The sequence below is a fragment of the Mesorhizobium sp. LSHC420B00 genome (assembly GCF_000503055.1).
GTDB lineage: Bacteria > Pseudomonadota > Alphaproteobacteria > Rhizobiales > Rhizobiaceae > Mesorhizobium.
The window spans coordinates 1-56,450 of the sequence record NZ_AYVY01000007.1 but is presented as its reverse complement, the minus strand read 5'-3'; the positions used below and the strand labels follow the sequence as shown (position 1 = coordinate 56,450).

The following is a 56,450-nucleotide window of genomic DNA, read 5'->3' as shown; positions in this document are numbered from 1 at the left end:
TCGCCGGACTGCGAGTGGACGAAAGACAGGGCATAGTGGCCAAGCGCGAAATTAGGGCTGAGGTCGACGGCGCGTTCCAGCTCGATGAGGGAGCCGTCCTGCTCGCCGCGCAGCCACAGCGCCCGCCCCATGGCCCAATGCGCGGCCGGATTGTGATCATCGACGAGAAGGCTCTGGCCGGCTGCCTCGAAGGCCATGGCGCTCTCCTGATCGCGGTCGCCCCAGCGCTGGAAGGCATTTTGCCAATGAGTGAAGGAGAGCCCGGCATAAGCGCGGGCGAAGGTAGGATCGAGCTTCAAGGCCAGGTCGAAGAAATGCCGGGCCTGCTCGTTTTCCGCGCGGGTGAAGCGGTACATGTGCCACAGGCCGCGGTGATAGGCCTCCCAGGCGTTCAGCGAATTGGGCGCCTTCAGCATGGCGCGGTTGCGCTCGACCGTCTCGATCTCGGCCGAGATCGACGAGACGATGCTGTTGCCGATATCATCGAGCACGGCAAAGATGTCGTCCGGCTTGCGCTCGAACGTCTCGGCCCAGACTATCCTGGCGGTGCGCACTTCGACCAGCTCGACAGCAACGGTGACGCGGCCCGCCTGGCAGCGCACCATGCCCGTGGCGACATAGTCGACGTTGAGCCGCCGCCCGGCATCTTCGGGCGCGATGTTTTTCTCCGCCAAGGCAAACACCGAGCCGCGCGCGATGACGAAGAAATCCCTGAGCTTGGCCAGGCGGGTGATGATGTCGTGGGTCAGGCCGTCGGCAATCCCTCCGCGAGGGCCACCAGGAACGCCGCCGATGCCGGCCTGTTCAATAAACGGCATCACCGCAAGCGAAGCCTTGCGCGACGTTGCGGCGTTGGGATCGGCAAGCATGATAGGAGGTACCGAGAGCGGAACGGCCGGCTGCACCCATGATGACGCGCCGTGCTGACAGCGGATTGTCCGCCATGCGTCGCGAACGGGTCCGAAATCCAGATCTTCGGACTGGAAGTGCCGTGCGGCGGCCGCAATATGCTCCTCGGCCGCGCCGAACTGGCCGCGCTGGGCGAGCCTCGTCAGCAAGGCCAGATGCACACGGCCGTCGAACGGAGCGAGCTCCAGCCATTTTTCGAGGTGCGCGGACACGTCATCGGAATCGCTGGGGAGACGCTCGACAAGCTGTTGCAGCACCGCCGCGTGGCATGAGCTGAAGCGGCGGCGCTGAGCGGTCAACCAGCTGTTGAAATGCGGGCTGCGGTCGATCTCCAGCCCGTCGAGGAAATCGCCGGCGAACAGCCGGGAAAGCGCCAGCAGGCGTTCGAGCTCGAGCGTCTCTATTCCCTTCGTCGCGGCGGAGGCAATCTCCACGGCATCCACGGATACACCGTTCAGGTCGAGCGCGACCGTGTCGCCCTGTGCCTCGATCCTGCTCCGATCGGATTCGTCGAGAACGCCTCGAAGCTTGCTGAGGCACCAGCGGAGTTCGCCGCGCGGGTCGTTCGGCACGTCCCACAAAAGCTCGCAGAGCCGGCTGCGGCCGACCGGATGCGGCGCCAGCGCCAAATAGGCGAGCAGCGCACGCAGCTTGCGCGATTTTGGGAGCTGGATGATGATGCCGTTGCGTGCGATCGTCAGCGGGCCGAGCAGGCGCACGGAAAGGCCGGTCACCTCGCCGTCGAGGCCCGATCGGGTGGATTCCACGTGCGTTTCCACGCCTGCTCCCACGCTGGCCAGTCGGCCTTTGTTTTATCACCAAACGCGACACGGTGCATCCGGCGGCGAATTTCCGCGCCGGATGCCGCCATGGCCACATTGCCGGGAGGCAAATGTAGTGCGGCAAGGTCTCGAAACCTCGCCGCCCAAGCCACCGGTCTGTAACCGGCCCGTGACGACAAGAGACAACGACGAAGCGAGGAGATCGACATGTTGCATCAACAGAAAATCAGAACCACCGCCGGGCGCGGCCGCCTGTTCGACAGCATTCTCGACACGGTCGGCGATACGCCGGTGATCCGCATCAACAATCTCGGACCGGATCATGCGACGATCTATGTGAAGGCCGAGTTCTTCAATCCCGCCGCCTCGGTGAAGGACCGGCTGGCGCTCAACATCATCGAGGAAGGCGAGCGCAGCGGCGCCTTGACGCCGGGCCAGACCGTGGTCGAGGCGACCAGCGGCAACACCGGAATCGGCCTTGCCATGGTCTGCGCCCAGAAGGGCTATCCGCTGGTGGTGACGATGGCCGACAGTTTTTCCATCGAACGCCGCAAGCTGATGCGCATGCTGGGCGCCAAGGTGGCGCTGACGCCACGCGCCCAGAAGGGTTTTGGCATGTACAAGAAGGCGGTGGAGCTGGCCGAAGCCAATGGCTGGTTTTTGGCCCGCCAGTTCGAAACCAAGGCCAACGCCGCCATTCACGAGGCGACGACGGCGCGCGAGATCATCAACGATTTCGCCGGCTCGCGGCTCGACTGCTTCGTCACCGGCTATGGCACGGGCGGCACCGTCGTCGGCGTCGGGCGCGTGCTGCGGCAGGAGCGTCCGGAGACCCGGATCGTGCTCGCCGAACCGGCCAACGCGCAGCTGATCGGCAGCGGCAAGCCGCAGCAGCGCGGCGCCGGTGGCGCGCCTGCCGCCAGCCATCCGGCCTTCGAGCCGCATCCGATCCAGGGCTGGACGCCCGACTTCATTCCGGACGTGCTGCAAGAGGCGATCGACGCCAGCCTCTATGACGAGGTGGTGCCGATTGCCGGGCCCGAGGGCATGAAATGGGCCAAGGCGCTGGCGCAGAAGGAAGGGATTTTCACCGGCATCTCCGGCGGAGCGACCTTCGCTGTGGCGCGGCAGATCGCGGAAAAGGCGGCGCCCGGCTCGGTGATCCTGTGCATGCTGCCCGATACTGGCGAACGCTACATGACGACACCGCTGTTCGACGGCATCGAAGCCGAGATGGACGCCGAGGAGACTGCGCTTTCGCAGTCGACGCCCGGCTGCCAGTTTCCGGCGTGACGGCGGCACATCGGGAGCGGCCTGTATGGACACGAGGCCTGGATTGGCCATCACGGCCACCGAGGAAACGCTTGACCCCTCGAACTGGGCCGACGTGCAGGTCCTGTCGCATCGGATCGTCGACGATGCCGTCGCTTACCTGCGCGATGTCAGAGAGCGTCCGGTGTGGCAGGAGATGCCGGTTGATGTGAGGACTTTCTTCACGGCGCCGCTGCCGCGTTCGCCGGCTCCGCTGGCCGAAATCTACGGCGACGTCACAGGGAAGCTGATGCCCTATCCGATGGGCAACATCCATCCGCGCTTCTGGTCCTGGTATATGGGCTCTAGCAATTTCACCGGCGCGCTCGGCGATTTCCTGGCGGCGATCCAGGGCTCCAATCTCGGCGGCGGCAACCATGCCGCCGCGTTGATGGACAACCAGGTCGTCGACTGGTGCAAGGAAATGATGGGCTTTCCGCAATCGGCCAGCGGCACGCTGGTCAGCGGCGGCTCGATGGCCAACATCATCGGGCTGACCGTGGCGCGCAACGCCAAGGCGGGCATCGACATACGCGAGCACGGGGTTGCCGGCATCGACAAGCCACTGCGTTTCTATGGCTCCGACCAGCTTCACTCCTGCCATCGCAAGGCGATGGAGGCGCTCGGCCTCGGCAACCGGGCACTGCGTCGCATCCCGAGCGATGCGGGGCTGCGCATCGACATCGCTGCGTTGCGGGCGGCGATTGTCGAGGACCGTAACGCGGGCTTCAAGCCGGCCTGCGTGATCGGCACGGCCGGCACGGTGAACACCGGCGCGATCGACGATCTGCAAGCGCTGGCAGACCTGGCGTCACAAGAGGATCTGTGGTTCCATGTCGACGGGTGCATCGGCGCCCTGCTTGCGATTGCGCCGGACAATTCGCATCGCGTTGCCGGCATTGAACGCGCCCACTCAATCGCGCTCGATCCGCACAAATGGCTGCACGCGCCATTCGAGGTCGGCTGCGCGCTGATCAGGGATGCCTCCGCGCATCGCGGCACGTTCGCGGTGACGCCGGAATATCTGGAATCGACCCCGCGCGGACTCGCCTCCGGCCACTGGCTGCACGATTTCGGCTTGCAGACGTCACGCGGTTTCCGCGCGCTGAAGGTGTGGATGGCGCTGAGAGAGCACGGCATCGAAAAGTTCGGCCGGCTGATCGATCAGAACATTGCGCAGGGACATCATCTCAGCGCGCTGATCGAGGCGGAAGCGGCTCTCGAACTGGTGGCACCGGTGAACATTAACATCGTTTGTTTTCGCCACCGCGGCGACGGGCAGACGGGAGAGAGGCAGAAGGCGCTCAACACCGAGATCATGCTGAGGCTGCAGGAAGAAGGCATCGCCGCCATTTCCGACACGACAGTGCATGGCCAGCATTGCCTCAGGGTGGCGATCAACAACCACCGCACCCGTCGCGACGATCTTGACCTGCTGATCCGGGAAACGGTGCGGCTCGGGCAGGAGATTTCAGCGACGGGCGCGACGGGCTAACGCCGGCCTTTCTTTCGAGCGGCGAGACTAGGCATCGAGCCAGACCTTCTCGAAATGCTGCTCGAGCGACTGGTGCTGCTCGCAGCCATGGACGCCCTTGCGGTAGGTGCGGTAAACCGAGCGCCAGTAGGGCTGGATGATAACGCCGGAATCGCGCAGATTCTGTTCGATCTTGGCCATGAGCTCCTTGCGGGCGCCGGGATCAGGCATCGCTAGGGCCTTGTCGAGCAGAGTGTCGAACTCCGGATTGGCATAGGCGCTCTCGTTCCACGCGGCGCCAGACTTATAAGCGAGCGCCAGCACCTGGACGCCGAGCGGCCGGCCGAGCCATTCCGTGCAGGAGAAGGGATATTTGCTCCAATCGTTCCAGAACGTCGCGGCCGGCAGCACAGTGCGCTTGATCTTCAGCCCGGCCTCGCGCATCTGCGCGGCGATGGCGTCGCCGGTGCTCTTCTGCCAGTCGACGTCGACCGAGATGAGTTCATATTCGTGGTCGGCCTTGCCGGCCTCGGCGAGCAGGGCCTTGGCTTGATCGGTGTTGCGGACGGCCGGGCCGATATCGGCATATTCGGGATGCATCGGCCCGACGTGATGGTTCTCGGCAGGCTTACCGCGATTGTCCATGCCGATCTTCAGCACGGCGGCGTTGTCGACCGCGAGCTGGGCGGCGCGGCGCACCTTGATGTCGTCATAGGGCGGATTGCCGATGTTGAAACGCGCGACGATGGTCGAGCCGGTGGCGATTTCCGAATTGCTCAGGCCCATGGAGTCGGTCTGCGCAACCGTGTCGGAGGCGGTTTCATGGTCGGTGTCGATCTCGCCCGATTCGAAGGCCGACAGCATGGCGTTGGGATCGGAGCCGTAGTCGACCCATTTGATGCCGTCGAGGTAGAAGTCGCCCTTCCACCATGGCTTGTCCTTACGGCGGACTTCGGCGCCGACCTCGGCGTCCCATGCGACGAGTTCGCAAGGCCCGGTAGTGATCGCCAATGCCTTCAGCGGATCGCCGTCGCCTTCATAGCTGCGGTGCATGATCAGCGCCGGATAGTCGGCCATGCCGGCGATCAGCGAAATGTCGGGCTTGGGCAGATTGAGCCGGACGATGAAATCGTCGACGCGCTCGATGCCGCCGTCGACGGCCTTCTTGGTATCGGCGTTGACCAGTGCGCCCATGCGCGCGGCGACCGAATTGCCGGCGACGGACGCATCGCACCAGCGCGTCAGATTGTGGATCACGTCGTCGGCGTTGAAGGTGTCGCCGTTCGACCAGGTGATGCCCTTGCGGACATGCAGCGTCAGCACGCGGGCGTCGTCGCTGGTTTCCCAGCTCTCGAGCAGCCATGGCTCGAAGGTGAAGTCGCGCTTCCAGCGCACCAGATATTCGTTGCACTGGCGGGCGACGTTGGACATCTCGACGCCGTCGAAAGTGCGCGGATCCTTCCAGCCCTTGACGTTCATGGCGACACGCAAGATGCCGCCGCGCTTCGGTTCCTCGGCCCTGGCCGGTGACGGCGCAAGCCCGCCCAGCGCCAGCGCGCCGGCAGCGCTGACGCCGAGCGCAGCCATGGTGGCGAGATATTCGCGCCGGTTCATCTGGCCTTTCTTGAAGCCATCGGCGACGGGCTCCGCCTGCGGATGCAATTTCCGGTCGGTCAGCATGAACTTCATCGTAAATCCTCCCTGTCGGGCCGGCGCATCGCGGATGCGGGCTCCTTACGTGGCGTGATGATAGGGCTGGCCTGACCGAAGCAGTGTTCGGGTTTCCGCAGTTGTTGTGCGCTGTTCCGCGACAGTGGAGATTGGAGGACGGTCCGCGTCACTCAGGCCAATCACCTCCGCCCAGCGCGGCTATTGCCGCGATTATGCGCTCAAACGCCTGGCCGGCGCGCGGTACGGTTTTGCGGGCGCGCAGGAAGCTGTGCACCAGCCGCGGCTCTTCGCGCCACCATGCCTTGCCGCCGGCGGCAAGGATGCGATCGCGATAGGCCTTGCCGTCAGCCGACAGCGGGTCGCATTCGGCAGTGATGACGACGGTCGGCGGCAGGCCAGAGAAGTGCGTATCGCCGAGCGGCGAAAATGTCGGGTCTTCCGGCGACTGCCCCTTCCCTGCCCGGATATGCCGATAGAATTCGACGTCGCGCAATGTCAGCAGTGGCGCCTCTGCGTGCTCGACATAGGAGCCGGCGCGCTCTTTGCTGTCCAGCTCGGGGCCGTCTAGCTCGTCACCGCCGAGCTCGGGATAAATCAGCACCTGGCCGATCGCATGGCGAGGATGGCGGCGTGTCGCCTGCGCCACTGCGGCAGCAAGATTGCCGCCGGCACTCTCACCGCAGAGTACGAGCGGCAGGCCGGTCGTCGCCGCAGCCCATTCGAATACGGCCAGCGCATCCTCGAAGGCCGCCGGATGCAGATGCTCGGGCGCCAGCCGGTAGTCTGCGGACAGAACGGGAAAGCCAGTGCCGGCGCAAATCTCGGCGCAGATGTCGTCATGGCTGTCGAGCCCGCCAAGGACGAAGCCGCCGCCGTGATAATAGACGACCATCGCTTGTGGCGCCGTGCCCGCCATCTGGTAACGCCGGACCGGGATCGCATGGTCAATGGCAGGAACCGCGCTGTCGCTGGCCTTGACACCGGACGGATAGGGCTCGCGGAACGCCCGGCACATGGCGTCATAGACCGCCCGCTGCCTGTCGATCGGCATGTAGACGATCTCGGGCGGATACGACTCATTGACCCGGTCGATATAGGCCCACAGCTCCGGATCGAGCAGCGTTTGGTATTTTCCGCGCTCTGTCGTTTCTGGTCGATCGGCCTCGGTGATCATCGCGGCGCGGTCCCGCTCAGAGCTCGGCGTAGAGGCGGGCGGCGTTTTCGTAGCTGAAGCGCAATGGCACCGAGCCCTCGACCTGCCAGGCTTCGACCGTCTCGCCGGCCAGCAGCCGACAGGCGCCGTCGGTGGTGGTGACGACGCCGCCATAGAGCCGGTTGGCGAGATTGAGAATGGCCGTCTGATGCATCGCCGTGCTGCCGCTGCCGCAGGCATCCTTGACCAGCAGCACGCGAAACCCGAGCGCCACCGCGTCCTTTACGGTGGCATCGATGCAGGCCTCGGTCCAGACGCCGGCAACGACCAGCCACTCGACGCCATCGGCCTTCAGCCGCTCGGCGGCAGGCCCCGCGCGGAAGGCGCTGGCATCGGTCTTGACCAGCATCGTCTCGCCTGTCGCCGGGCCCACTTCCGGACAGATCGCCGTCAGTGGATCGTCCTTGTCGGAAAACGCCGACTTGCCGTTGGCCTCGACCGGGTGGAACGGCCGTGCCGTGGCGAGATCGACGATATAGGCCCAGTGGTACAGGGGCACATTGTTGGCCCGAGCCGCCTGCTGCAGCCGCTGGACCTTGGCGAGAATGTCGCCATAGCCTTCGACCAGATAGCGCTTGTCCCGCCGATGCTCCTCCTGGAGATCGATGAACACCGCCGCCGCCTTGCCGCGCTTGATCGAGATCGGGCTTTTCATGCAAAACTGCCTGTCAGCACTCAAACGTGCCTGTCAAGGAAATCGTCCTCATAGGGAAAGCGCGACAGGAGTTCGGTGCCGGTCTCGGTGATCAGGATCTCGTCCTCCAGCTTGACGCCCTCGCGGCCGCCCTTTTCGCCGATATAGCTTTCGACGCTGACCACCATGCCGGGCACGATGACACCGTCGCGGCCATAGGTCTCGTAATCCATGGCATGCGCGATGAACGGCGTCTCGCCATGCATGCCGACGCCGTGCATGACCGAGGTGTAGCGCTGGTCGACGAAGCGGTCCGGGATCTTCCAGGCCTTTTCGGCAATCTCGCGAAACGCCATGCCCGGCTTGACGACCCCGATGTTGTGCTGAACCTGATCGTGCGCCATGCGGTAGAGCGATCTCTGATAATCGGTCGGCTTGCCCGGGCCGCAGCGGAAGGTGCGCGAAAAGTCCGAATAATAGCCGTAGCAGCCGATCGTGTCGGTATCGAGCGCCAGAAGTTCGCCCGGCCTGATCTTGCGGCCGCTCGCCTCATTGAACCATGGGTTGGTGCGCTGGCCCGAGGTCAGCAAACGGGTTTCGATGAATTCGCCGCCCTGGCGGATCACCTCGCCATACATGATGGCGAACAACTCGTTTTCGGATACGCCGGGCTTGATCGCCTCGCGCACCGCATAGACCGCAGCCTCGGCGCCAGCCATCGACACCTGCAGGCATTTTACTTCCTCTGGCGTCTTGACCGCGCGCACCGCCAAAATCTCGCCCTGGCAATCCCGGACGTCGCAGCCGCGCTTTTCCAACGCCAGTGCCTGCAGATGGCTGCAGCGGTCGAGCCCGAGCTTCATCGAGCCGCCGCCATGCGCCTTGAGCAATTCGGCGATCTCATCGGCGAACGGGCCGGCTGTTTCGTCGTCACGGCCCGACACCGAAGACCAGACCAGCTTCGACGGCCGCGCCTCGTCGATCGTGTCGAGCACCATCGAGACATGGTAGCTCTGCGGATATTCGAACAACACGATCGGCCCTTCGGTCGGGATGAAGAAGTAGCGCGTCGAGTTGCGCAGGAAATAGCCGAACATGTTGCGCGAGCCGGTGGCGTAGCGCTGGTTGTAGGGGTCGAACAGCACGACGCCGCCATAGCCGGCCTCGCGCATCCACGCGCGCAGCTTGACCAGTCGCCCCTTGCGCAGCGCGTCGGCATTGATGAAGGACGGCTCGGTATCCGACAACCACATGCCGCCGGCCGGATCGGCCGCAGCCGGATGCCGCATGCGGTCCTTGAAGTCAACGTCCTCGGTGCTGTCGGGGTCGAAAACGACGATGCTCATGGGTGCCTCCTGGAAGCGAGACCATGGAGCAAAGGACGTGCGGGCGTTGTGCGGAAAACCGCAAATGTTGTGCTGGATGCCGTAGACAGGCTGGCCGGACAGCACCCCCCTCTGGCCTGCCGGCCATCTCCCCCTCAGGTGGGGAGATTGGACGTCACTTCAGCTTTCGCCAATCTCCAAAGTTGTCGAGTGAGCTTTGCTTGCGAAGCTACCAATCTCCCCCCTTGAGGGGGAGATGGCCGGCAGGCCAGAGGGGGGTGGGCGGGAACTCAGCGTGGAGCGATTAACGCCGCTAGTGCCTCCTCATCACCTTCGGCGCGTGGCCATGCTCCTCCCGGAACGCGCGGGCAAAGCTCGACATCGAGGCGAAGCCGCAGGCCAGCGCCACGTCGCGCACCATCAGCGTCGAATGCGCCAGCAGGTCGGCGGCGCGCTTGAGGCGCAGACGGCGGTAGTAGCCGTTGGGCGAGATGCTGAGTTCGGAGCGGAAATTGCGTTCGAGCTTATCGCAGGAGACGCCGAGCTTGTTGGCCAGTTCCGCCATGCCGAGCCGCTCTTCGACCGCATCCTCCATGATGGCGATGGCCGACAGCACCAGTTCGTTCTGCACGCCGGTCCGCAGCCTGAGCGGCATCAGCTTGCGGTCGACGCTGGAGCGCAGCGGGCTGTGCACGAACCATTCGGCGACGCCGGCCGCAAGCTCGGCGCCATAATCGTTGGTGATGATCTCCAGCATCATGTCGAGACTGCCGACGCCGCCGGCCGAGGTGAAGCGCTTGCGGTCGATGACATAGAGATCGCGCCTGAGCTCGATATCCGGAAACGCTTCGATGAAAGCCCCCTGGCTGGTCCAGTGCAAGGTGCAGGCATGGCCGTCGAGCAGGCCGGCCCGAGCCAGGAAGAAGGCGGCATCCGCCACCGCGCCGATATGGGCGCCGCCGCGCAGGCTCCTGCGGATCCAGCTCACCGCATCGTGCGCGACGAGATGATCGGCATCGCCGCCCGAGCAGACGACGACACGATCGACCTTCGGCGCGTCATGGGCGGCAAAGCCGGGCTGGATGACGACGCCATTAGAAGCCTCGACCGGGCCTTCGGTGGCGCCGACGATTATCCAGCGATAGCAGTTCCGCTTCGCCAGCACGTTGGCGGCGCGGAGCGGCTCGATCACCGAGCTGAACGCCATCATCGGAAAGCCAGGGAAGACCAGGACGGCGAAGGTGAGAGGGGCTTCGCTTGCCGTCGGTTGGTTGCGTTGTCGGTTGTTCATAGCTTCCGGAGCCGGGAGGATCGGGTCGCTACAATTCAGGCAGAATTGGCCTGGGTCAACGGAATAGCGTGCGGGGCGCGACACAGAACAATTGTCGCTTGTCGGTGATCCTTCACCCCCCTCTGTCCTGCCGACGTCTCGCAAGGTTTCTTGTTACCGGGCTCAACTCGCCAGCGCCTGATCCAGATCCGCAATCAGATCGTCGCCATCCTCGATGCCGGCCGACAAGCGCACCAGCGAATCGGATATCCCGATCTCCGCGCGTTTTTTCGCCGGGATCGAGCCGTGCGTCATCAGTGCGGGGTGCTCGATCAGGCTTTCGACGCCGCCGAGGCTTTCGGCCAGCGTGAACAGTTGCGTGTGCTCGAGGAAGCGCTTGGTGCCGGCGAGGTCGCGGTCGAGCTCGATGGTGATCATGCCGCCGAAGGCGTGCATCTGCCGCCTGGCGGTGGCGTGCTGCGGATGGCTGGGCAGGCCGGGATAGATAACACGGCGGATGTCGGGGCGGCTTTCCAGCCAGTGCGCGATCTTCTGGCCGTTCGACGAATGACGCTCCATCCTCAGCGCCAGCGTCTTCAGGCCGCGCAGCGCCAGGAAACTGTCGAATGGCCCGGAAATGGCGCCGATGGCGTTCTGCAGGAACTTCAGCCGATCGGCGAGATCCTTGTTGTCGCCGACCACGGCGACGCCGCCGACCATGTCGGAATGGCCGTTGAGGTATTTCGTCGTCGAGTGAACAACGATATCGATGCCGAGCTCCAGCGGCCGCTGCAGATAGGGGCTGCAGAAAGTGTTGTCGGCGACCGACAGCACGCCTTTGCGCCTGGCCAATGCCGCGACGCCTTCGAGATCGACGACACGCAGCAGTGGATTGGTCGGCGTCTCGACCCAGAGCAGCTTGGTTTCCGGGCGGATCGCCGCTTCGACCGCGGCAAGATCAGTGAAGTCAACGAAGTCGACCTGGAGGTTGGCCGAGCGCTTGCGCACCCGCTCAAGCAGCCGAAACGTGCCGCCATAGATGTCGTCGGTGGCGACGATGTGGGCGCCGGAATCGAGCAGTTCGAAAATAGTGGCGATCGCCGCCAGCCCCGAAGCGAAGGCGAAGGCGGCTGTGCCGCTTTCGAGGTCGGCCACAGCGCGCTCGAAGGCAAAGCGGGTCAGGTTCTGGCTGCGGGCATATTCAAAACCCTTGTGCACGCCCGGGCTCTGCTGGCCATAGGTCGAGGTCGCGTAGATCGGCACCATCACCGCGCCCGTCGTCGGGTCGTGGCTCTGGCCGCCATGGATGGTGCGCGTCGAGAAGGCGAGGCGGTTCCTGCCCGATACGGTGGCTTTGACGGTCATCGGGCGCGCCTCAGATGGTTGATCAGGTCGATACGGGTTATCAGGCCAATGAATTCGTCGCCATCGAAGACGATAGCGACCTCGTTGCGGTCGAACACCGGCAGCAGCGCATCCAGCGTCTGGCTGGCCTGCAGCGTGTGCAGGGTAGAGGTCATGGCCGTACTGACCGGGGCCTTGAAGCGGTCCCAGCGGCTGTCATAGGGGCCTTCGACCTTGGCCAGGATATCGCTTTCGTCGATGATGCCGACGAGCTTGCCCTCGTCCAGCACCGGCAGCTGCGAAACATCCGAGCGGCGCATCCGGCCATAGGCGTTGAGCAGGCTTTCGTCCGGACCGACATACACGGTGTCGCCGGTGCGGTGCGAACGCATCACCAGATCACGCAGGTCGCCATGCTGCTCTTGCTCGGCAAGGCCCTGTTCGGCCAGCCAGAAGTCGTCGAACACTTTCGACAGATACTTGTTGCCGCTGTCGCAGACGAAGGTGACGACGCGCTTCGGCACGGTCTGCTCGCGGCAATAGCGGAGCGCCGTCGAAAGCAGCGTGCCGGACGACGAGCCGGCGAGGATGCCTTCCTTCGAAAGCAGGTCGCGCACCGCCAGCATGCTCTGCTTGTCGGGGATGGAATAGGCCTTCCTGACCAGCGACAGATCGGCATTGGGCGGGACGAAATCCTCGCCGATGCCTTCAACGGTCCAGCTTCCGGCCTCTACCATCTTGCCGGTTTTGATCAACGGTGCCAGCACCGAGCCGACCGGATCGGCCAAAATCATCTCGGTCTTCGGCGAGACTTTCGCGAAATAGCGGCCAAGCCCGGTCAGCGTGCCGCCGGAGCCGACGCCGACGACCACCGCATCGACATCACCTCCGAGCTGCTGAAAGATTTCCGGCCCGGTCGTGGTTTCGTGGGCCAGCGGATTGGCCGGGTTGGCAAACTGGTTGGCGTAGAAGGCGCCGGGCAGCTCGGCGGCGATCTTTTCGGCCATGTCCTGATAATATTCGGCATGTCCCTTGCCGACGTCGGAACGCGTCATGCGCACTTCGGCGCCGAGCGCCCGCAGATGCTGGATCTTTTCGCGCGACATCTTGTCAGGCACGACCAGGATGATGCGGTAGCCCTTGGGGATGCCGACCTGGGCGAGACCAAGACCGGTATTGCCGGCAGTCGCCTCCACGATCGTCCCGCCGCGTTTCAGTTTGCCCTGTTTTTCGGCGGCGGCAATCATCGACAGCGCGATGCGGTCCTTGATCGAGCCGCCGGGATTCTGGCTTTCGAGCTTGATGAACAGCCGGCACTTGCCGATGTCGAATTTGGTCAGCTCGACGACCGGCGTCTGCCCGATCAGGTCGAGAACCGAGGCATAGGGCGGGCGCAAGCGGGACGATGCGTCGTCCGGTGCCACGATCTTGTGCTTGCTCATGTCAGATGCTCCGTTGCCAGAATGAGCAACCGCCCTGGAAGACGGCAACCTACCGTCTTTTCCAGCCGTTTGCAGTTGTAAAGAAGATAGATCGTGCCAATCCGGCCGCCAGCAGGGGAATGGAATTTCGCGAAAGCTTCGCCAGCCTCGAGGCTGGGCAAAAGATTTGCAGAACCTGCTTAGGGTTCAGGCGATCGCGGCCTGGGCTTCGATCTCGATCAGAAAATCCGGATTACCGAGGCCGGCGACGCGCAGCACTTTGATGATCGGCGGCACGCCGCGGTTTGCCCAGAAGGCCATCCAGGCGCCGAAGGCCGGCCCTATGTCCAGGTCGCCGGCGATATAGACCGAGAGGCTGACGAGGTCTTCAGGCTTTGCCCCACCGGCTTCGAGCACCTTTGCCAGGTTGGAGAGCGCCTAAGCGGTCTGCGCAGCGAGATCGTCCCTGGCGACGATCCGGCCTTGCGCGTCGACCCCATTCTGGCCGCCGACCAGCACGATGCGCGCGGATGCCGGCAGCGACACGCCTTGCGAATAGGTCGGGTTGCTGTGCATGCCCTCGGGGTTCAGCCTTTCGATGGTCACTGCACTTTTCCTCCTCAGCGAAAACTATACCGCGGCCGCCTGGCCGTCCGTAGGGTCGCACGGCACAGAACGGCAATCGTGCGGCCGTTTCAACGCACCATCTCGTTCGTTGCCGCCGCTGATTCCGCCATGCTACCCGGCGCTGGTCGAACAGCAATGCAAGGAATGGCCGATGAAGATTCTTGCCTATGACAATTTCAAGCCCGGCGTCACGCTCGACGACCTGCGGCCTTATTTGCGCGACGAAGTGTCGAACGTCTGGCGGCTCTGGAAGGCGGGGATCGTGCGCGAGAATTATGCGCGCGGCGATATTGGCGGCGTCATCATCGTCTTCGAGCTCGACAGCGTCGCGGAAGCGCGGCGCTACACCGAGGACTTCCCGCTGTCCAAGGCCGGGCTGCTGGAATGGCACTTCATCGCCTTCGACGCGCCATTGCCGCTGGAATTCCTGTTCGACCCGACCGTCGACATCGCCAAGCCGTGGGACCGGACGGCGGCATGATCCGGTCGCGCGACGGGATCGAAATCCCGGCCAGCCTGGCTGAGTGGTGCGATCCGCGCCGCACGGCGCTGGTGGTCTACGACATGCAGGTCGGCATCTGCCGCCAGGTGGCCGGCGCCGCCACCATCGTCGAGCGCACCGGCACGGTGCTGGAAGCGGCGCGCGTGGCCGGAATGCGGGTGGCGTTCACGCGCCATCTGTCGCTGCCGCGCAAATGGATGGGCGCGACGCAGCTGCGCACCGCCATGGCCTGGCAGCGGCGCGACAGCCCCGACACAGTTGAGCCGTGGTTCCCGCGCGACGCCGAAGCGACGCGGATCGTGCCCGAGCTGGAACCCCGCGATGACGAGGCGGTGTTCGACAAGCTCACGATGTCGGCCTTCGATTCCACCGCGCTCGGCTTTGTCTTGCGCGATTGCGGCGTGCGCACGATAGCGCTCGCAGGCATCGCCATGGAGATCGGCATCGAGCCAACCGTTCGCCAGGCGACCGACAATGGCTTTGTCGCCGTGGTCATCGAGGATGCCTGTGGCTTCGGCAACCGCGAGGCGCGCGACCGCTCGATGGCGACGCTACGCTTCCTCGGCGAAGCCGTTGTCACCGATGTCGCCAGCTTCTGCAGCGCGCTTGCCGGACCGGGTTGAGGACAGTCGGCTTGCTAGAGCGATCCACCCTTTCACGCAAACGTCGAACCGCTCCATCGCTTTGTCTCGCAATTGCGGACAGAAAACCGCTCCGCGCTTCCCGGAATTGATCTAGGTGGCTGCGCTATCGGTGCGAAAACGCACGCCCTCGGCGCGGCCATGCACGCTTCCCCAGTCGTAGAGCGCCTGGAGCGCGGCGGCGAGATCTTCACCGCGCCCGGTCAAGGCGTAGCGCCCCTTGCCGTCGGGCGACATCTCGAGCGTGACGAAGCCGATCTCGACAAGCTCGGCCAGGCGCTGCGTCAGCATCTTGTCCGAGAGCGAGGGGNATCTCGAGCGTGACGAAGCCGATCTCGACAAGCTCGGCCAGGCGCTGCGTCAGCATCTTGTCCGAGAGCGAGGGGATCAGCCGGCGCAGGTCGGAATAGCGCATCGGCTGTTCCTTGACGTGCGCCAGGATCACCGTCTTCCATTTGCCGCCGAGCGCGTCGAGCGCGAACTCGACCGGGCAGCCGTAGAGTCTTCCGCGTTGGGTCATGCGCCATGGTAGGCAAGGCATGGTGACGACGGAAGCAGAATTCGCCCGGTCATCTGGCCAGGGGTCGCGGCTCACGGCCTCGCCGGCTACAAAATCCATGGAGGAGAACGAAGATGGGCGTATGCCAATCCGGTCAATGCGAAACAGCCGAAACGTGTGGTGATCGTCATCGCCAACCCGGCTGTCTCGACCACCACGGGCTGGCCGGTCGGCTTCTGGTGGAGCGAGCGCACGCACCCTGGTTCGCCTTCACCGAGCGCGGTTATGCGGTCGAGGTCTTTTCACCCGGCAGCAGCGGTCTTGCATCCGAAATTGCGTCAAGACAAAGGGGTTCTCATCCGAGCAATCGCTTGCTCAGCCGCGCACACTGCACGCGAATATCCGGAATGGCGTCGATCTCGAAGAAGGTGCCGCGCGTCAGCGGCCCGACCGCCAAAATCTTGGCCGATACTGTGCCATCGCCGGCGATGACCTCGCAGTCCGCGGTCACATCGAGGCCGAGCCGCAGCGGATCCGGCCGTGCCAGCCCACGGTCGACCAGCGACCGCACCATGCTGTTCGAGGTGGTCGAGATATCCCTGGCGATGCCGGTGCAATCATAGATGCGGGCGACATCGAACCTTTCGAGGCGCTGCGTGTGGCGGGACTGGACCTCTACGGTGTAGCCTGCGGCGATGTCGACGATGCGGCCGGCGACAAGCCGGATGCGGCCGGCCTGCACCGCCTCCGTAACGCGGGCGTAGACTTGCGGCGCCATGCGATGGCGGTGGATGTCCCACCACGCCTTGGTGTGCTCGACAAAGCGGCGCTTGGCCGAGGACGGCCAGTTCTGCCAGATCTTCTGGTTGAAGGGCCTCAGACCGTCGACGACGTCGCGCCAGTCGATGCCGGCCTTCTGGTTTTCCCGGATCAGGTCGCGGAACCAGCCGACGAAATAGGAAAGCTGGGTGCCGAGCGGGATATCGGCAACGTCGAGCTTGATGGGATTGCCCTTGCGATGCGGCGAAGGCAGCAGGCCGCGCCGCGACACCGCGACGATCGCGCCGCGATGACCGCGCTGCTCGAGCGACAGAAAGGCATCGACCATGCTCAACCCCGTGCCCAGCACCAGGACTCGGGCTTCGGGGTCGAGCGCGCTGTCGGCCTCGGATCCCATCCTGATCGCATGGCCCTGCCCCGCCCCCGGCTCCTCGTCATGGCCGGTCGCCAGCACGGCAAGATGCGCAACCACGCTGGTGCCGTTGGCCAGCGCCACCTCGACGCCGGACGCGGTCGGCGAGATCGACAGGCTCTCCTCGCGGATCAGGCGCAGCCGGCCCGTCTGCTGCTCACGCGCCTCGAGCTCGTCGAGCAGCTCCTTGAGATAGCGGGCGTAGACGCTGCGCGGCGCATAGACCGGTGCCTGTTCCGGCGTTGCCAGGCCGCGTTCAAGTAGCCAGCGCGAGAAATTGCCGGGATCGTCGGCATAGGCGCTCATGCCCAACGCGCTGACATTCAGCACATGGGCTGAGAGCAGCGTTGAATAGGCCATGCCTTGCCCAAAATGCGGGCGTTTTTCGACCAGGCTGACGCGGAGATCGGGATTGGGCGACTTCAGCAGATGCGCGGCAAGCACGACGCCGCTGGCGCCGCCACCGACTATGATGATCGAACTTGGAATGATCGAATTTGCGCGTCCGGTCATGCGCGCACCAATTGTCTTGGGAGCCATTGGTTCCGGAATTCTCGGGTCAGGCTTTGTTGATTCAGGCCTGGATTTTCAACGGCACCGAAAGGTCTTCGTCGCCGGCGATGTCGCGCATCTCGGCGAGGCTGCGCTGGTCCAGCACCTCGGCGATGGCCTGCCGGACCTCCAGCATCAGATGTCGGACTTGGCATGTCGCCTCGTTGCAATCTTCGCAGCGCTGATACTGGGTGCGGCTGGCGCAAGGAATGGGGGCAAGCGGCCCGTCGAGCACGCGCACGACGTGCCCGACCTTGATCTCGTCCGCTGGGCGCGCCAGGCGATAGCCGCCTTCCTTGCCCTTGCGGCTCTGGACAAAACCGGCATTGCGCAATTCGCCAAGAATGGCGTCGAGGAACTTCTTCGGAATATTGTTTCCTGTGGCGATGTCGTTGACGAAGGCGAGCTGTCCAACCGGCAGGCGCGCCAGATGGACGAGCGCCTTGAGGCCGTATTTACCTTTTTTCGTGAGCATAACCCGAACGTTTCTCTGTCATGCGATGACCCAAGGCCATCGGTTGCGAAACGCCTGGCGTGCCTCCCCGCCGCGTCCAAGCTGTCACTACAGATAAATTCTAGTGACATGATATACAAGCCAAGAAACGTTGATTTTGTTTCGTTTTCAAGCCGCAATGGCCATTTTGGCCGGGGCTTGTGCCCCTACGAGCACAGGAGCCGCCGCCAATGGGACACCGGCAAACTGGCCGGCGACAGGAATGTCCCGACCGGCCGACAGCAGCTTCTGTCCCTGAATTTGAAGGCCAAAGCATGCCGCGCGCGGCAACAAGGAGGGTGGCGTCGCTCATCGTCCTCTCCAATCCTTCAATGTCCATAAGAATACTAGACTTATCCCCGAGCACAGGAAATTCACTTTCAATTGTTCGGCCGTTCGCAGCATGGATTTGCCGGTGACCGGGCCAAAACGGAAAATTCTTGTTTGCGGCTGATGGCGCAATCACCGGTCGCTCCAACGGACAGCGAAGCCAGAGGTGAGGTGGAGCCAAGAAGGCAATTGAGGTGCTGCGCCATTGTTCAAAGCAGCGACGCAGCGGAGACCCGAGGATCGATGCCGCTATACTGACCAACGAATGCAGATCCAATAGTGCGCGCCATTCCGTCTCTGTTTCGGCTGACCTGACCGTCAACAGACCTTAGGCCGAGGCCCGCTGCAGCCGCCATATCCGCCTTCGCGCCGCGCCACTGACGGCTTTTTTCTAACAAGACGGCAATGGTTGGAAGGATTTAACTCTACAAGCCTTATAGACTTAGCTGACTATGAGGGAGCGATCCGATTTTTCTCTTTTCAAGGAGCCTTTCATGTCCACTATTTCGCGACGCGTCGTTCTCCTGTCCTCGGCGGCTCTGGCTGGTGCCGGCTTTCTCGGCCCAGCCCATGCGAAGGACCTCAAGATCACTATCGGCTACCAGACGGTCGTCGAACCCTCGAAGGTGCCGCAGGCCGACGGCGCCTATGAGAGCGCGACCAAGGCGGCAATCGACTGGCGGAAATTTGATTCCGGCGCCGACGTGATCGCCGCCGTCGCTTCCGGTTCGGTCGACATCGGTTATGTCGGCTCGAGCCCGCTGGCGGCGGCGGCGAGCCGCGAGCTTCCCATCCAGACCATCTTCATTGTCGGGCTGATCGGCGAATCCGAGGCCCTTGTCGCCCGCAACGGCGCCGGCATCGAGAAGGTCGCCGACCTTGCCGGCAAGAAGGTGGCGGTACCCTTCGTCTCGACGACGCATTACAGCCTGCTTGCGGCGCTGAAGCATGAGGGTGTCGAGCCGAAGTCGGTCGATATTCTCAATCTGCGGCCACCGGAGATCGCGGCGGCATGGGCGCGCGGCGACATCGACGCCGCCTATGTCTGGGATCCGGCACTCGGCCAGATCAAGACGTCGGGCAAGGTCGTGCTGGATTCCTCGCAGGTCGCCGCCTGGGGCGCGCCGACTTTCGACGCCTGGATCGTGCGCACCGACTTCGCCGAAAGGAACCCGGAGGCGGTGCGCGACTTCGTCAAAGTGACGGGCGCTGCCTATGCCGAATTCCTGGCCAAGCCGGATCAATGGTCGGTGTCCTCGCCGCAAGCGGCCAAGATCGCCAGGATCACCGAGGCCAAGCTCGAAGACGTGCCGCAACTGCTGAGGGGCTATGTCTTCCCGACGCTCGAGGAGCAGGCCTCGGACAAGTTCCTCGGTGGCGGCACGGTCAAGGCAGTCGAGGCGACGTCGGCCTTCCTCAAGGAGCAGGGCAAGATCGACGCCGTGCTGCCGGATTATTCGAAATACGTGTCGTCGAAATATGTCGGCGAGGCGCTTGCCTCGAATTAGCGACCGCTCAATGCGCGCGTCCTCCCTTCCCTGACGCGCGCGTTGCCTGCAGATTCAGAATATCGGCGACGCCACATGACGCATCTCCTGCTCGACAAAGTCTCGATTCATTATGAAGGCCAGCCGGCGCCGGCCGTCGAACGCGTGTCGATTGACGTCGCCAAGGATGACTTCGTTGTCCTGGTCGGCCGCTCCGGCTGCGGCAAGACCTCGCTGCTCAATGTCGCTGCGGGTCTGGTCGAGCCTGTGCGCGGCAGCGCCACGGTAGGCGGCAGGCCGATCACGGCGCCAGGCTCGGACCGCGCCGTCGTGTTCCAGAACGACGCGCTGTTTCCGTGGCTGACCGCGCGGGAAAATGTCGCCTTTGCGCTCAGGCTGCGCGGCGTCGGGCCAAGTGAACGGGCGCGGCGCGCCGATGCGCTGCTGGCGCTGGTGAAGCTCGACGGTGCCGGCGACAAGCGCATCTGGGAGCTTTCCGGGGGCATGCGCCAGCGCGTCGGCCTGGCCCGGGCGCTGGCGGCCGAGCCGCAATTCCTGCTGCTCGACGAGCCGCTGGGCGCGCTCGATGCGCTGACACGGGAACGCATGCAGACAACGCTGCTCGATCTGTGGACGGCAAGCAATGTCGGCGTGCTGATGGTGACGCACGGCATCGAGGAAGCGCTGGTGCTCGCAACCCGCATCATTGTGCTGGCTCCCGACCCTGGGCGGGTGGTGCGGAGTTTCGAAACCGGCTTCAGCCGGCGCTATGCAGCCGGCGAGGCCATTCGCAGCATCAAGGCCGATCCCGCCTTCGCCGCGGCGCGCGGCGAGCTGACCGATGCGATCTTCGAAGGAGAGGGAGCATGACCGTTACCTCCTATACCGAGCGGCCGCAGCGCTCCAAGGCCGACGACGGAGCCGACGCGCTGTCCGTGCCATGGTCGCGGTCGCGGCCGAGACGCAGCCGCGTTTCGGCCCGCATGGTCAGCGCGATCACTGTTCTGGTGGTGCTGGCGGCGTGGGCACTGTCGGCCCGCCTGCAATTGGTGTCGCCGGTTTTCCTGCCGTCGCCCGTGGCAGTCTGGAACAAATTTGTCGTCGTCGCCCGTGACGGCTTTGTCGACGCGACGCTGCTCCAGCATATCGCCGCCAGTCTGTGGCGGGTATTTGCAGCGCTGATCGCGGCCGTTTTCGTCGGCGTTCCCATCGGGCTGGCTATCGGCATCAGCATCATAGGGCGCGGCATCTTCGATCCGCTGCTCGAATTGCTGCGGCCGATCCCGCCGCTGGCCTATCTGCCACTAATCATTATCTGGTTCGGCATTGGCGAGCCGTCCAAGATCCTGGTGATTGCCATCGCCATGCTGGCGCCGGTCGCGCTGTCGACGGCATCGGGTGTTCGCGGCGTCTCGCAGGAACGCATCAATGCGGCACGCGCGCTTGGCGCGACCCGCACGCAGCTTGTCCGGCACGTGATCCTACCCAGCGCACTGCCCTCGATCCTGACCGGCCTGCGCATCGCGCTTGGCGCCGGCTGGTCGACGCTGGTTGCCGCCGAGCTGGTGGCGGCGACGCGCGGGCTCGGCTTCATGATCCAGTCCGCCGCCCAGTTCCTCGTCACCGACGTGGTGGTGATGGGCATACTGGTGATCGCGGCCTTTGCCTTCGTGCTCGAATTCATCATCCGCAGGATCGAGCGGGTGCTCGTCCCGTGGGCGGGGCGGGAGTGACCGGATCGGAGACGTGACGATGCCCCATTCCACCGCTGTGCTGCTTGCGCGTTTCGGCCATTGGCTCCGCCTGATCAAGGCCGGAGACAAACAGCCGCCTGAGGACGAACGCAAAGCGCCGACGCCGGTGCATCTGGACGCGGAGCGCAACCGCTTACCGCCGCGCGACGAAAGTTTCTACTGGGGCTGGCAATACTGGTCGCGGTGACCGGCCGCCACAGGTCCGCTGTGCGCTGCTCTGGCGGGAGCCTGAGGATCGACGCCTGCTCAAACGCGCGAACGGTTCGCCCAGGCCAGGCCGGCCAAGCCAACCAGCGCGGTGACGATGCCGACATAGAGCCATTGCGACTGGCCGGTCATGAAGCTGCCGCCGATAAGGCCGATGCCTTGCAATGACCACAGCACGCCGATGGCGAGCACAATCAACGCCAGCAGATTTTTGATCAATCTCACTGCTAAAACTCCTTTCCAAGTCGATCATCTGCCGCGCTCCTGCCGGAATGGAACAGCGAAAGAAGCGGCCCGGTCAGGCCAACTTCTACTTAGATGCAAATCTCTGATCTTGTGCAAGACGTGCTGAGGTCGATGCAAAGATCATCAAAGAAGCTGTGCCGTGCTGCGGAAACTCTCTGACAAATTGTTTCGCACCGACTCCAAACGTGTAACATTGTCATGGAACCGACAGATCATTGCCGCATTTGCTGCCTCATTCGCCTCTAACCGCTGCGGGTCTGTCAACGGAGCCAGTCCCCAACACATGAACAAAAGCAACCAGACTGCGCTTGCCGCGGCCATGATCGCGGTTGGCCTGATGGTCGGCGCATCCACTGCCAGCGCCGCCGCTCAGTGCGGCCGTGCCTCCTGGTACTCACTGCATTCCAGAACCGCTTCCGGCGAACGCATGAACCCGTCGGCGCTGACCGCAGCGCATCGCAGCCTGCCGTTCGGCACCAAGCTGAAGGTGACCAACCGCAACAATGGCCGCAGCGTCGTCGTGCGCATCAACGATCGCGGCCCGTTTATCAGGGGCCGCGTGCTCGATCTGTCGAAGGGCGCCGCCAGCCAGCTCGGCTTCATCAGCTCGGGCCATACCGCCGTCTGCATGGCACGCGTCTAACAGTCAGAGCGCCAGGCCGGACACCTCCTCCGACGATCGCACCGATAGGCGTACCCTTGGCTACGCCTTCGCAGGTGCACATTGAGCCGGCTGTTGCCGTTGAAGGCGGATTCCCAACGTCTTGGACGAAAGAATGAGCATAAATCACGCAAGTTGACGTATTGCATCGCAGCAAATTGTTGCTAACCTCCCGCAAGACAAGGCTCGGCGCTGCTCGTCGGCCCTTCGATCGCAGTCGGCAGCGGGGTTCTCGATGTTCTACCAGCTTTACGAACTGAACCATGCCGCCTTGCAGCCGGCCCGCCTCTATGCCGATGCGGTGCGCCTGTTCTACTCCAATCCGCTCAATCCGGTTTCACACACGTCCTGGGGCCGCTCGGTCGCGGCAACGGCCGAATTGTTCGAACGCACGACACGCCGCTACGGCAAGCCGCAATTCGGCCTGACCAAGACCGTGGTCGACTGGAAAACCGTCGAGGTCAGCGAACGCACCGTCTGGTCGCGGCCGTTCTGCAATCTGGTCCGTTTCGAGCGGGCTGTCCCGGCCGGGCGCCGGCCGGATCCGAAGCTGTTAATCGTCGCACCGATGTCGGGCCACTATGCGACGCTGTTGCGCGGCACGGCCGAGGCGATGCTGCCCTATGCGGACGTGCATATCACCGACTGGGTCGACGCCCGGATGGTGCCGCTTGCCGACGGCAGCTTCGACCTCGACGACTATGTCGACTACATTGTCGACATGCTGCATGCGCTGGGACCCGACACCCACGTGATGGCGGTGTGCCAGCCGTCGGTGCCGGTGCTGGCGGCGGTGGCGCTGATGGAAGCCAAGGGCGATCCTTTCGTGCCCTCGACGATGACGCTGATGGGCGGCCCGATCGACACGCGCCGCAACCCGACGGCGGTCAATTTGCTGGCCCAGGAAAAGGGCATCGACTGGTTCCGCGACAACGTCATCATGCGCGCGCCCTGGCCGGTGCCGGGCTTCGGCCGCGACGTCTATCCCGGTTTCCTGCAGCTTTCGGGTTTCATGAGCATGAACCTGGATCGCCACATCATCGCCCACAAAGACTTCTTCATGCACCTGGTGAAGCATGACGGCGACAATGCCGAGAAGCACCGCGAATTCTATGACGAATACCTGGCGGTGATGGATCTGACGGCGGAATTCTACCTGCAGACCGTCGATACCGTCTTCGTCCGCCAGGCCTTGCCCAAGGGCGAAATGACGCATCGCGGTGTGGCGGTCGACCCTTCGGCGATCCGCAATGTCGCCCTGTTCACCGTCGAGGGCGAGAACGACGACATCTCCGGCCTTGGCCAGACCAAGGCGGCGCACGACCTCTGCATCAACATTCCGGCCGACAGGCACGCCCATTACATGCAGCCGGCGGTCGGCCATTACGGTGTGTTCAACGGCTCGCGCTTCCGCTCCGAAATCGTGCCGCGCATCGTCGATTTCATTACCAGCTACGGCCGCCAGAACCGTGTTGCGGTGAAGCCCAAGCTGGTCAGGACCGGCAAGAAATAGGCGACCAGCGATGATGCCCGTCAATCCGCATCAGGTCGGTCAATGCCAAAATCATCGGTTGGCGGGGCCGTGCGGCCGGTCGACCTGTTGCACAATAGTCGCGTTGGCGCCACGCAGGTAACCATGCCGCAAAAATCAATCCATCCTCATAATTGACACCGACTGTAAATACCCCTTAACGTTTCGTTAACAACAAGGGACAAGCGGGGACAATGATTTCCTCACCAATGGCGAGAACGCTACGCCTGTGCGCGCTGGCTGGACTTACTGTGGCGGCAGGTTGGGCCAGTTCGGCCTCGGCAGCCAGCCCGATGATAACAGGTGGTCCGACGTCGCAGCCGATCGGCCATTATGATTTCTGCAAGACCTACCCGTCGGAATGCTCGATCCGCCCGAAGGATCTGTCGCCCGCCAGCATGACCGGCTCGCTGTGGCGCAAGCTGCTCAGCGTCACGGTAAAGGTCAACGCCGCCGTCAAGCCTGAGAGCGACTTCGACATCTACGGCAAGGACGAGGTCTGGGCCTATCCCGACAAGGGTGTCGGCGACTGCGAGGACTATGTCCTGGAAAAGCGCCGTGAGCTGAACCGGCTGGGCGTCTCGTTTGCCGATCTGCTGATGACCGTCGTGCGCAAGCCGGATGGCGAAGGCCACGCCGTGCTGACGGTGCGCACCGACAAGGGCGACTACATCCTCGACAATCTGACCGACCAGGTCCGTTCCTGGGACCAGACCGGCTATCGTTTCCTCAAGCGGCAGGCGATCGACAATACCGGCCGTTGGGTCTCGATCCGCGGCGGCCAGCAGGTTCTGGTCGGCTCGGTCCAGTAACAAAGCAACTCATTTCGGCCGGTTCAGCGCGGCGCGGAGCGACGCAATGATGCGGCGAAGCTCGGCTTCGTCGAGCTTTTCGATGTTGTCGGCCAGGAGATTGGCAAGCTCGGTCGCCGCCGGGCTAAGGCCGGACGTGTCGAGCTTGACGCGCGGATGCGAGGTTTCGGCCAACCGCGCCAGTTCCTCGGCGTCGTCCCAAATGATGTTGAAATAGCCGATGATCTTCTGGATCAGCGTCCAGCTCGGCGCACCGCGGCGGCCGTGTTCGAGCGCCGAGAGATAGGCTGCGCTGACGCCGATCGCCTTGGCCATGTCCTTCTGGGTGACGCCGCGCTCGTTTCGCAGCACGCGAAGCTTTTCGCCGAACGGGGTCACGAGCACATCCTCATGGGCGCATCCTCATGGGCGCATCCTCAAGAGCGCGCCCGCCGCAGACGGACGTAAAGCGCGCCCGAGCCGCCATGATTGCGGGCGGCATGGTCGTGGCTGGAGACAAGGGGCCGGAAGGCGGGCGTCGACAGCCATGACGGCACGGCGCGTCGCAAGACGCCGTCGCCGCCCGACGAGGAGCCCTTGCCGGTGATTACCAGGACATAGCGGATGCCGCCGGCATGCGCCCGGTGCAGGAAGGAAAACAGCAGCGAATAGGCTTCGTCCTGGGTCAGGCCATGCAGGTCGACGCGGCCTTCGATCGGCAGCCGGCCCTTCGACAGCTTGTCCAGCGTCGGTTCGTCGAGTGCGTGGGAAACATGCTGCGCCTTCGGTTTCGCGGCTGCGGCAGCATTGCCCGCGACCTGTACTGGCGGCGGCGCCTGCCTGGCGTCGTCGATCTCCGGCCCAATGTTGGGAATATCGACGGCGATCTTGCCCTTCAGCGGCTTTGTCGTGCGCGCCACCAGGTTCCATAGAACCCGGTCGTCCTCGCTCAGCCTGTCGATGCGCCGGGTCATCGATCTGCTCCTGAAATCAGCGACCGGGGGATCAGCGCATAAAAATCGGCGGCGTTGCGGATAACGCCGGCGATCTCGCCGGCCGCATCGCCTGACCCAGCGAACAGATCGCCGCGGGCTGGCCCGGTGATCGCCGAGCCGGTGTCCTGTGCGATCATCAGCCGCCGGAACGGTTTTCCGTCGAAGGCGGTCAGCGACGGCGCATCGATATGGAAGGGCGTGCCGAACGTGTGCAGCAGTCGGTCGACGGCGATCGAGCGGCCGGGTGCCAACGGCACCTTGGCGGCAGCGATCGGGCCGAGCTCCGGGTCGTCGACGCCCATCTCGCGGAAGAAGATGTAGGAGCGGTTGCGCCAAAGGATCTCGTCGACGCGCTCCGGACGCGCCTTGAGCCAGGCACGGATCGACTGCATCGTCACTTTTTCCAGCGGGATCTCGCCTTCGTCGCTCAGGATCGTGCCCGGTCCGGTAAAGCGCTGGCCGGATTTGGCGGCATAGGTGACGCGGCAAAGCTCCCCGTCGGTCATGTTGAGCCGCGCCGCGCCCTGCACGTGGATGAAGAAGGCATCGACCTTGTCGGCGAGCCAGGCGATTTCCAGGCCTTGTCCAGCGAGCGCGCCGCGTTCGATCTCGCCGCGGTCGAAATATTCGACCGGGTCGTTCGGCGCCGCACGAGCGAAGGCAAGATAAGGATCCATGCCGGAAGGACGATTGCCATCGTCGATGTCGACAAGGTCGGCCGGGCGGGTTAGCAACGGCACCGAAAATCGTCGCGTGCGCACCGGCGAGGCGTCGACCTCCGGCTCGTAGAAGCCGGTGACGAGGCCTGGGCCGCCGTTTTCCGCCCCTATATGGGCCGGCACAAAGTAGCGCTCGAAGAAGCTTCGGGCCTCCAACCGATTCGCCGGCGAAACGGTGCGCGCTGCGGCATAGGCTTCGGCAAAGGCGCCGAAATCGACGCCGAGCGCGCCGGAGCGGTAGGGTTTCGTCAGGACATGAAAGGCCGAGCGGCGAAAGGCGTCAAAGGCAGGGAGTTGGTCGTCCTCGTCCCAGCCCGGCAATTCGCCAAAGGACTTTTCGCTGAAGACTCGAGAAAGCGACACGACAGCCCCCGCCGCCGTCCAGTTCAGTCTTCTTCTTCGGTGGCGACGAGCTTCCAGTTCGGATCGCGCGAGCGCGCGTCACGAGCGAAGGTCCAGACGTCCTTGACCTCGGCGACGGTCTCGGGATCGCCGTCAATGACGGCGCCGGCCTTGTCGCGGGTCGCTGAAATCAGTTCGCTGACAATGCGCAGCGTGATGTGCGCCTCGCTGCCCTTCATCTCGGCCGAAACGATGTCGGCCTTGTCGATGCCGACGAAGGAGGACTGGATTTTTTCGGCTTTTGCCTCGCGGTCGCCGATGGCCGCGACAAAGCCGTCATAGACCTCGCGCGACAAAAGGTTCTTCAAGGTTTTGCGGTCGCCATCGGCGTAGGCCATGACGATCATCTCATAGGCCATCTTGGCGCCGTCGACGAAGGTCTTCGGGTCGAAGGTCGGATCATTGTCCTTGATCGCCCGCAGGCCCCGGTTGAGATCTGTGTCGGGCTTGGCAAAGGCGTCGATCGCCGTATAGGCATCGGCCGCCGGCTCTCCCGCCAGCCGCTTGCGCGGCAGCGAAACCACGTTCTCGGGTTTCTGGGCGGCATCCTTGTCGTTCTTGCGCCCTGCCGTATATGGATCGAAGGGCGGGCGTTCGTTGCCCGTGCGTCGGCCAAGCACGTTGCGCAGCTGGAAGAAGATCACCACCGCCGCAATCAGAAAGAAAATTGTGCCGAAGTCGAAGAAGCCCATATCTTGCGCCAATCAATCCCTGCTTTGGCCGGACCAGCGGCCAAGCAAGGGCCGCGATCACATAGCGTTCAGTATCCAAAGCATATAGAACGCATGGCGCAATCATTCAAATCAAAGGCAGCCATACCTATCTAACAGCTCTGGTGCCAGCGGCGATTGCTCGCCGGCCGGCAAAACATCGAAACGATCGGTCAAGATTTGCGTATCTCGCTGCTTCCCCTGTTTGTTCTTGCGCTTCCGCTGCTGGAGATAGCCGGTTTCGTCATTGTCGGCCGCCAGATCGGCGCGCTGGCGACGGTCGGGTTGGTGCTGGCCTCGAGCGTCGCCGGCGCCTTGCTCCTTCGACACCAGGGTTTTGGCGTCATGGCCAGGGTCCGTGCCGAAATGGATGCCGGCCACGATCCGAGCCGCCAGCTTGCGCACGGCGCCATGATCGTTCTGGCCGCGATCCTTTTGATCATCCCCGGCTTCATCTCGGATATTTTCGGCATTCTACTGTTCCTGCCACCGGTGCGCGATCTTGCCTGGCGGATGCTGAAAGGCCGCATCGTGCTGGCCACCGATTTCGGCGTTGGTTTGCGGGCAAGGCAACGCGGCAAGACCATCGATCTCGACGACGGCGACTATTCGCGCGCCGACGACCATGCGCGCGGGCCTGACTCTCCGTGGCGCCGCCTCAAGGACGAGTAGCCGCAAGGCAACCGGCGTCTTTTGCAAACTTGTCTTGTCGTGCCGGCCATGATAGCGAACGCCCGAATTTCAATCCGGTCAGCAACGCTGCCCAGGCAAAAGGATCACAGCTTATGGCCAGCAACGACGACGCCCCGACCGGCGCAGCCAACGGTAATGGAAATGCGGAGCAGCCTTCGCTCAACGTGCTTGCGCAATATGTGAAGGACCTGTCCTTCGAAAGCCCCGGCGCGCCAAACTCGCTGCGCGGCCGCGACAAGGCCCCCGGCATCGCCATCAACGTCAACGTCAACGCCAACCCGCTTTCGGACAAGCAGTTCGACGTCAATTTGACGCTGAATGCCAAGGCGTCGTTCGACCAGGAAGTGCTGTTCAATGTCGAACTGGTCTATGGCGGCGTCTTCTCCATCAGCGGCTTCCCGCAGGAGCACATGCTGCCGATACTGTTCATCGAATGCCCGCGGCTGCTGTTCCCGTTCGCCAGGCAGATCATTGCCGAGGCAACGCGCAATGGCGGCTTCCCGCCGCTGATGCTCGACCCGATCGATTTCGCGCAGATGTTCCAGCAGAAGCTGGCCGAGGACCAGGCCGCCGCCAAGGTCAAGGTGAGCTGAAGGCGTTTGTGTCTCGATAGCGTTTGAGAAACCCCGCCTTGCGCCGGGTTTTTTTATGAGCCGCTGGCGGGACAGTGCCCCCTCTGGCCTTCCGGCCATCTCCCCCTTAAGTGGGGAGATCGGGACTTCACGTCAGCCTTCGCCAATCCTTCATCGTCGCAGGAATGAGCGAGGCGCTGGGACTGCCAATCTTTCCCACTGAGGGGGAGATGCCAAGTGGTGGCTAAAAGGGCAGGACAGAGGGGGCGACGGATCACTCCGCTCAAAATCACTATGCCGCGGAACTCGCTTCCCGGCCGATGCGCAGCCAAAGCGCCTTTTCGCCGAGGCTGCCAACCATGCCCGCGTGTGCAGCGCGCTCGGCATCGGTCAGGCGCGAGGGCAAGGCGATGGGCCTGACGCCGATCGAAATGTCGATGTCGTCGACATTCTGTCGTCCGCCCGCCGGCGTCATGATGCTGTCGAGGATGAGGCTGGCCTGCTTGCCGCCGATAAGCTCGATATAGACCTCGGCCAGCAATTCCGAATCGAGCAACGCGCCGTGCTTGGTGCGACGGCCATTGTCGATGCCATAGCGGCGGCAGAGCGCGTCGAGCGAATTGGGACCCATTGGATGCTTGCGGCGCGCCAGCGCCAGCGTGTCGACGATCCGTCCGGGATCGATGGCCGGATGGCCAAGCCGGCCGAATTCGAGATTGAGGAAGCCGATGTCGAAGCCGGCATTATGGGCGACCAGCTTGGCGCCGTCGATGAAGGCCAGGAACTCCTCGGCGATCTCCATGAAAGTCGGCTTGCCTTGAAGATCGGCGGCGCTAATGCCGTGCACGGCCTGCGCCTCGTGATGAATCGGGCGGCCTTGTGGGTTGATGTATTTGTGGAAGGTGCGGCCGGTCGGAAAGCGGTTGACCAGCTCGATGCCGCCAAGCTCGATGACGCGGTCCTCGCGCGTGTCGAGGCCGGTGGTTTCCGTATCGAAGATGATCTCACGCATCGAATCAGTCCATTGGTTCCGCGTCATTCTAGCCGAATCACACCCGGAACAAAATGGCAACAAGTAATGTGGGCTGCAAGCCTCTTAACCCGGCCTGGCTGCTTTATCCCCGACTAGTTCGGCGACGATCGCATTGACAGCCGCGCGGGCGGCGTCAAAGCCCTGGCCGGTGTCGACGACGAAGTCGGCGCGCCGGCGCTTTTCGGCGTCGGGAACCTGCCTGGCCAGGATCGACGCAAACTTTTCCTCGCTCATGCCCGGGCGCGCCAGCACGCGGGCGCGCTGGATCTCGGCCGGCGCGGTGACGACCACAACCTTGTCGACGCGATCGCGGCCGCCGGTCTCGAACAGCAGCGGTATATCGAGCACGGCAAGTGGCGCGCCGGCGGCACGATTTTGCGCCAGAAAGGCATCGGCGTCGGCACGGACCAGCGGATGGATGATCGCTTCCAGCCGTTTCAGCGCGGCGGCATCGCCGAGCACCCGTTCGGCCAACTTTGTGCGATCGACCGCACCGGATCGGGTGGTCCCGGGAAAGACCACCTCGACCATTGGGGCGGCCTTGCCGGCATAGAGGCGATGCACCGCCTCGTCGGAATCATGGACCGGCACGCCGGCCTCGGCAAACATCTTTGCCGTGGTCGACTTGCCCATGCCGATCGATCCGGTGAGGCCGAGCACGATCATGGCTTCGCGCCGATATCGGCAATGATCATTTGCCGCAGTTCGGCGGTGACCTGCGGCCTGGTGCCGAACCAGCGCTCGAAGCCGGGCACCGCCTGGTGCAGCAGCATGCCGAGCCCATCGACGGTCTTGAGGCCGCGCGCGCTGGCTGCGGCGAGCAACGGCGTTTCCAGCGGAACATAGACGATGTCGGTGACGATGGCGCGGTCGGGCAGTCTGCCCGGATCGGCGGACAGGCCTTCATTGCCATGCATGCCGAGCGCTGACGTGTTGACCAGCAGGCCGGCATCTTCGAGCAATTCACCGGCCGCCGCCATGCCATGGGCGGAGACGCCGGCACCGAAGCGGTCGCGCAGCTCCTGCGCCCTCGCAAGCGTCCGGTTCACGATGCGGATATCGTTGACGCCGCGCTGCTTTAGCGCATGGATGACCGCGCGAGCGGCACCGCCGGCACCGAGCACAACGGCCGGGCCGTCGGCCGCCCAACCCGGTGCATACTCGTCCAGATTGGCGGCAAAGCCATGGGCATCGGTATTGCCGCCCCACAATTCGCCATCCTCAAACCACAGTGTGTTGACCGCACCGATTTGTTCGGCCGCGTCGTCGCGGCGCGCCGCCAATGCGAAGGCGGCCTCCTTGTGCGGGATGGTGACGTTGCCGCCGCTATAGCCTTGTGCCTGCAGCGTTTGCAGGAATTCGGCAAACGCTTCTGGCGCAACGTCAATGGCCTCGTAGACGCCGTCGATGCCGTATTTCGCCAGCCAGTAGCCGTGGATCTTCGGTGACCTGGAATGGCCGATCGGGTGGCCGGTGACGAAGGCTTTTTTCGAGGCCTCAGCCATCGATCGCCCCGAGCTCACGCAGCTTGGCCAGCACCGGCAAAAGCGGCAGGCCAACAATGGTGAAGTAGTCGCCCTCGATCTTTTCGAACAGCTGGATGCCCTCGCCTTCGATCTGGTAGGCACCAACGCTGGACAACGCCTTGGCGCCGACGCGCGCCAGATGGCGGCCGATGAAGGCCGGATCGAGCTTGCGCATGGTCAGGCTGGCGATGCCGACATGCCGCCACAGAACCTGGCCGTCACGGGCCAGCACGACGGCACTGTTGAGCTGATGCGTCTTGCCCGACAACGCCAACAGATGACGGCGCGCGCCTTCCATGTCGGCCGGCTTGTGGAACAGCTCGTCGCCGAGCGACAGCGTCTGGTCGCAGCCGAGCACCAGGGCGCCGGGCTTGCGCTCACTGACTTCGGTGGCCTTGGCCTCGGCAAGCACTAGGGCGACGTCCTCCGGCGACACGCCGCTATTTTGCAGCGGCGCCTCCAGCGCACGTTCGTCGACAGAAGCCGGAACCGCTTCGACCACAACGCCGGCATTGACAAGCAGCGCCTTGCGGAACGGGCTGCCCGAGGCAAGGATGATTTTTTCGGCCATTTTTTTCGCCCGTTTTCTGGCGCTCACTAGGGTGTGTCGAGATTCAGGCAGGCCGCGCCGAGAGTGGTGGCTTCCGAGAACCGGAGCGGAGTGTACTTAAAGTACGTGAGCACCGGAAGCGGGGGAAGCCGCCGTTTGCAGGCCGGCATCACCTGAATATCACACGCCCTAGCGCGTCTTGCCGCGCAGGGCAACGATAGCCGCCGCCGTCTCCTCGATCGAACGGCGGCTGACATCGATCATCGGCCAGCCATGCCGTGTGCAGATCTGGCGGGCGTAGGCGAGCTCTTCGGCGATCGCGGCGCGGTCGACGTAATCGGTCGGCTCGTAGGCGCTGTTGCCGAGAACGCGGTTCTGCCGGACCTGGGAGATGCGCTCGGCAGTGGCGATCAGGCCGACGATCAGTGGCCTCCTGGCGTAGACCAGGCTTTCCGGCACCGGCACGCCGAGCACGATCGGGATGTTGGCGGTCTTGATGCCGCGATTGGCGAGATAGATGCTGGTCGGCGTCTTCGAGGTGCGTGAGATGCCGACAAGCACGATGTCGGCATCGTCCATATTGGCCGGCAGCTGGCCGTCATCATGCTCCATGGTGAAATTGAGCGCGTCGATGCGGCGAAAATATTCGGCGTCCAGCACATGCTGGGCGCCGACGCGGCGGCCGGCCGGCGTGCCGAGATAGGACTGGAACACCGTCAGCACCGGCTCCAGTACCGAGACGCAAGGCAGGCCCATCGCCGCGCAGCGTTCATCGATGCCACGGGCAAGCTTCTGGTCGACGACGGTGTAGAGGATGATGCCCGGCTCCTCCTCGATGTCCTCGAACACTTTCGTCACCTGTTTTTCGGTGCGGATGAGCGGGTAGATGTGTTCGATGGCGCGCGCATCCTTGTATTGCGCGGAAGCGGCGCGGCCGGCGGCCAGCAGCGTTTCGCCGGTGGCGTCGGAAATCAGGTGAAGGTGAAAGAAGCTCTGCGGTTTGTTCACAGGATACATTCCAGGCTGTGGGCCGATGTGGATAAGCCGGGCGGAAAACTCGGCCACCGCCAAGCGACTGTATCAGATGCCGGTTTGTCCACAATTCGATGTGCTGTCGGCTTCTTCGGGCGGTTGGGGACAAGTCCGGGGACGGAGCTTTTTGCCTTCGCTTCATCCACAGGGGCAAGTTCCTTGGCCTGGCGGCAACGCATTGACTCCAGTCGGAAATTCCCGGCTTTCCACAAAGTCCTGCAATCCCGTTGGAGAAGCGCGCGACAATATGCTGGCTGGTCTTTTCCAGGGCAAAGCGGGACAGGAGACAACCACCACAACCAACAGACTCTTAGAATCATAAGATTCCTAAAAATAGAATATTTAATTATAGGGAAGCCTGGAAAGGCGAGCGCTCAATGCCTCAAGACCGGATCGTGCTGGACGTGTTGAGAGGCAAGGCAGCGTTTCCGCCGCCGCTCTGGATTATGCGCCAAGCCGGCCGCTATCTGCCGGAATACCGGGAGACGAGGAGACGGGCCGGATCGTTCCTCGATCTTTGCTACGACCCGGATCTCGCCGTCGAAGTGACGCTGCAGCCGATCGAACGCTTCGGCTTCGACGCATCGATCCTGTTTTCCGATATCCTTGTCGTGCCGCATGCGCTCGGCCGCGACGTGCGCTTCGAGGAAGGACGCGGCCCGCTGTTGACGCCGATCTCGGCTGCGGAGATCGAGGCTCTCGACGGCGAAACGTTTCACGTGAATCTCGAGCCGGTCTACGAGACGGTGCGGCGATTGCGCGCCAGACTGCCTGATGAAACGACGCTGATCGGCTTCTGCGGTGCGCCCTGGACGGTGGCGACCTACATGATTGCCGGCCACGGTACGCCCGACCAGGCGCCGGCCAGGCTGTTCGCCTATCGCGAGCCGGCGGCCTTTCTTCGGCTCCTGAAAGTGCTCGCCGATCATTCGGCTGCCTATCTGATCCGGCAGATCGAAGCCGGCGCCGACGTGGTGCAGATCTTTGATTCGTGGTCCGGCGTGCTCGACGAAGCGTCTTTCGAGTTGTTCTGCGTCCGGCCGGTGGCCGAGATTGTCCGGCAGGTGAAGGCTGTCCATCCCGACGTTCCGATCATCGGCTTTCCCAAAGGCGCCGGAGATCACTACCGGAGCTATCGCCAGACGACCGGCGTGACCGGGCTGGGCCTCGACTGGGCCGTGCCATTGTCGACTGCGAAGGAATTGCAGCGTGACGGCGCCGTGCAAGGCAATCTCGATCCGCTGCGGCTGGTGGCCGGCGGCAAGGCGCTTGCCGACGGCGTGGGGGCGATCCTGAAGGTGTTAGGGGACCGGCCGCTGATCTTCAACCTCGGCCACGGTATCACGCCGGAGACGCCGCTCGCGCATGTCGAGCAGATGGTCAAACTGGTGCGGAGCGCGTCGTGACGATGATGGGCGCAGACAATGCGAACAGCACGAACAGCGGTAGCGGGGCGACGCGCCGCGCGGCAATCGCGATCGCCATTTTCCTCGTGCTGGCCGGGCTGCTGTTTCTCTTCGGGCCCGATGATTTCTATCCCTGGGCAAAGGCGATCCATGTGATTGCCGTCATCTCCTGGATGGCGGGCATGCTCTATCTGCCGCGCTTGCTGGTCTATCATGCTGATGCCGAAAAAGGCTCCGTCCAGTCGGAGACCTTCAAGGTAATGGAGCGCCGCCTGCTGCGCGGCATCATCAATCCGGCGATGGTGATTACCTGGGCGTTCGGCCTGTGGCTCGCCTGGAAAGGCTTTGGTTTTCAAGGCGGCTGGCTGCATGCCAAGATCGCTGCGGTGGTGGGTCTGTCGGCCGTGCATGGCTATTTCGCCGGCGCCGTCCGGAAATTTGCCGAAGACCGCAATGAAAAACCGGCAAGGCACTGGCGGATCGTCAATGAGATCCCCACATTGCTGATGGTCGTCATCGTCGTCCTGGTTATCGTGAAACCATTCTGACGTATTCGGTGCCCGCAAAAGGCGGCTTGCTCTTTCACCCGACCGACGATAAAAGACGGGTCTTCCTTCCCGTCATGCGCCGCCCGTCATCGCTTTCGGCCGCGCCCGGCATTTGTCGCATCCCGCCGATATTTTTCCCAAAGCTCATTCAGAGTCCGTCCATGCAAGAAATGAAACTCACCGAGTTCAAGAACAAGAAACCACCAGAGTTGATCGCCTATGCGGAATCGCTCGAGGTCGAGAACGCCAGCGTCATGCGCAAGCAGGAGCTGATGTTCGCGATCCTGAAGAAGCTGGCGGCACAGGATATCGAGATCATCGGCGACGGCGTCGTCGAAGTGCTGCAGGACGGCTTTGGCTTTCTGCGCTCGGCCAACGCAAATTATCTGCCAGGTCCCGACGACATCTATATTTCACCCTCGCAGATCCGGCGGTTTTCGCTGAAGACCGGCGATACGGTTGAAGGCCCTATCCGCAGCCCGAAAGAGGGCGAGCGCTATTTCGCGCTGCTCAAGGTCAACACAATCAATTTCGACGATCCGGAAAAAATCCGCCACAAGATCCACTTTGACAACCTGACGCCGCTCTATCCGACCAAGCGGCTGAAGATGGAGATCGACAATCCGACCACCAAGGACATCTCGCCGCGCGTGATCGACCTGGTCGCGCCGATCGGCAAGGGGCAGCGTGCGTTGATCAATGCGCAGCCGCGCACCGGCAAGACGGTTCTCATGCAGAACATCGCCCACTCGATCACCGCCAACCATCCGGAATGCTATCTGATCGTGCTTCTGATCGACGAGCGGCCGGAGGAGGTTACCGACATGCAGCGCTCGGTGAAGGGCGAGGTGATCTCGTCGACCTTCGACGAGCCGGCGGTACGCCATGTCCAGGTTGCCGAGATGGTGATCGAAAAGGCCAAGCGCCTGGTCGAGCACGGTCGCGACGTGGTGATCCTGCTGGATTCGATCACGCGTCTCGGCCGCGCCTACAACACCGTCGTGCCGTCATCCGGCAAGGTGCTGACCGGCGGTGTCGACGCGAACGCGCTGCAGCGGCCGAAGCGCTTCTTCGGCGCCGCCCGCAACATCGAGGAAGGCGGCTCGCTGACCATCATCGCCACCGCGCTGATCGACACCGGCAGCCGCATGGACGAAGTCATCTTCGAAGAGTTCAAGGGCACCGGCAACTGCGAAATCCAGCTCGACCGCAAGGTGGCCGACAAGCGCATCTATCCGGCCATGGACATATTGAAGTCCGGCACCCGCAAGGAAGACCTGCTGGTTTCCAAGCAGGATCTGCAGAAGATCTTCGTGCTGCGCCGCATCCTGGCGCCGATGGGAACTACCGATGCCATCGAGTTCCTGATCGACAAGCTCAAGCAGACCAAGACGAATGCGGACTTCTTCGATTCGATGAATACGTAGGGTTGGGGGCTGGCCGTTGCCTTCGTCATCCTCGGGCTTGGCCCGAGGATCCATGCCGTGAGCTCTACCGGAGAAAGCAGCGGAGCAGAATTTGCGCCGTTGCAGCGCGCGAAAGTCACGGCATGGATCCTATGGTCTGCGCTGCGTCGCTTCGCTCCTTGCTTCGCCATAGGATTACGAATCCTATCTTCGGCGCAATAACCCTTCCAGCTCTTCAGCTTCCGTTACCACCGGCAGGCAGACCTGCCCCGTGCACAGCCAGGCGCCGGGCTCGGCCGTTGGCGGCAGGACGCCGCCCGGCAAGGCCGGCAGATTTGTCGCCGAGCCAACAGGCACGACGATGTCCACCCGACGTGGGTCCGGATTTCGATTCGCAACCGGAACAAGCCTTGGATTCTCGGGTTTATCCACGATCACCAGTTTCAGCGGTTCGAGCGCCAGGGCACAGGCATTGACGATTCCTGCCTGGCCATAGGGCTGGTGCTCCGCCCGCCCGGCCGCATGCTCGGCGATTGTCCAGGCTTTTTCCCAGAGTTCGAGATCGCGGGTCAGCGACGACAATCGGACCATGGCTTCGATGATCTGCCCAGTGGCGGAAGGAATGGCCTCGTCGACATCGCCGCGGATGCGGATCGGCACATCCGTGCTGTTCGATGCGGTCAGATAGTAGCCGGTCTTGTCGCTGTCCCGGTGCCAGAGATCGAGTTGCTCAATGAAGTTCCCGGCGCGATCGATATAGTCGGGATTGCCGGTCGCCTCGAACAGCGAGACCGCCGCATTGGTCATGGCGGCATAGTCGCTCGAAAGAGCCGGGAACAGCCTCTTTGCGCCGAGCATGGAATGCGACAGACGGTTATCGCGCCCGGCAGCCGCAATGGCGGCAAAGGCCGCTGCCGCCGCTACGATCCAGTCGGATCGGCCAAGCGATCGCCCGGCCTCTGCAAGCGCTGCGATCATCAGACCATTCCAGTCGGTCAGTGCCTTGCCGTCACGCCCTGGCCGGATGCGCTGTGCCCTCGCCGCGAGCAATTTTTCTTTCAGCGGGACGAGCTGTTGGCGGTCGATCACACTTTGCGTCTGCTGGGCTTCTGTCTGGCGGATGATCGGCTTGCCCTCCCAGCCGTGCGGGTCGGCAAGTGTGAAGTAGTGGAAAAACAATGCTGATTCGTCATCAAGGGCAAGCTCGACCTCATCCTTGCTCCAGGTATAGAACAGCCCTTCTTCCCCTTCGCTGTCGGCATCGAGACTGGCAGCGAAGGCACCGCCCTCGACCCGCATTTCGCGCAACAGCCAGGCAATCGTCTCTTCGATTCGCAACCGGAACAATTCCTTGCCAGTTGACGCATAGGCCCAATTGCACAGCCGGACGAGTTGGGCATTGTCGTAGAGCATCTTTTCGAAATGCGGCACCAGCCATTCGGCGTCGGTCGAGTAGCGACTGAGGCCACCGCCGACATGGTCGTAGATGCCGCCGGCCAGCATCTTTTCGAGGCTGAGGAGAACGGCGTCACGATGGGCTGCGGTGCTGTCGCGCAGCCAGGACAGCCAGAGGCTCTGCATGAACGGCGCGTTGGGGAATTTGGGTGCGCCGCGCAGGCCGCCCAGCTCGCGGTCGATCATGCCGTCAATGCCGTTGGCGAGCTTCGCTAGCGTGTCGCTGTCGAGTACGGCCTTGGCATGGCTGCCCGCCAGCCGCGCCTCGACATGCGTAGTCAAACCGTCGGCGCTTTGGTTAACGCTTTCTTTCTTCTCCCGCCAAGCCTTGTCGACCGCCTCCAGCACCTGGACGAAGCCCGGGCGCCCGTAGCGGGCTTCGCGAGGGAAGTATGTGCCGCCCCAGAACGGCTTGCCGTCCGGCGTCAGGAACATAGATCGGAAGAGCACACGTCTGAACTNGGAGTTCAGACGTGTGCTCTTCCGATCTAGGGACTGGCCTCTTCGGCAAGCAGGTTTTGTGCAGGCAATGTCACGGCGCAACTCGATGGTGGATTGAACAGGCATAGCTAGGGCGCTTCGGCAGAGCGGGCAAATGATTTCAAAAGACTCCATAGTGGCACTGTCGAGCGGGCGCCTGCCGGCCGGCATTGCGGTGATCCGAATTTCGGGGCCGCAGAGTCGATTCGTAGTCGAAACGATTGCCGGATCGGCCGTGCCGAACCGCGTTGCTAGCTATCGCAAGTTACGGGCGCCGGACGGATCGGTGCTGGACAGCGGCCTGGTCGTCTTCTTTGCCGGTCCCGACAGTTTTACCGGCGAGGACGTTGCCGAGTTCCATGTGCATGGCGGACGCGCCGTCGTGGCGAAGATGCTGGAAACGATCACCTCCTTCGACGGCGTCAGGCATGCCGAGCCGGGTGAATTCACCCGCCGCGCCTTTGTCAACGGCAAGCTCGATCTGGTCGAAACCGAGGCGCTGGCCGATCTCATCAATGCCGAAACCGAGGCGCAGCGGCGCTTTGCCGTGCACAATGCCGAAGGCGTGCAGAGCGAACTCTATCTGGGCTGGCGCCGACGGCTGATCCACGCCCGCGCGATGATCGAGGCCGAGATCGATTTTGCCGACGAGGACGACGTGCCGGGTTCGGTCGCCGACACAGTCTGGTCCGACGTGCGGGCCATGATCGCCGAGATCGAGCGCCATGTCGCCGGCTTCCGCGCTGCCGAAATCATTCGCGACGGGTTCGAAGTCGTCATCCTCGGTGCGCCGAATGCCGGCAAATCCAGCCTGTTCAACGCTCTGGCGCGGCGCGAGGCGGCGATCGTCACCGATGAGCCGGGCACGACCCGCGACCTGCTGGAGGTGGTGCTGGACCTCGAAGGGGTGCGGGTCCGGGTAACCGACACCGCCGGTCTGCGCGAGGCGCCCGGCAAGATCGAGGCGATCGGCATCGAGAAGGCCAGGGCCAAGGCGCACAGTGCGGACCTGCTGTTGCTGCTTGAGGATATGGCTGAGCCAATGGCGGTCGGTGTGCTGCCGGGCGCCATTCCGGCGCTGAGGGTCGGAACGAAGGTTGATCTTCTGAGGGGCGAATCACCCTCGCCCGCGGCGCACTGCGATATCGCTATCTCGACGCAGGACGGCACGGGAGTGGCCGAATTGCTGGACGAGATCGGGCGGCACGCCGCAGCGCAGATCGGCCAGGCCGGCGATATCCTGCCGTCGCGGCTGCGGCACGTCGAGCTGCTCAATGAGACAAAACGCTTCCTGCTTGCGGCAGCGGCAAGTAGTGACCGCGGACAGGAATTGCGCGCCGAGGAACTGCGCCTGGCGGCGGATCGGCTCGGACGGATCGTCGGCGCGGTCGATGTCGAGGATATGCTCGACGTGATCTTTTCGCAATTCTGTATCGGCAAGTGACTCACGTGAAACATTGGGAAGAATACGCCCCAGTGATTCACGTGAAACGCTGGGCGGTCAGTGGAGGGCATTGTTTCACGTGAAACGATTCGCTGTGCAAATGTCGCAGGTGCTGCAGGTTGAGGGGTTAGTGCGGCTCTCGCCTTCTCCCCGTGTGGGAGAAGGTGGCCAAGCGAAGCTCGGTTGGATGAGCGGTGTTCCAGCTTGGCACCGACGGTGATCCGTCCAGCACCCCTCAACCGTCTTGGCGCTGCGCGCCAATCCACCTTCTCCCACAAAGGGAGAAGGCAGACAGGGCAGCGCCGGGCGTTCTCTATCTGCAATGGTCAGCGCAGTTATGCGCCTGAAGCCTCTCTGTTCTTGACAGCTCGTCCCGGCGGGCACATGTGTCGGCAGATTCGAACCGGAAGATACAGATGACCAATCGCTATGATGTGGTTGTGGTGGGTGGCGGCCATGCTGGGTGCGAGGCGGCCAGTGCTGCCGCGCGTGCCGGCGCCAGAACCGCGCTGGTGACGCTGCGCTTCGACACGATCGGTGTGATGTCCTGCAACCCGGCGATTGGCGGCCTCGGCAAAGGCCATCTGGTTCGCGAGATCGATGCCATGGACGGGCTGATGGGGCGCGTCGCCGATGCGGCCGGCATCCAGTTCCGTCTGCTCAACCGTCGTAAGGGGCCAGCGGTCCGCGGTCCGCGGACGCAAGCCGACAGGAAGCTCTATCGGCTCGCCATGCAGGCGGCAATCCGGCAGCAGGCCGGCCTCGATGTCATTGAAGGCGAGGTGCTGGACTTCGACATCAATGACGGGGAAATCGACGATGGGCGCATCGCGGCGGTGCTGCTGGCGGATGGAAGCAGGCTCGCCTGTGGCGCCGTGGTGCTGACGACCGGCACCTTTCTGCGCGGGCTGATTCATATTGGCGAGAAGAAAATCGTCGCCGGCCGCATGAACGAGCAAGCGAGCATCGGCCTGTCGGCGACGATGAGCCGCGCCGGCTTCAGGCTCGGGCGGCTGAAGACCGGCACGCCGCCGCGGCTGGACGGCAGGACGATCGATTGGGCGTCGCTTGAGAGCCAGGCGGCGGATGAAGATCCCGTGCCGTTCTCGCTGCTCACCGACCGCATCGAAAACCCGCAGATCCATTGCGGGATTACGCGCACGACCAATGTCACGCATGAGCTGATTCGCGCCAATCTTGGCCGCTCGGCTATGTATTCGGGGTCAATCGAAGGCGTCGGGCCGCGTTATTGCCCGTCCATCGAAGACAAGATCGTCAAGTTCGGTGACCGCGAAGGCCACCAGATTTTTCTGGAGCCAGAAGGGCTCGACGACGACACGGTGTACCCGAACGGCATCTCGACCTCCCTGCCCGAGGGCGTACAGCTCGACATCCTGAAAACCATTCCGGGGCTGGAGCGGGCAACGATGCTGCAGCCCGGCTATGCCATCGAATATGACCATGTCGACCCACGCGAACTCAAGCCGACGCTGGAAACCAAGCGGATCGCCGGGCTTTACCTCGCCGGCCAGATCAACGGAACCACCGGCTACGAGGAGGCTGGCGCGCAAGGGCTGCTTGCCGGCTTGAATGCAGCGCGCAAGGCGTCGGCGAGCGATGAAATCGTGCTAAGCCGCACCGAAGCCTATATCGGCGTGATGGTCGACGACTTGACCAGCCGCGGCATCGCCGAGCCCTACCGCATGTTCACCTCGCGGGCCGAGTTCCGGCTGTCGCTGCGTGCGGACAATGCCGATGAGCGGCTGACGCCGCTGGCGATGAGACTGGGGATCGCCTCGCCGGAGCGAACGCAACGGTTCAACACTGTCGTGCAAGACCTTGATAAGGCGCGGCAGCTCGCCCTCGGCACCACGATGACCCCGAATGAGGCGGCGCGCCATGGGCTCGAGATCAACCGGGACGGCGTACGCCGCTCGGCCTATGAGTTGCTGGCCTATCCCGGTGTCGATATCGCCTGGCTGGGGCGCATCGAACCTGCTTTTGGAGCAATCGACGCCAAAACGGCCGAACGTCTTGAAACGGAAGCCAAATATTCCGTCTATCTCGACCGCCAGCAGGCGGACGTCTCGCAGATCAGGCTTGAGGAGAGCCGGCTTATTCCCGAGTCGCTCGACTTTGCTTCTGTTCCCGGCCTGTCCAATGAGCTGAAGCAAAAGATGCTGGCACGCCAGCCGCGTTCCATCGCTGACGCGCAGCGTATGGAAGGCATGACGCCGGCGGCGCTGGCGATTATCGTCGCGCATGTCCGCAACGCCGAGGCGGCCGCGCGAAAGCAGGTCGCGTGAGCGCTGCGTCCTGGGCGAACCTGCAGCAGGCAGCAGGCCCGGTTTCACGTGAAACATTCGATCGTCTGGTCGAGTTCGAGGCCGTCTTCCAGAAATGGAATCGCCGGATCAATCTGGCCGCGCAATCGACGCAGGACGATGTCTGGCGCCGCCACATCCTCGACAGCGCGCAACTGGCGCGAATCAAACCAGACGCGAAGCGCTGGGTCGATCTCGGCTCCGGCGGCGGTTTTCCCGGGCTTGTGCTGGCCTTTCTACTGGTCGAGCGTGAAGGGGCCAGCATCGACCTGGTTGAAAGCAATCGGAAAAAAGCATCGTTCCTGCAAGCGGTCGTCGGACAGTTCAGCCTGCCTGCCAAGGTCATCGCGCGGCGCATAGACGACAGCTATCCTCTTGTTCCTGCACCACAAATCGTCACGGCCAGGGCGCTCGCCTCGCTGCCGGCCCTGCTCCACCTGGCGGCGCCGTGGCTGACGAAGGGCGCGCGCGGCCTGTTTCACAAAGGCCGGGATTACCGCGCCGAAGTGGCAGAAAGCGCTCAACGATGGTCTTTCGATCTGGTAGAACATGCCAGTGTAACCGACGCGCAGGGCGTCGTTCTCGAAATATCCGACTTGCGACAGCACCCTGGCTAGTGACCGGCGACCCCGAATGAATTTCTGGCATAGACCCATGATGAAGAACGGCCCCCGAATCATCACCGTCGCCAACCAGAAGGGCGGCGTCGGCAAGACGACGACGGCCATCAATCTGGCCACCGCGCTGGCCGCTATAGGCGAACAGGTGCTGATCGTCGATCTCGACCCGCAGGGCAACGCCAGCACCGGGCTTGGCATCGACCGGCGCGACCGCACCGTCTCGTCCTATGATGTGCTGACCGGCGAACTCGACCTGGAAGCGGCGGCGATCCCGACGGCGGTGCCCGGCCTGTCGATCGTGCCGTCGACGCTCGATCTGCTCGGCATCGAGATGGAAATCGCCTCGGCGCCGGACCGGGTGCTGCGGCTGCGCAACGCGCTGCGGGCTTCGGCCGAGCGCTCGGCCAATTTCGGCTATGTGCTGATCGACTGCCCGCCCTCGCTCAATCTGCTGACGCTGAATTCGATGGCTGCGGCCGATTCGGTGCTGGTACCGCTGCAGTGTGAATTCTTCGCGCTGGAGGGCCTGAGCCAGCTGTTGGAGACGGTCGAGCAGGTGCGCCGTTCGATCAACCCCGATCTGACGATCCAGGGCATAGTGCTGACGATGTTCGACGGGCGCAACAATCTCGCCAACCAGGTGGTGCAGGATGTACGGGCGCATATGGGCGACAAGGTCTATGAAACCGTCATCCCGCGCAATGTCCGCGTTTCCGAGGCGCCGTCCTATGGCAAGCCGGCGATTCTCTACGACCTCAAATGCTCGGGCAGCCAGGCCTATCTGCAGCTTGCTTCCGAAGTGATCCGCCGCGAGCGCAAATTGCGTGCCGCCTAACAGTAGCCAACAAGCGATTCGATACCGAAACGATCTGGACGGACGATGAACGAAGACCCTTCGAGAAAGAGACTGGGCCGGGGATTGGCGGCCCTGATCGGCGAAATCGATCGCCCGGCGGCACCGGAAAAGCCGGGGCTGGCGGCCGACGGCAAGGTGCCGATCGAGTTCCTCAGCCCTAACCCGAAAAACCCGCGGCGGCATTTTGGCGACGCCGACCTGACCGACCTCGCCCAGTCGATCCGCGAACACGGCGTGGTGCAGCCGGTGGTGGCGCGGCCGTCGAAAACCCAAACGGGCCGCTACGAGATTATCGCCGGCGAGCGTCGTTGGCGTGCGGCGCAACGCGCCGGGCTGACCGAAATCCCGATCATTGTGCGCGATGTCAACGATCGCACGGCGCTCGAACTGGCGATCATCGAAAACGTCCAGCGCACCGACCTCAACCCGGTCGAGGAAGCGCTGGGCTACCAGCAGCTGATCGACGACCACGGCTATACCCAGGCCGATCTCGGCCAGGTGATCGGCAAGAGCCGCAGCCATGTCGCCAACACGCTGAGGCTGCTCAAGCTGCCCGACGTCATTCGCGACATGCTGGTCGATGGGGCGCTGTCGGCCGGCCACGCCCGTACCTTGGTGACGGCCGACGACCCGGCCGGGCTCGCCAAGCGGATCATCGATGAGGGGCTTTCGGTGCGCCAGGCCGAGGCGCTGGCGCAGATGCCGGTCGGCGCGCCGGCGGCAAAACGCCAACCCGCCGCACCGCCGCAAAAGGATGCCGACACACTGGCGCTGGAGCGGCAGATGACCAGTACGATCGGCATGATCGTTACGATCGAGCACAACCAGCGCGGCGGCGTGATCAGCGTCGCCTACCGGACGCTGGAGCAGCTTGACGAGCTTTGCCGAAGGCTGAAGCGGGAGTAGGTATGGCCCCGGTACCTTAGCCGGCAAACTACTCGTGAATCGACTGCCGTTCTGACAAGAATTCGCTCCTGTTCGGGGTGTTGGCGCCGCCCCTCATCTGCCTGCCGGCATCTTCTCCCCGTATAGTGACGGGGAGAAGGGCGCTGTCTTCGACGGTTTTGCCGATCTCCAGCATTGCAAGAAGGTGCCGGCGTTGCGGCCGGCTTCTTTCCCCCCCGTTTACGGGGAGAAATGCCCGGTAGGGCATGAGGGGCGGCGCCAGCCTCAATGATTGTCGTCTCCGACTGAGTTGAAGCTGCCATCTGCTCGAAGCGAGCTTACCTCTGCGCCAGCCTTGCGCTTTCCACGGCAATGCCGAGCAGCGCCTGCCGTGCCAGCGCGATTGACAGATCGGGCCGCCGGCGCGTTTGCAGCACCGCCGTCTGCAAGCGGGTCAGGGCGCGGCCGAGCGCCTCGCTGCTCCAGCGTTCGAGGGCTTTCTCGACCAGCTTGCGCCTGGAGAAAAACACCGGCGGGCGCGCCGCGGCTACGACCGAAGCGGCATTGCGGCCGCCGGCGTCCATCAGGCCGCGCATCGCCTGGATCGTCTGCAACTGCCGCATCGCCGATGAAAGCACCAGGAAGGGCTGGCCGCCAGACTGGCAATGGCGGGTGAAGGCGCTGTCGAAGTCGGCGATCCTGCCTTCGAGCAGGGCGTCGACGGCCGCATCGAAGGAGAGGCCGGAGACATCGCCGGATGTCGCCTTGACGTCGTCGAGGCCGATTTCGGCCTGGCCATGCGCATAAAGCACCAGCTTTTCGATCTCGCCGCGCGAGGCCAGCCGGTCGCCGCCAAGGTTGCGGCGCAGCGCCTGCCGCGCCTCCAGCGTCATCGACATGCCAGCCTTGCGCAGTTCGTCGTCGATGACCGTGTCAATGTCCCTGGCCTCATCGGCGTAGCAAGGCAGAGCCATGGCATTGTCCGCCGCCTCCACCACGCCGCGCAGGCCGACGCCCTTCTTCAGGTCACCGGCCTCGATCAGGATAATGGCATCGCGCGGCGGCTCGGCGGTCAGCGCCCTGACGTCGTCGGCAAGCGCCTTCTGAGCGCCGGCATTGCGCACCCATAGCAGGCGCCGCTCCGAAAACATCGGCACGGTGTGCGCCTCGTCGAGCAGGCGGCCCTCGTCGCGATCGACCTCCGATCCGTCCAGCCTGACCACCGAGAACGGATCGTCGAGCGGCAGGCCGGTCCTGGCGGCAAAGGCCTTTGCCCGCTCGGCGACCAGCCCGCGATCGGGACCGTAAAGCAGCACGATCGAGACGCGCGGATCCGGCTTCGCGAGCCATGAATCGACCTCGTATGCTTTCTTCTGTGCCATGGTGTTGTGGTTAGCATGGCGAGAGCTCCGGGTGAACCACAGGCGCCGGCCTGCTAGTTCTTGTCCTCGGGGGATTGCAGGATGCTATCAGGCTTGAACGAAGTATCGGCAGCACCGAGGCGTTCATAGTCCGTCATTGCCGCGTCAAGCGATTTGCCTTTCTCGACCGACCACAAAGTCACTGAGGCCAGATAATTTGTGAAGGCGTTCTGCTCTCTTCCGAAAATGGCGGCCAAACGCGAGTCGTTTTGGAAAAAGCGATCGAGTTCCTGTTTGATTGCAACGTCATTCTTCGCCAGCGACCGTATAGCCCATACAGCCGATGCCACCGTCATCACACGCATCATGTCTTTTGATGCCTGGCTCTTGGGGCACCCATATTTCCGGCATGCAGCGACAATCATGATATTCTCGGGGCGACCTGGAGCCACCGCACCCGCGAATTTCCCCATAACAAGGCCGATGCAGATTGCGTCCGCCGCGATGCCGTCAGGGCTGGTTCGAAGATTTCCCAGAATATGATCTCCCAGAATATGATCTATGTAGGACAAGTCTCCTGTCGCCATATAGGCGCCAAGCAGCAGATCATTGTCCAACGGGACAAAGAGGGGTGTCAACGTTTTCAAAGGCATGGCACCGGGGGATGCTGCATCCTCCAGCTTTCGGCTCGACGCGAAACGCCGCGCTTCGTCCGTGAGACCAGCCTTGTGCAGAGCGGCCAGATAAAGGTCAGCCGCGCGATCGGAGGGCACGCCATCCAGCAGTTTTCGTCGCATCTCCGGCGAGCCGTCGAACAATGCAGCGAAAAACCCGGTTATCGTTCCGTTTTCAGCGCTGGACGGAGCTTGATCCAAGGTTGTGATAAGCCGGTCAATGCAGGCAGCATCCCTCGTGCGATAGTACGTGCCGATGCAATCGTCCGACTGAGCGAAAGCTGGTCGACCGGATCCAACCAGAAAAGCTACAATCGCCAAAGCGACGACGGCCCTCGATCTGCCTTGCATTCCCGCCTCTCTCACAACGATGCCGTCAGGATAAGGTCCTGAATGGTAGGCGCAACTTGAATCGCTGGATGTGCGGGCTCGTCAAAGGCAAGCTCACCCCGGGACATATCGTCTGTTGCGGCAATCGTCGGCAAATTTCTGCTAAGTTGCGTGCTGCCGTCCAACATCGACAAGAAATTTCGCAGACACATCTTCATCTTGTGCGCGGCAGGCTGCATCGGCGGGAGCCGAAGGACCGAAGCCCTGCCCGACGAATTGGCACTGGTCCGGCGGTGTGCAAATATCGCGCCGGGCAACAGTGGAGGACCGAGATCATGGCCGATGCCGGAATGTTGCGCTTCCATGTTCCGGAGCCGGAGGTGCGGCCGGGCGGCACGCCGGATTTTTCAGACGTGACCATCCCCAAGGCCGGCTCGGTGCCGCGCCCCGAGATCGACGTCGATCCGCGCACCATCCGCGATCTGGCGTTCTCGATCATTCGTGTGCTCAACCGCGCCGGCGAGGCGGTCGGGCCGTGGGCCGGCCTGCTTTCCGACGAGGAACTGCTGGAAGGGTTGCGCCATATGGTGACGCTGCGCAGCTTCGATGCGCGCATGCAGATGGCGCAGCGCCAGGGCAAGACCTCCTTCTACATGCAGCATCTCGGCGAAGAGGCGGTGAGCTGCGCCTTCCGCAAGGCGCTGGCGCCGGGCGACATGAATTTTCCGACCTATCGGCAGGCCGGCCTGCTCATCGCCGACGGCTATCCGATGGTCACGATGATGAACCAGATCTATTCGAACGAGGCCGATCCGCTGAAGGGCCGGCAGCTGCCGATCATGTATTCGTCGAAAGAGCACGGCTTCTTCTCGATCTCCGGCAATCTGGCGACGCAGTACATCCAGGCGGTCGGCTGGGCGATGGCTTCGGCGATCAGCAATGACCAGAAGATCGCCGCCGCCTGGATCGGCGACGGCTCGACCGCCGAGTCCGACTTCCATTCGGCGCTGGTGTTCGCCTCGACCTACAAGGCGCCGGTCGTGCTCAACGTCGTCAACAACCAGTGGGCGATTTCGACCTTCCAGGGGATCGCCCGGGGCGGCTCCGGCACTTTTGCTGCCCGCGGACTGGGCTTCGGCATCCCGTCGCTGCGCGTCGACGGCAACGACTATCTCGCCGTCCATGCGGTGGCCAAATGGGCGGCGGAGCGGGCGCGCAACAATCTCGGGCCGACGCTGGTCGAATATGTCACTTACCGCGTCGGCGCCCATTCCAGCTCCGATGACCCGTCGGCCTACCGGCCGAAGGCCGAGTCCGACGCGTGGCCGCTCGGCGACCCGATCGTCAGGCTGAAGAACCACCTCATCCAGCGCGGCGTCTGGTCGGACGAACGCCACGCCCAGGCCGAGGCGGAAATCCTCGACACGGTGATTTCGGCGCAGCGGGAGGCCGAGCGCCACGGCACGCTGCATGCCGGCGGCAAGCCCTCGGCGCGCGATATGTTCGAGGGCGTCTATGCCGAGATGCCGCCGCACCTCAGGCGCCAGCGCCAGCAGGCGGGAGTCTAACCATGCCGCGACGGACCATGATCGAGGCAATCCGCGACGCCATGGACGTGTCGATGGCGCGCGACGAGCGTGTCATCGTCTTCGGCGAAGATGTCGGCTTCTTCGGCGGCGTCTTCCGCTGTACGCAAGGCCTGCAGGCGAAATACGGCAAGAGCCGCTGCTTCGATGCGCCGATCAGCGAATCCGGCATTGTCGGCGCGGCCATCGGCATGGCCGCCTACGGGCTGAAGCCTTGCGTCGAGGTGCAGTTTGCCGACTATGTTTATCCGGCCTATGACCAGATCGTCTCGGAAGCGGCGCGGCTGCGCTATCGATCGAACGGCGACTTCACCTGCCCGATCGTGGTCAGGATGCCCACCGGCGGCGGCATTTTTGGTGGCCAGACCCACAGCCAGAGCCCGGAGGCGCTGTTCACCCACGTCTCCGGGCTGAAAGTCGTGGTGCCCTCGAACCCGCATGACGCCAAGGGCTTGCTGATCGCCGCGATAGAGGATCCCGACCCAGTGATCTTCCTGGAACCGAAGCGGCTTTATAACGGACCCTTCGACGGTCATCACGAGCGGCCGGTAACACCATGGTCGAAACACGAGCTTGGCGAAGTCGCCGACGGCCATTACACGGTGCCGCTCGGCAAGGCGGTGATCCGCAGACAGGGCGCTGCGGTCACCGTACTTGCCTACGGCACGATGGTCTATGTCGCCCAGGCGGCGGCCGAGGAGACCGGCATCGATGCCGAGATCATCGATCTGAGAACGCTGCTGCCGCTCGACCTCGAGACGATCGTCGCCTCGGTCAGCAAGACCGGGCGCTGCGTGGTCGTGCACGAGGCGACGCTGACATCGGGGTTCGGCGCCGAACTTTCGGCGCTGGTTCAGGAGAACTGCTTCCACCATCTGGAGGCGCCGGTGGCGCGGGTCACCGGCTGGGACACGCCCTATCCGCATGCGCAGGAGTGGGACTATTTTCCCGGTCCTGCGCGGCTAGGCCGCGCACTCGTCGAAACGATGGAAGCCTGAGGGGGAAGACGATGGGCGAATATGTCATCAAGCTACCCGATGTCGGTGAAGGCGTCGCCGAGGCCGAGCTGGTCGAATGGCAGGTCAAGGTCGGCGATCTCGTGCGCGAGGACGCCGTGCTGGCCGCTGTGATGACCGACAAGGCAACGGTCGAGATTCCCTCGCCCGTCGATGGTGAGATCCTCTGGCTGGGTGCGGAGATCGGCGACACGGTGGCGATCGGCTCGCCCATCGTGCGCCTGAAGGTGGCCGGCGAGGGTAACGTCAAGCCGCCACGGGACGTTGAGGCGGGCGCCAAGCGTACCCCCACCCCTAACCTTGCCGGGGCGAGCCACGGGTCTCGCCCGTCCTTCGGACCCCCACAAGGGGGAGGGGGACGAGCTTCGGCTCCCAAGGCCGACGCCAAACCAGTCCCACCTCCGTCAGGAAGCGCTTCTGTGCGCGAAAGTGAGCCGGCAACGGAATTCCCCTCCGGCGGGGGTACTGCGCCGATCTCCGGCGCGCGGCGTCCGGAGGGCGAAAAGCCGCTGGCCTCGCCGGCCGTCCGCCTCAGGGCGAAAGAGGCCGGCATCGACCTGCGGCAAATTGTGGGGAGCGGCCCGGCCGGCCGTATCCAGCATGAGGACATCGAAGCTTTCCTGGCGCGCGGACCCGGGCCCGCCAAGATCTCCGGGCTTGTCCGCAACGAGGCGGTCGAGGATATCAAAATAGTCGGGCTCAGGCGAAAGATCGCCGAGAAGATGACGCTGGCCAAATCGCGCATCCCGCACATCACCTATGTCGAAGAGATCGACGTCACCGCGCTCGAGGATTTGCGCGCCGCGCTCAACAAGGAGAAGCGGCCGGGCGCGGACAGGCCGAAGCTGACGCTGCTGCCGTTTCTGATGCGGGCGATGGTCAAGGCGATCGCCGACCAGCCAAACCTCAACGCGCTGTTCGACGACGAGGCGGGCATAATCCACCAGCATGGCGGGGTCCATATCGGCATCGCCGCGCAGACCCCGTCGGGGCTGGTGGTGCCGGTGGTCAAGCACGCCGAGGCGCGCGACATCTGGGATTGCGCAGCCGAGGTTGTCAGGCTGGCTGAGGCGGCAAAATCCGGCACGGCGACGCGCGACGAGCTCTCTGGATCGACCATCACCATCACTTCGCTCGGGGCCATGGGCGGTGTGGCGACGACGCCTGTGATCAATCATCCGGAAGTGGCGATCCTCGGCGTCAACAAGATGATGATGCGGCCGGTGTGGGACGGCACCCAGTTCATCCCGCGCAAGATGATGAACCTGTCCTCCAGCTTCGACCACCGCGTCATCGACGGCTGGGAAGTCGCGGTGTTCATTCAACGGATCAAGACGCTGCTGGAAACGCCAGCGCTGATTTTTGTGGATTGAGGAGATGAACAGAGGATCGCAGGGGCGCAGGATGAGAGCAGTAGCGATCCTTCGCGCCCCCCTCTGCCCTACCGGGCATCTCCCCCTCAAGGGGGGAGATTGGCCGTCATCCCGCCTTTCGCCAATCTCCAGCTTTGCAGGACTAAGCCGAGCGCGAAAGCTGCCAATCTCCCCCCTTGAGGGGGAGATGACAGAGCGGGGCGCTGTCCCGCCGGCTCGTCGAACTAAGGTGCCATGATGAAGGAAATCTCCTGCAAGCTGCTCGTCATCGGCGCCGGTCCCGGCGGCTATGTCTGCGCCATCCGCGCCGGGCAGCTTGGCATCGACACGGTTATCGTCGAGTTCGGTAAACCGGGCGGCACCTGTCTCAATGTCGGCTGCATCCCGTCCAAGGCGCTGATCCATGCGGCCGAAGAGTTCGAAAAGGCGTCGCACTTGGCCGGCGGCAAGAGCCCGCTCGGCATTTCAATCGCAACACCATCGATTGATCTCGAAACGACCATCGCCTGGAAGGACGGCATTGTTAGCCGGCTTAACAGCGGCGTTGCCGGCCTGTTGAAGAAGGCCGGGGTCAAGACCGTGCACGGCTGGGCGAAATTCCGTGACGGCAAGACCGTCGAGGTCCAGACCGAAACCGGGATGCAGGTGGTCCGCGCCGAGACGGTGGTGATCGCCACGGGCTCGGCGTCGGTCGAATTGCCGTCGCTGCCCTTCGGTGGCCTGGTGATCTCGTCCACCGAAGCGCTGGCGCTGAGCGAAGTGCCGGAAAGGCTTGCCGTCGTCGGTGGCGGCTACATCGGGCTGGAGCTCGGCATCGCCTTCGCGAAGATGGGCGCCAGGGTGACCGTGGTCGAGGCTTTGCCGCGCGTACTGGCGCAATATGATGCCGAACTGACCCGGCCGGTCGTGAAGCGGCTCGCCGAGCTCGGTATCGAGGTGCTTGTGGGCGCCAAGGCCAAGGGGTTGTCGACCAAGGGCGATGCGCTGCTGGTCGAGACGAAGGACGGCAAGAATGCCAAGATCGTTGCCGACAGGATTCTGGTCACCGTCGGGCGCAAGCCGGTGGTCGAAGACTGGGGGCTGGAGCAGATCGATCTCGACATGGCGGGAAAATTCATCCGCATCGACGACCAGTGCCGCACCTCGATGCGCGGCATCTTTGCCGTTGGCGACGTCACCGGCGAGCCGATGCTGGCGCACCGGGCGATGGCGCAAGGCGAAATGGTCGCCGAGATCGTCGCCGGCCACAAGTGCAGCTGGGACAAACGCTGCATTCCCGCTATCTGCTTCACCGATCCGGAGCTGATCACCGCAGGCCTGTCGCCGGAGGAGGCAAAGGGGCTCGGCGGCGAAATCAAGGTCGGATTGTTCCCCTTCGCCGCCAATGGCCGGGCGATGACGAAGATGGGTGAGGAGGGCTTTGTCCGGGTCGTTGCCCGCGCCGACAACCATCTGGTGCTCGGCATCCAGGCGGTCGGCCAAGGCGTGTCGGAACTGTCGACGGCCTTCGGCCTGGCCCTGGAAATGGGCGCGCGTCTGGAGGACATTGCCGGCACCATCCACGCCCACCCGACGCAAGGGGAGGGTTTTCAGGAAGCGGCGCTGAAGGCGCTCGGGCGGGCGGTGCATATTTGAGGGCAGGGTGATCTCCCCTCTTGAGGGCGAGATAGCCGGCAGGCCAGAGGGGGTCGGTTCGACTGGATTCGACCTCCCTTACGACAGTCGGAGGTTAGCGCTCTACGCGAGGCGACCCCCTCTGTCGCCTTCGCCGACATCTCCCCCCTCAAGGGGGGGAGATTACGCAGCTCAACCCGCCAGTCGGCTAACCATCTCGTGCTGCGCGTAGGCGCGGCCGAAGCGGTTGGCCAGGAAGGCGTCGAGCGCGATGTCCTCCTGCTTGATGAAGCCCTTTGCCGGCAAGGTGCCATCGGCCAGCATGTCGAGCACGGCGCAGATGGCGGAGGCAGTGGTGATCTGGATGGCGCTGCGTACCGTATCGCCGACACGCCTGGCGTAGATCTTGTTGGCGTAGGTCTCTTGCAGCAGGCGGCCATTCTTGCGGCCGCTGACGGTGACGAAGACGATGACGACGTCCTGCAGCGTCGCCGGCAGGGCGCTTTCGAAAATGTCCTTCAGCACGTCGCGGCGGTGGCGCAGGCCGAGGTCGTTGAGCAGCGCCTTCATGATCGCGGCGTGGCCGGGGTAGCGGATGGTGCGGTAGTTCAGCGTCCGCACCTTGCCTTTCAGCGTTTCGGCCAGCGTGCCCAGCCCGCCCGAGGTGTTGAATGCCTCGTAGGTGACGCCGTCGAGCGAGAATTCTTCACGCTCCTCCAGCGGCGGCACTTCGACCAGCTCGCCTTCGACGATCGCCTCACAAGGCTCGCAATATTCGTTGATGACGCCGTCGGTGCTCCAGGTCAGATTGTAGTTCAGCGCATTCGACGGGTATTGCGGCAGCGCGCCGACCCGCATGCGCACGCTTTCCAGCGTGTCGAAGCGGCTGGCGAGATCGTTGGCAACGATCGAGATGAAGCCCGGCGCCAGCCCGCATTGCGGTATGAAGGCGCTGTTGCCGGAGCGCGCCAGCTCCTTGACGCGCCTGGTGCTGACGACGTCCTCTGTCAGATCGAGATAATGCACGCCGGCGCTGGCCGCCGCTTCGGCGATGCGCGTGGTCAGATGGAAGGGCGCAGCGCTGAGCACCGCGAACTTGCCGGCCAGGGCGGCTTCGAGGGTGCCGACGGCCTCGATGTCGAGTTCCAGCGTCTCTACGCCGGCCGGCAGTTCGGCCGCGCCGAGCTGTGTGGCCGAGCGGTCGGCGAGGGTGACATGATAGTCGCCCGTGGAAGCCAGCATCTCGGCTATGGTCGAGCCGATCTTGCCGGCGCCGACGACGATGATTTCCTTCATGACCGGTCCCTCGCACCAATGTTAAATAGACGGCTAGAATCGCAGCTTGCCTGTCGAAAGGAAGAGTAGGATTGTGCAAAACGCAGTCTCTGTTTGACCAATACGCCGGCAAGGTTCGTCGAAATGCTTAGTGATGCCGACCAGGCGCTGCTTTCCCTGCTGCGCATCAATGCACGCGCCTCGACCGCCGAACTGGCGCGGCGGCTGGGCGTCTCACGGACGACGGTGCAGAGCCGGATCGAGCGGCTGGAGCAGCGCGGCATCATCACCGGCTACGGCGTCAGGCTTTCGCCGGATTACGAACAGGGACTGGTGCGGGCGCATGTCCTGCTCACCGTCACGCCCAAGCTTGCCGACAAGGTGGTGCGCAGCCTGCAGTCGCTCCCGCCGGTGCGGACGCTGCATTCGGTGAGCGGCAATTTCGACATGATCGTCATCGTCGAGGCGCCGTCGATCAGGGATCTCGACACGCTTCTCGACCAGATCGGCGCCATGGACGGGGTCGAGCGGACGTCGTCGTCGATCATCCTGTCGACGCGAATCGATCGCTGAGCGGGCTGGCGTCGCGGGTCAAGACGCTGGCGGGACAGCGCCCCCCTCTGCCCTGCCGGGCATCTCCCCCCACTTGGGGGCCACTTGGGGGGAGATCGGCAGCTTCGCTGGCAGCGCACCTTTTGCAAGGTCGGTGGTTGGCGAAATCAGTGATGACGGCCAATCTCCCTCCTAGTGGGGGAGATGCCAAGTAGTGGGAAAGAGGGCAGGACAGAGGGGGGCGCGAAGGGTCACCGAGCGTGGTGACCAAGCTGGCGCTCCCGCAGCAAAGCGATATAGCTTCCAAAATGTTGGATGAGAACCGCGGTGGCAGGCATAAGGGCGGTCACGCAAGATTTCCAGAGGAGGCCTCCTTGCCCAAGCAGTGTTTCGGAAAATCCCATGTGCCGTTGTCGCCGGCGGTCAGGGCCGGCGATTTCGTCTATGTCTCCGGCCAGGTGCCGGTCGGCAGCGACGGGCTGGTGGTCAAGGGCGGCATCGCCGAGCAGACCGAACAGGTGCTGTCGAACATCAAGGCGGCACTGGCGCTGGCCGGCTGCACGCTGGACGACGTGGTCAAGACCACGGTCTGGCTCGAGGACGCGCGCGATTTCGGCATCTTCAACACCGTCTATGCCCGGCATTTCCCGAAAGACCCGCCGGCACGCACGACGGTGGAGTCTCGGCTCATGATCGACATCAAGATCGAGGTCGAAGCCGTCGCCTACAGGCCGGCCTGACGGAAAAGCGGAGACAGGCGCAATGCAATTCGATCTCCTGATAAAAGGCGGCCGCCTCATCGATCCGGCGTCCGGCCTCGACGCACAACGCGATCTGGCGATTGTGGACGGCCGTATCGCGGCTATCGACGCCGAAATCCCCTTCGAGCGTGCCGCCCGCGTCATCGACGCCACGGGCTCCATCGTCGCGCCGGGCCTGATCGACCTGCACAGCCATGTCTATTGGGGCGGCACCTCGCTCGGCGTCGATGCCGACCGGCTCGCCGCAAAGAGCGGCACGACCACCTTCATCGATGCCGGAAGTGCCGGCGCCGGCAATTTCCTCGGCTTTCGCCGCCACGTCATAGAGCGCTCGAAAGTCCGCATCCTGGCCTACGTCAACATTTCCTTTGCCGGCATATTCGGCTTCTCGCAGACCGTGGCGGTCGGCGAGTGCAGCGACCTCCGGCTCTGCGAACCGCGCGAAACGGTGGCGGCGGCGCGCGAGCACGCGGACGTGGTTGTCGGTGTCAAGGTCCGTTCGGGTCGCCATGCCGGTGGCACCAGCGGCATCGCGCCGGTCGATCTCGCGCTCGAAGCCGCCGACAAGGCCGGCCTGCCGCTGATGGCGCATATAGACGAGCCGCCGCCCGGCCGCTCGGAAGTGCTGCCGCGGCTGCGCAAGGGCGACATCCTCACCCACTGCTTCCGGCCGTTTCCCAACGCGCCGGTCTTCGCCTCGGGGGCGGTGCGGCCGGATATGCGGCTGGCGCGCGAGCGCGGCGTCATCTTCGACATCGGCCACGGCATGGGCTCGTTCGATTTCGAGGTGGCCAAAGCGATGCTCAGCGAGGGTCTGGCGCCGGACGTGATCAGCAGCGACGTGCATCTCTACTGCGTCGACGGGCCGGCCTTCGACATCCTGGTCTGCATGTCGAAACTGCTGGCGCTCGGCATGCCACTGGTCGAGGTGCTGCGCGCCGCAACGCAGCGGCCAGCGGAAGCGATCGCCAGGCCAGATCTCGGCAGGCTGGCGATTGGCGTGGTCGGTGACGTCGCGGTGCTGCGTCTGCGTCCAGGCCACTTCACCTTTGTCGATTCGGTCGGCGCCTCGCTGGTCGCCGAGCAAAGGCTGGTCTCGGCCGGCATCGTGGTCGGCGGCACCTGGTGGCCGAACGAGGCGGTGGACGATCTCGGCGAGACCGAACGCTTCGAAGCGCATGCGCACGACACGCATGTCGAGGTGGCGAGCCGGCATTTCGGACATAGCCACTATTGACGGCGATGTGGCTCCCCTTCTCCCCTTGTGGGAGAAGGTGTCGCCGAAGGCGACGGATGAGGGGTGCTCCAGCTTGGCACCCACGGCGATCCGTCCAACACCCCTCATCCGTCTCGGCGCTACGCGCCGATCCACCTTCTCCCACAAG

General features: G+C 63.7%; 55 protein-coding genes and 1 pseudogene (1 of these 56 running past the window's edge). 28 read left to right on the top strand and 28 right to left on the bottom strand.

Going from position 1 to position 56,450, the window contains the following annotated elements; translation table 11 throughout:
* A protein-coding gene (locus X760_RS52545; RefSeq protein ID WP_036244662.1) for a transcriptional regulator crosses the window boundary here: on the bottom strand, positions 1-1,676 show its 5' portion. It extends 358 nt beyond the left edge of the window; the window shows 1,676 of its 2,034 coding nt (coding positions 1-1,676); it begins with the start codon at positions 1,674-1,676; its stop codon lies off the left edge, out of view.
* A 222-nt stretch (positions 1,677-1,898) separates the two neighbouring features.
* Here X760_RS52545 and X760_RS52540 point away from each other — a divergent pair, with 222 nt between their 5' ends.
* The gene (locus tag X760_RS52540) at positions 1,899-2,984 is read left to right on the top strand and encodes a pyridoxal-phosphate dependent enzyme (protein ID WP_023718791.1); all 1,086 of its coding nucleotides are present in this window, start codon (positions 1,899-1,901) and stop codon (positions 2,982-2,984) included.
* Positions 2,985-3,009: 25 nt separating this feature from the next.
* Positions 3,010-4,497 carry an aspartate aminotransferase family protein gene (locus X760_RS52535; protein WP_023718790.1) on the top strand — a complete coding sequence of 496 codons (1,488 nt, stop codon included), beginning with the start codon at positions 3,010-3,012 and terminating at the stop codon, positions 4,495-4,497.
* Between the two features lie 27 nt (positions 4,498-4,524).
* Here X760_RS52535 and X760_RS52530 read toward each other — a convergent pair whose 3' ends face one another.
* The 9 genes from X760_RS52530 to X760_RS77935 all read right to left on the bottom strand — a co-directional run bounded on the left by X760_RS52530 (position 4,525) and on the right by X760_RS77935 (position 13,960).
* Complete coding sequence (locus X760_RS52530; RefSeq protein WP_023718789.1) at positions 4,525-6,165, bottom strand: ABC transporter substrate-binding protein; 1,641 nt, start codon at positions 6,163-6,165, stop codon at positions 4,525-4,527.
* A 148-nt stretch (positions 6,166-6,313) separates the two neighbouring features.
* Positions 6,314-7,321: an alpha/beta hydrolase gene (locus X760_RS52525; protein WP_031193954.1), complete on the bottom strand. Its 1,008-nt coding sequence runs from the start codon at positions 7,319-7,321 to the stop codon at positions 6,314-6,316.
* Between the two features lie 16 nt (positions 7,322-7,337).
* Entirely contained in the window at positions 7,338-8,015 is a 678-nt protein-coding gene (locus tag X760_RS52520; RefSeq protein WP_023718787.1) for an isochorismatase family protein, read from the bottom strand.
* Positions 8,016-8,035: 20 nt separating this feature from the next.
* Entirely contained in the window at positions 8,036-9,340 is a 1,305-nt protein-coding gene (locus tag X760_RS52515) for a Xaa-Pro peptidase family protein (protein ID WP_023718786.1), read from the bottom strand.
* A gap of 292 nt (positions 9,341-9,632) precedes the next feature.
* Positions 9,633-10,610 (bottom strand): GlxA family transcriptional regulator, encoded by a 978-nt coding sequence (locus tag X760_RS52510; protein WP_023718785.1) that lies wholly within the window; start codon positions 10,608-10,610, stop codon positions 9,633-9,635.
* Between the two features lie 162 nt (positions 10,611-10,772).
* Positions 10,773-11,954: a PLP-dependent aspartate aminotransferase family protein gene (locus tag X760_RS52505; RefSeq protein ID WP_023718784.1), complete on the bottom strand. Its 1,182-nt coding sequence runs from the start codon at positions 11,952-11,954 to the stop codon at positions 10,773-10,775.
* Complete coding sequence (locus X760_RS52500; RefSeq protein WP_023718783.1) at positions 11,951-13,375, bottom strand: pyridoxal-phosphate dependent enzyme; 1,425 nt, start codon at positions 13,373-13,375, stop codon at positions 11,951-11,953. Before X760_RS52500 ends, X760_RS52505 begins: the two co-directional genes overlap by 4 nt.
* Positions 13,376-13,561: 186 nt before the next feature.
* Positions 13,562-13,780, bottom strand: a complete 219-nt coding sequence (locus tag X760_RS77940) for a hypothetical protein (RefSeq protein WP_348633217.1) — start codon at positions 13,778-13,780, stop codon at positions 13,562-13,564.
* Between the two features lie 12 nt (positions 13,781-13,792).
* Positions 13,793-13,960, bottom strand: a complete 168-nt coding sequence (locus X760_RS77935) for a hypothetical protein (protein WP_245278579.1) — start codon at positions 13,958-13,960, stop codon at positions 13,793-13,795.
* A 172-nt stretch (positions 13,961-14,132) separates the two neighbouring features.
* Between X760_RS77935 and X760_RS52490 the strand changes: the two genes are divergently transcribed.
* Both X760_RS52490 and X760_RS52485 read left to right on the top strand, forming a co-directional pair.
* On the top strand, positions 14,133-14,462 hold the full coding sequence (locus tag X760_RS52490) for a hypothetical protein (RefSeq protein ID WP_023718782.1): 330 nt from the start codon (positions 14,133-14,135) through the stop codon (positions 14,460-14,462).
* A complete protein-coding gene (locus X760_RS52485; RefSeq protein ID WP_031193952.1) occupies positions 14,459-15,106 on the top strand; it encodes a cysteine hydrolase in 648 nt (215 codons plus the stop codon). Before X760_RS52490 ends, X760_RS52485 begins: the two co-directional genes overlap by 4 nt.
* A gap of 111 nt (positions 15,107-15,217) precedes the next feature.
* Here the strand turns inward: X760_RS52485 and X760_RS78835 are convergent, their stop codons facing one another.
* The 4 genes and pseudogenes from X760_RS78835 to X760_RS52470 form a co-directional block, all read right to left on the bottom strand.
* A complete protein-coding gene (locus X760_RS78835; protein ID WP_280940414.1) occupies positions 15,218-15,415 on the bottom strand; it encodes a winged helix-turn-helix transcriptional regulator in 198 nt (65 codons plus the stop codon).
* A 137-nt stretch (positions 15,416-15,552) separates the two neighbouring features.
* Positions 15,553-15,644: pseudogene (locus X760_RS78830) on the bottom strand (transcriptional regulator); the annotation flags it as partial.
* 334 nt (positions 15,645-15,978) lie between these two features.
* On the bottom strand, positions 15,979-17,328 hold the full coding sequence (locus X760_RS52475; RefSeq protein ID WP_023718778.1) for an FAD/NAD(P)-binding protein: 1,350 nt from the start codon (positions 17,326-17,328) through the stop codon (positions 15,979-15,981).
* A 61-nt stretch (positions 17,329-17,389) separates the two neighbouring features.
* Positions 17,390-17,842, bottom strand: coding sequence for an Rrf2 family transcriptional regulator (locus tag X760_RS52470; RefSeq protein ID WP_023718777.1), 453 nt, complete (start codon positions 17,840-17,842; stop codon positions 17,390-17,392).
* Positions 17,843-18,684: 842 nt separating this feature from the next.
* On the opposite strand from X760_RS52470, the gene tauA reads away from it, so the two are divergent.
* The 4 genes from tauA (at position 18,685) to X760_RS52450 (ending at position 21,618) form a co-directional block, all read left to right on the top strand.
* A complete protein-coding gene (tauA, locus tag X760_RS52465; RefSeq protein ID WP_023718776.1) occupies positions 18,685-19,698 on the top strand; it encodes a taurine ABC transporter substrate-binding protein in 1,014 nt (337 codons plus the stop codon).
* Positions 19,699-19,773: 75 nt separating this feature from the next.
* Positions 19,774-20,547: a taurine ABC transporter ATP-binding protein gene (locus tag X760_RS52460; RefSeq protein ID WP_023718775.1), complete on the top strand. Its 774-nt coding sequence runs from the start codon at positions 19,774-19,776 to the stop codon at positions 20,545-20,547.
* Complete coding sequence (locus X760_RS52455; protein ID WP_023718774.1) at positions 20,544-21,410, top strand: ABC transporter permease subunit; 867 nt, start codon at positions 20,544-20,546, stop codon at positions 21,408-21,410. The genes X760_RS52460 and X760_RS52455 overlap by 4 nt, the downstream gene beginning before the upstream one ends.
* Positions 21,411-21,429: 19 nt before the next feature.
* Positions 21,430-21,618 carry a hypothetical protein gene (locus tag X760_RS52450; RefSeq protein ID WP_023718773.1) on the top strand — a complete coding sequence of 63 codons (189 nt, stop codon included), beginning with the start codon at positions 21,430-21,432 and terminating at the stop codon, positions 21,616-21,618.
* 59 nt (positions 21,619-21,677) lie between these two features.
* Here X760_RS52450 and X760_RS77190 read toward each other — a convergent pair whose 3' ends face one another.
* Complete coding sequence (locus X760_RS77190) at positions 21,678-21,863, bottom strand: hypothetical protein (RefSeq protein ID WP_023718772.1); 186 nt, start codon at positions 21,861-21,863, stop codon at positions 21,678-21,680.
* Between the two features lie 304 nt (positions 21,864-22,167).
* Here X760_RS77190 and X760_RS52440 point away from each other — a divergent pair, with 304 nt between their 5' ends.
* From X760_RS52440 to X760_RS52430, 3 genes are all read left to right on the top strand, one after another.
* Entirely contained in the window at positions 22,168-22,527 is a 360-nt protein-coding gene (locus X760_RS52440) for a septal ring lytic transglycosylase RlpA family protein (RefSeq protein ID WP_023718771.1), read from the top strand.
* 253 nt (positions 22,528-22,780) lie between these two features.
* Positions 22,781-24,058, top strand: coding sequence for a polyhydroxyalkanoate depolymerase (locus tag X760_RS52435; protein WP_023718770.1), 1,278 nt, complete (start codon positions 22,781-22,783; stop codon positions 24,056-24,058).
* 212 nt (positions 24,059-24,270) lie between these two features.
* The gene (locus tag X760_RS52430; RefSeq protein ID WP_023718769.1) at positions 24,271-24,888 is read left to right on the top strand and encodes a transglutaminase-like cysteine peptidase; all 618 of its coding nucleotides are present in this window, start codon (positions 24,271-24,273) and stop codon (positions 24,886-24,888) included.
* A gap of 9 nt (positions 24,889-24,897) precedes the next feature.
* Here the strand turns inward: X760_RS52430 and X760_RS52425 are convergent, their stop codons facing one another.
* From X760_RS52425 to X760_RS52410, 4 genes are read right to left on the bottom strand one after another with little or no spacing between them, the layout of a single operon-like run.
* Complete coding sequence (locus X760_RS52425) at positions 24,898-25,266, bottom strand: helix-turn-helix transcriptional regulator (protein ID WP_023718768.1); 369 nt, start codon at positions 25,264-25,266, stop codon at positions 24,898-24,900.
* A 38-nt stretch (positions 25,267-25,304) separates the two neighbouring features.
* Positions 25,305-25,841 carry a Smr/MutS family protein gene (locus tag X760_RS52420; RefSeq protein WP_023718767.1) on the bottom strand — a complete coding sequence of 179 codons (537 nt, stop codon included), beginning with the start codon at positions 25,839-25,841 and terminating at the stop codon, positions 25,305-25,307.
* The gene (locus X760_RS52415) at positions 25,838-26,944 is read right to left on the bottom strand and encodes a murein transglycosylase A (protein ID WP_023718766.1); all 1,107 of its coding nucleotides are present in this window, start codon (positions 26,942-26,944) and stop codon (positions 25,838-25,840) included. The genes X760_RS52420 and X760_RS52415 overlap by 4 nt, the downstream gene beginning before the upstream one ends.
* A 23-nt stretch (positions 26,945-26,967) precedes the next feature.
* Positions 26,968-27,675, bottom strand: a complete 708-nt coding sequence (locus X760_RS52410) for a Tim44/TimA family putative adaptor protein (protein ID WP_023718765.1) — start codon at positions 27,673-27,675, stop codon at positions 26,968-26,970.
* A gap of 198 nt (positions 27,676-27,873) precedes the next feature.
* On the opposite strand from X760_RS52410, the gene X760_RS52405 reads away from it, so the two are divergent.
* Positions 27,874-28,365: an FxsA family protein gene (locus X760_RS52405; protein ID WP_023718764.1), complete on the top strand. Its 492-nt coding sequence runs from the start codon at positions 27,874-27,876 to the stop codon at positions 28,363-28,365.
* Between the two features lie 113 nt (positions 28,366-28,478).
* Positions 28,479-28,979 carry a protein-export chaperone SecB gene (gene secB, locus X760_RS52400; protein ID WP_023718763.1) on the top strand — a complete coding sequence of 167 codons (501 nt, stop codon included), beginning with the start codon at positions 28,479-28,481 and terminating at the stop codon, positions 28,977-28,979.
* A gap of 271 nt (positions 28,980-29,250) precedes the next feature.
* Here the strand turns inward: secB and dnaQ are convergent, their stop codons facing one another.
* The 5 genes from dnaQ to X760_RS52375 form a co-directional block, all read right to left on the bottom strand.
* The gene (gene dnaQ, locus X760_RS52395; RefSeq protein ID WP_023718762.1) at positions 29,251-29,970 is read right to left on the bottom strand and encodes a DNA polymerase III subunit epsilon; all 720 of its coding nucleotides are present in this window, start codon (positions 29,968-29,970) and stop codon (positions 29,251-29,253) included.
* An 84-nt stretch (positions 29,971-30,054) separates the two neighbouring features.
* A complete protein-coding gene (coaE, locus tag X760_RS52390) occupies positions 30,055-30,657 on the bottom strand; it encodes a dephospho-CoA kinase (RefSeq protein WP_023718761.1) in 603 nt (200 codons plus the stop codon).
* Positions 30,654-31,496 (bottom strand): shikimate dehydrogenase, encoded by an 843-nt coding sequence (locus X760_RS52385; RefSeq protein ID WP_023718760.1) that lies wholly within the window; start codon positions 31,494-31,496, stop codon positions 30,654-30,656. The genes coaE and X760_RS52385 overlap by 4 nt, the downstream gene beginning before the upstream one ends.
* On the bottom strand, positions 31,489-32,088 hold the full coding sequence (locus X760_RS52380) for a Maf-like protein (RefSeq protein ID WP_023718759.1): 600 nt from the start codon (positions 32,086-32,088) through the stop codon (positions 31,489-31,491). Before X760_RS52380 ends, X760_RS52385 begins: the two co-directional genes overlap by 8 nt.
* A gap of 168 nt (positions 32,089-32,256) precedes the next feature.
* Positions 32,257-33,075, bottom strand: a complete 819-nt coding sequence (locus tag X760_RS52375) for a pyruvate, water dikinase regulatory protein (RefSeq protein ID WP_023718758.1) — start codon at positions 33,073-33,075, stop codon at positions 32,257-32,259.
* Between the two features lie 401 nt (positions 33,076-33,476).
* On the opposite strand from X760_RS52375, the gene hemE reads away from it, so the two are divergent.
* The 3 genes from hemE (at position 33,477) to rho (ending at position 36,480) form a co-directional block, all read left to right on the top strand.
* Complete coding sequence (gene hemE / locus X760_RS52370) at positions 33,477-34,505, top strand: uroporphyrinogen decarboxylase (RefSeq protein ID WP_023718757.1); 1,029 nt, start codon at positions 33,477-33,479, stop codon at positions 34,503-34,505.
* Positions 34,506-34,510: 5 nt separating this feature from the next.
* Positions 34,511-35,053, top strand: coding sequence for a protoporphyrinogen oxidase HemJ (gene hemJ / locus X760_RS52365; protein ID WP_084642637.1), 543 nt, complete (start codon positions 34,511-34,513; stop codon positions 35,051-35,053).
* A gap of 161 nt (positions 35,054-35,214) precedes the next feature.
* Entirely contained in the window at positions 35,215-36,480 is a 1,266-nt protein-coding gene (gene rho / locus X760_RS52360; protein ID WP_023718755.1) for a transcription termination factor Rho, read from the top strand.
* A 183-nt stretch (positions 36,481-36,663) separates the two neighbouring features.
* Here the strand turns inward: rho and X760_RS52355 are convergent, their stop codons facing one another.
* Positions 36,664-38,349 carry a thioredoxin domain-containing protein gene (locus tag X760_RS52355; RefSeq protein WP_245278583.1) on the bottom strand — a complete coding sequence of 562 codons (1,686 nt, stop codon included), beginning with the start codon at positions 38,347-38,349 and terminating at the stop codon, positions 36,664-36,666.
* 160 nt (positions 38,350-38,509) lie between these two features.
* Between X760_RS52355 and mnmE the strand changes: the two genes are divergently transcribed.
* The 5 genes from mnmE (at position 38,510) to X760_RS52330 (ending at position 44,544) form a co-directional block, all read left to right on the top strand.
* On the top strand, positions 38,510-39,838 hold the full coding sequence (gene mnmE / locus X760_RS52350; RefSeq protein WP_023718753.1) for a tRNA uridine-5-carboxymethylaminomethyl(34) synthesis GTPase MnmE: 1,329 nt from the start codon (positions 38,510-38,512) through the stop codon (positions 39,836-39,838).
* Positions 39,839-40,254: 416 nt separating this feature from the next.
* Positions 40,255-42,144 carry a tRNA uridine-5-carboxymethylaminomethyl(34) synthesis enzyme MnmG gene (gene mnmG / locus X760_RS52345; protein ID WP_023718752.1) on the top strand — a complete coding sequence of 630 codons (1,890 nt, stop codon included), beginning with the start codon at positions 40,255-40,257 and terminating at the stop codon, positions 42,142-42,144.
* On the top strand, positions 42,141-42,779 hold the full coding sequence (gene rsmG, locus X760_RS52340) for a 16S rRNA (guanine(527)-N(7))-methyltransferase RsmG (protein WP_023718751.1): 639 nt from the start codon (positions 42,141-42,143) through the stop codon (positions 42,777-42,779). Before mnmG ends, rsmG begins: the two co-directional genes overlap by 4 nt.
* Before the next feature lie 37 nt (positions 42,780-42,816).
* The gene (locus X760_RS52335) at positions 42,817-43,617 is read left to right on the top strand and encodes a ParA family protein (RefSeq protein ID WP_084642633.1); all 801 of its coding nucleotides are present in this window, start codon (positions 42,817-42,819) and stop codon (positions 43,615-43,617) included.
* 45 nt (positions 43,618-43,662) lie between these two features.
* The gene (locus X760_RS52330) at positions 43,663-44,544 is read left to right on the top strand and encodes a ParB/RepB/Spo0J family partition protein (protein ID WP_023718749.1); all 882 of its coding nucleotides are present in this window, start codon (positions 43,663-43,665) and stop codon (positions 44,542-44,544) included.
* A 317-nt stretch (positions 44,545-44,861) separates the two neighbouring features.
* On the opposite strand, the gene holA is transcribed toward X760_RS52330, so the two are convergent.
* On the bottom strand, positions 44,862-45,905 hold the full coding sequence (gene holA, locus X760_RS52325) for a DNA polymerase III subunit delta (RefSeq protein WP_023718747.1): 1,044 nt from the start codon (positions 45,903-45,905) through the stop codon (positions 44,862-44,864).
* Between the two features lie 53 nt (positions 45,906-45,958).
* Positions 45,959-46,909 (bottom strand): hypothetical protein, encoded by a 951-nt coding sequence (locus X760_RS52320; protein WP_023718746.1) that lies wholly within the window; start codon positions 46,907-46,909, stop codon positions 45,959-45,961.
* Between the two features lie 314 nt (positions 46,910-47,223).
* Here X760_RS52320 and X760_RS52310 point away from each other — a divergent pair, with 314 nt between their 5' ends.
* The 4 genes from X760_RS52310 to lpdA all read left to right on the top strand — a co-directional run bounded on the left by X760_RS52310 (position 47,224) and on the right by lpdA (position 52,498).
* Positions 47,224-48,456: a 3-methyl-2-oxobutanoate dehydrogenase (2-methylpropanoyl-transferring) subunit alpha gene (locus X760_RS52310; RefSeq protein WP_023718744.1), complete on the top strand. Its 1,233-nt coding sequence runs from the start codon at positions 47,224-47,226 to the stop codon at positions 48,454-48,456.
* Between the two features lie 2 nt (positions 48,457-48,458).
* Positions 48,459-49,472, top strand: a complete 1,014-nt coding sequence (locus tag X760_RS52305) for an alpha-ketoacid dehydrogenase subunit beta (protein WP_023718743.1) — start codon at positions 48,459-48,461, stop codon at positions 49,470-49,472.
* Positions 49,473-49,483: 11 nt separating this feature from the next.
* Positions 49,484-50,863 carry a dihydrolipoamide acetyltransferase family protein gene (locus tag X760_RS52300; RefSeq protein WP_023718742.1) on the top strand — a complete coding sequence of 460 codons (1,380 nt, stop codon included), beginning with the start codon at positions 49,484-49,486 and terminating at the stop codon, positions 50,861-50,863.
* A gap of 237 nt (positions 50,864-51,100) precedes the next feature.
* On the top strand, positions 51,101-52,498 hold the full coding sequence (gene lpdA, locus X760_RS52295) for a dihydrolipoyl dehydrogenase (RefSeq protein WP_023718741.1): 1,398 nt from the start codon (positions 51,101-51,103) through the stop codon (positions 52,496-52,498).
* Between the two features lie 171 nt (positions 52,499-52,669).
* Here the strand turns inward: lpdA and X760_RS52290 are convergent, their stop codons facing one another.
* Positions 52,670-53,773, bottom strand: coding sequence for a saccharopine dehydrogenase family protein (locus tag X760_RS52290; protein ID WP_023718740.1), 1,104 nt, complete (start codon positions 53,771-53,773; stop codon positions 52,670-52,672).
* A 123-nt stretch (positions 53,774-53,896) separates the two neighbouring features.
* Here X760_RS52290 and X760_RS52285 point away from each other — a divergent pair, with 123 nt between their 5' ends.
* From X760_RS52285 to X760_RS52275, 3 genes are all read left to right on the top strand, one after another.
* Positions 53,897-54,325: an Lrp/AsnC family transcriptional regulator gene (locus tag X760_RS52285; protein ID WP_023718739.1), complete on the top strand. Its 429-nt coding sequence runs from the start codon at positions 53,897-53,899 to the stop codon at positions 54,323-54,325.
* Between the two features lie 353 nt (positions 54,326-54,678).
* Positions 54,679-55,044, top strand: a complete 366-nt coding sequence (locus X760_RS52280; protein WP_023718738.1) for a RidA family protein — start codon at positions 54,679-54,681, stop codon at positions 55,042-55,044.
* 22 nt (positions 55,045-55,066) lie between these two features.
* Positions 55,067-56,302: an amidohydrolase/deacetylase family metallohydrolase gene (locus X760_RS52275; protein ID WP_023718737.1), complete on the top strand. Its 1,236-nt coding sequence runs from the start codon at positions 55,067-55,069 to the stop codon at positions 56,300-56,302.
* Positions 56,303-56,450 lie beyond the last annotated feature (148 nt).

Bases quoted from the DNA above. Each gene is read 5' to 3' on its own strand.
- X760_RS52420 (WP_023718767.1), bottom strand. From the start codon at position 25,841: ATGACCCGGCGCATCGACAGGCTGAGCGAGGACGACCGGGTTCTATGG.
- mnmG (WP_023718752.1), top strand. From the start codon at position 40,255: ATGACCAATCGCTATGATGTGGTTGTGGTGGGTGGCGGCCATGCTGGG.
- rho (WP_023718755.1), top strand. From the start codon at position 35,215: ATGCAAGAAATGAAACTCACCGAGTTCAAGAACAAGAAACCACCAGAG.
- X760_RS52300 (WP_023718742.1), top strand. From the start codon at position 49,484: ATGGGCGAATATGTCATCAAGCTACCCGATGTCGGTGAAGGCGTCGCC.
- hemJ (WP_084642637.1), top strand. From the start codon at position 34,511: ATGGGCGCAGACAATGCGAACAGCACGAACAGCGGTAGCGGGGCGACG.
- X760_RS52285 (WP_023718739.1), top strand. From the start codon at position 53,897: ATGCTTAGTGATGCCGACCAGGCGCTGCTTTCCCTGCTGCGCATCAAT.
- X760_RS52475 (WP_023718778.1), bottom strand. From the start codon at position 17,328: ATGACCGGACGCGCAAATTCGATCATTCCAAGTTCGATCATCATAGTC.
- X760_RS52535 (WP_023718790.1), top strand. From the start codon at position 3,010: ATGGACACGAGGCCTGGATTGGCCATCACGGCCACCGAGGAAACGCTT.
- X760_RS52330 (WP_023718749.1), top strand. From the start codon at position 43,663: ATGAACGAAGACCCTTCGAGAAAGAGACTGGGCCGGGGATTGGCGGCC.
- X760_RS52470 (WP_023718777.1), bottom strand. From the start codon at position 17,842: ATGCTCACGAAAAAAGGTAAATACGGCCTCAAGGCGCTCGTCCATCTG.
- X760_RS52540 (WP_023718791.1), top strand. From the start codon at position 1,899: ATGTTGCATCAACAGAAAATCAGAACCACCGCCGGGCGCGGCCGCCTG.
- X760_RS52450 (WP_023718773.1), top strand. From the start codon at position 21,430: ATGCCCCATTCCACCGCTGTGCTGCTTGCGCGTTTCGGCCATTGGCTC.
- X760_RS52305 (WP_023718743.1), top strand. From the start codon at position 48,459: ATGCCGCGACGGACCATGATCGAGGCAATCCGCGACGCCATGGACGTG.
- holA (WP_023718747.1), bottom strand. From the start codon at position 45,905: ATGGCACAGAAGAAAGCATACGAGGTCGATTCATGGCTCGCGAAGCCG.
- X760_RS52525 (WP_031193954.1), bottom strand. From the start codon at position 7,321: ATGATCACCGAGGCCGATCGACCAGAAACGACAGAGCGCGGAAAATAC.
- X760_RS52290 (WP_023718740.1), bottom strand. From the start codon at position 53,773: ATGAAGGAAATCATCGTCGTCGGCGCCGGCAAGATCGGCTCGACCATA.
- secB (WP_023718763.1), top strand. From the start codon at position 28,479: ATGGCCAGCAACGACGACGCCCCGACCGGCGCAGCCAACGGTAATGGA.
- X760_RS52440 (WP_023718771.1), top strand. From the start codon at position 22,168: ATGAACAAAAGCAACCAGACTGCGCTTGCCGCGGCCATGATCGCGGTT.
- mnmE (WP_023718753.1), top strand. From the start codon at position 38,510: ATGATTTCAAAAGACTCCATAGTGGCACTGTCGAGCGGGCGCCTGCCG.
- X760_RS52485 (WP_031193952.1), top strand. From the start codon at position 14,459: ATGATCCGGTCGCGCGACGGGATCGAAATCCCGGCCAGCCTGGCTGAG.
- X760_RS52430 (WP_023718769.1), top strand. From the start codon at position 24,271: ATGATTTCCTCACCAATGGCGAGAACGCTACGCCTGTGCGCGCTGGCT.
- X760_RS78835 (WP_280940414.1), bottom strand. From the start codon at position 15,415: ATGCTGACGCAGCGCCTGGCCGAGCTTGTCGAGATCGGCTTCGTCACG.
- X760_RS52520 (WP_023718787.1), bottom strand. From the start codon at position 8,015: ATGAAAAGCCCGATCTCGATCAAGCGCGGCAAGGCGGCGGCGGTGTTC.
- X760_RS52435 (WP_023718770.1), top strand. From the start codon at position 22,781: ATGTTCTACCAGCTTTACGAACTGAACCATGCCGCCTTGCAGCCGGCC.
- X760_RS52490 (WP_023718782.1), top strand. From the start codon at position 14,133: ATGAAGATTCTTGCCTATGACAATTTCAAGCCCGGCGTCACGCTCGAC.
- X760_RS52355 (WP_245278583.1), bottom strand. From the start codon at position 38,349: ATGTTCCTGACGCCGGACGGCAAGCCGTTCTGGGGCGGCACATACTTC.
- X760_RS52410 (WP_023718765.1), bottom strand. From the start codon at position 27,675: ATGGGCTTCTTCGACTTCGGCACAATTTTCTTTCTGATTGCGGCGGTG.
- X760_RS52385 (WP_023718760.1), bottom strand. From the start codon at position 31,496: ATGGCTGAGGCCTCGAAAAAAGCCTTCGTCACCGGCCACCCGATCGGC.
- X760_RS52320 (WP_023718746.1), bottom strand. From the start codon at position 46,909: ATGCAAGGCAGATCGAGGGCCGTCGTCGCTTTGGCGATTGTAGCTTTT.
- X760_RS52530 (WP_023718789.1), bottom strand. From the start codon at position 6,165: ATGAAGTTCATGCTGACCGACCGGAAATTGCATCCGCAGGCGGAGCCC.
- X760_RS52505 (WP_023718784.1), bottom strand. From the start codon at position 11,954: ATGACCGTCAAAGCCACCGTATCGGGCAGGAACCGCCTCGCCTTCTCG.
- X760_RS52510 (WP_023718785.1), bottom strand. From the start codon at position 10,610: ATGAACAACCGACAACGCAACCAACCGACGGCAAGCGAAGCCCCTCTC.
- X760_RS52515 (WP_023718786.1), bottom strand. From the start codon at position 9,340: ATGAGCATCGTCGTTTTCGACCCCGACAGCACCGAGGACGTTGACTTC.
- X760_RS52455 (WP_023718774.1), top strand. From the start codon at position 20,544: ATGACCGTTACCTCCTATACCGAGCGGCCGCAGCGCTCCAAGGCCGAC.
- X760_RS52460 (WP_023718775.1), top strand. From the start codon at position 19,774: ATGACGCATCTCCTGCTCGACAAAGTCTCGATTCATTATGAAGGCCAG.
- lpdA (WP_023718741.1), top strand. From the start codon at position 51,101: ATGAAGGAAATCTCCTGCAAGCTGCTCGTCATCGGCGCCGGTCCCGGC.
- X760_RS52335 (WP_084642633.1), top strand. From the start codon at position 42,817: ATGATGAAGAACGGCCCCCGAATCATCACCGTCGCCAACCAGAAGGGC.
- X760_RS52380 (WP_023718759.1), bottom strand. From the start codon at position 32,088: ATGGCCGAAAAAATCATCCTTGCCTCGGGCAGCCCGTTCCGCAAGGCG.
- hemE (WP_023718757.1), top strand. From the start codon at position 33,477: ATGCCTCAAGACCGGATCGTGCTGGACGTGTTGAGAGGCAAGGCAGCG.
- coaE (WP_023718761.1), bottom strand. From the start codon at position 30,657: ATGATCGTGCTCGGCCTCACCGGATCGATCGGCATGGGCAAGTCGACC.
- X760_RS52500 (WP_023718783.1), bottom strand. From the start codon at position 13,375: ATGAGCAAGCACAAGATCGTGGCACCGGACGACGCATCGTCCCGCTTG.
- dnaQ (WP_023718762.1), bottom strand. From the start codon at position 29,970: ATGCGTGAGATCATCTTCGATACGGAAACCACCGGCCTCGACACGCGC.
- X760_RS52310 (WP_023718744.1), top strand. From the start codon at position 47,224: ATGGCCGATGCCGGAATGTTGCGCTTCCATGTTCCGGAGCCGGAGGTG.
- tauA (WP_023718776.1), top strand. From the start codon at position 18,685: ATGTCCACTATTTCGCGACGCGTCGTTCTCCTGTCCTCGGCGGCTCTG.
- X760_RS52275 (WP_023718737.1), top strand. From the start codon at position 55,067: ATGCAATTCGATCTCCTGATAAAAGGCGGCCGCCTCATCGATCCGGCG.